Raw genomic sequence first — 57,037 nt, forward strand, 5'->3', positions numbered from 1 at the left:
GAGCGGTTTCGGCTCCCGTGTCGCTGCTGACCCGCGATCCCGTCGCCGTCGGGAACCTTCCCCCGTGGACCGGCCTTCTTTCCACGCTGGGCCTCTGCGCGTGGGCGGCTGCCGCAACCGTGGCGCTGTTCGCCGGTGCCTGGGTGCGGGAACGCGGCGGCGCCACGGCCGTTCCGGCGGGCTGGTTCTTCGGCGCGGGCGCGCTGTCGGTGGTGCTGCTGCTGGACGATGCGTTCCTGGCGCACGAAATCCTGCTCCCCGTCTTCGTGGGCATTCCCGAGAAGGCCGTCTACGCGATGTATGGCCTGGCCGCGCTGGCCTGGTTCGTGGGAGGGCTCCGCTTTCTGCGCGGCACGCCGTGGCTGCTGCTGGGAATCGCGGGGCTGGGGTTCGCGGCCTCGGTGGTGATCGACGTGGTGTCCGGCGACAACGACCCCGCGTTCACCGTGCTGCTGGAAGACGGGGCCAAGTGGATCGGCATCGCGGCGTGGGCTGCGTATCTCTCGGCGACGGCCTGGAGCGCCGTGGCCCCGGTGCCCACCGCGGCCTCGGGTGACCGCAGGGGCTAGTCCGGCGCGTCCACCTGCACCATGCGGCGTCGGAGCCTGGTCTCCGCGGGATCGTCAGCGCCGAAACGCCACCGATGTCTGCGTTGCCCCGGACCGGGGAACGTCGTAGACTGTGCCGCATCCGCCGTTTGTTTCCGCCCGATCGGCCTTCCCGCATGATCCGTTCGAAATCTCTCCTGGTGCACCCGGGCGGGCAGGACAACTTCGACGACGCGTTCGCCTTCATCCTCCTGCACCAGGTGGGGCACGCGGTCGTCGACGTACTGCAGCTGGATCTCGGCGTTTCGACGGAAGAGGCCGCCGACCAGTTCGTGGCCATGATCGCGGGAATGGCACCCGGCGAGCTCGATGGGCTGGTGAATGGCGTCGCGGCACTCCAGGACCTCGAATTCGACTGGGAAACCCCGGATACCGGGGCCACCACCATCGGCAGCGACCGGGGGGCGACGCTGACGTGTCTGCTCTACGGGGGCAACCCCGACGCCCACGCCAACCTCGTGGAACAGGGCGAGCTCACCGCGAGCCGCGCGACCAGTTGCGTCGGCGAGTTCGCGGACCTGCAGGCCCGGTGGACGGCCCTGCTGGAGAGCCATCTCAACCAGGGCTGATCCCCTCCGCCACCGCACTGCGGCGCAGAGCCCCGGCGCGGTCCTCCGCGCCGGGGCTCGCGTCGTCTCGATCCTTTGGGCCGGAATCGATCTACAAGATGGCGGATTCGGTCATCTTGCGCGAAGTGTGCACCCGGCCCTTTGTTGTACGCGCTCGCCGGCATTCGGCACCCCCCGCACGGCCCCTCGCCATGGACATCGAGCAGACCACGTGGACCGCGCCGGGCGGCTGGCAGCCCGCGGCCGGGCAGCCGCTGGGCGGCGCCGCCCAGCTGGTCCTGCTCTTCGGCTCGCGCGAGCTGCTGGACCAGGCGCAGTGCTGGAACGAGGCGCGCGGCCGCTACCCCGGCGCCCGCGTGGTGGGCTGCTCCACCGCGGGCGAGATCGCCGGCACGCGCGTGCTGGACGACTCGGTGGTGGCCACCGCCGTGGCGTTCGCCCACACGCAGGTGCGCGTGGGACGCGTGTCGCTGAGCGAGTTCGGGTGCAGCGAAGAGGCCGGCCGCGCGCTCGCCCGGTCGCTGGAGCCCGCGGGCCTGGTGCACGTGCTGGTGCTTTCCGACGGGCTGCACGTGAACGGCACCGAGCTGGTGAAGGGGCTGTCGGAGCAGCTTCCGCACGGCGTCGCGGCCACGGGCGGCCTGTCGGGCGACGGGTCGCGGTTCGAGCGGACGCTGGTGGGGGTGGACGGCGACGTGGCGGAGGGAATCGTCGTCGCCGTGGGGTTCTACGGCCCGCGGCTGCGCGTGGGATACGGCTCGCTGGGGGGATGGGACCCGTTCGGCCCCGAGCGCGTGATCACCCGCTCGCGGGGAAACGTGCTGTTCGAGATGGATGGACGCTCCGCGCTGCAGCTGTACAAGCGCTACCTGGGCGAGCACGCCGCCGAGCTCCCCGCCAGCGGGCTGCTCTTTCCCCTGAGCCTGCGCACCCCGGACGGCGAGGCGCCCGTGGTGCGCACCATCCTGGCCGTGGACGAGGCCGAGCAGAGCCTCACCTTTGCGGGCGACGTGCCCGAAGGCGCCATCGCCCGGCTGATGAAGGCCAACTTCGAGCGGCTGATCGACGGCGCCACCGGCGCGGCCCGCACCAGCGGCGACGGCATCCGGGGCGGGACCGCCCAGCTGGCGCTGCTCATCTCGTGCGTGGGCCGAAAGCTCATCCTCAAGCAGCGCACCGAGGAAGAGGTGGAAAGCGTGCGCGACGTGCTGGGCGGCGGCCCCGTGCTGGCCGGCTTCTACTCGTACGGCGAGATCTCGCCGTTTTCCGCCTCCACGCGCTGCGAATTGCACAACCAGACGATGACCGTCACCACCTTTTTTGAAGCGGAGTGATGCACAAGCTCCTGCTTCGCCAGCTGCGCCGCCACTTCGGCTCTCCCGACGTGCCCGCGGAGCTGCGCGGGTTCGTGGACGCGGTGAACCAGGCGTACGAGGAGGCCCAGGGCGACCGGGTGCTCCTGGAGCGCGCCATGGAGCTCACCTCGCAGGAAATGCTGGAGCGGTACCGCGACCTGCAGGCGCAGGTGGGCGAGCGCGAGCGCGTGGAGCAGGCGCTGCGGCACAGTGAAGAATACTTCCGGTCGCTCACCGAGAACGCTTCGGACGTGGTGAGCGTGCTGGAGGCTGACGGGACGGTGCGCTACCACAGCCCGGCCATCGAGCGCATCCTGGGCTACTCGCCGGAGCGGCTGGCGGGCACCCGCGCCTTCGCCGGCGCCCACCCGGACGACCGCGGGGCGGTGGAGGCGGCCTTCGGCGAGGTGCGGCGCACGCCGGGCGCGGTGCGGTCCGTCACCTACCGCAACCGCCACGCGAGCGCGGGGTGGCGCGTGCTGGAGTCCACCGCCACCAACCTGCTGCACGCCCCCGCGGTGGCGGGCATCGTGGTCAACTCGCGCGACGTCACCGAGCGCTCCGTGGCCGAGGTGGCGCTGCGCGAGTCGGAGATCCGCTTTCGCACCGTGGCCGAGTCGCTGGGCGAAGGGCTGCTGATCACCGACCTGGACGACGTCATCCAGTACGCCAACCCGCGGGTGGAAGAAATCTACGGCTGGCGCCCCGAGGAGCTGGTGGGCCGCAGGGGACTGGAGGTGCTGATCCCGCCGGAGGACCTGGAGCCGTTCCGGGAGCGGATGGCCCGCCGCGCCCGCGGCGTCGCCGAGCGGTACGAGATGCGCGCGCTGCGAAAGGACGGCACCACGGGGTGGGTGGAGGTGCACGGCACCCCCTTTCGCAACGCCGCGGGCGACATCGTGGGCACCCTGGGCGCCATCACCGACATCACCGAGCGCAAGCGCGTGCAGGAGCAGCTGGCCCACGGCGCCCTGCACGACGCGCTCACCGGGCTTCCCAACCGCGCGCTCTTTTTGAACCGGCTGGAGCACGCGCTGGAGCGCATCCGGCGGGGGCGGGGCATTCCCTTCGGCGTGCTGTTCCTGGACGTGGACCGCTTCAAGCTGGTCAACGACTCGCTGGGCCACGGCCCGGGCGACGAGCTGCTGCGGCAGATCGGGGCGCGGCTGGTGCAGGCGCTGCGGCCGGGCGACACGGTGTCGCGCTTTGGCGGCGACGAGTTCACCGTCATGCTGGAGCGCGTGGCGACGGCGGTGGACGCCACGCACGTAGCCGAGCGCCTGCTGGCCGCGCTGGCGGTGCCGTTCTCCATCGGCGGGCGCGAGGTGTACGCCTCGGCCAGCATCGGCATTGCGCTGTGCGACGGCGGCGACGCCCATCCCGAGGAGCTGCTGCGCAACGCCGACGCGGCGCTGGGGCGCGCCAAGGCGCACGGCAGGGGGCGCTGCGAAGTCTTCGACCGGCAGATGCACGCGGCCGCCATGCGCCGCCTGCAGATGGAGACGGACCTGCGCCGCGCCGTACCCAACGGCGAGCTGCGGCTGGTGTACCAGCCCGTGGTGTCGCTGGGGGCCGGCGGCATCGTGGGCTTCGAGGCGCTGGCCCGGTGGGAGCACCCGCGCCACGGCACCATCGAGCCCGCCGACTTCATTCCCGTCGCGGAGGAAACGGGGCTCATCGAGGGGATCGGCCGGTGGGTGCTGGACGAGGCGTGCCGGGTGCTGGCCGCGTGGCAGGCGGCGGTGCCGCGCGACCCGCCGCTCACCATGGCGGTGAACGTGTCGGCCCGGCAGTTCGTGCAGCCGGACCTGGTGCAGCAGGTGGAGTGCAGCATCCGCCGCCACGGCGTGCCGGCGGAGTCGGTGCGGCTGGAGATCACCGAAAGCGTGCTGATCGACAAGCCCGACGCCGCCGCCGAAACCCTGGTTGCGCTGCGCGGCCTGGGGCTGAAGCTGCACCTGGACGATTTCGGCACCGGCTACTCGTCGCTGGCCTTCCTGGAGCGCTTTCCCATCGACGCGGTGAAGATCGACCGCTCGTTCGTGCACGGCATGGAGTCCGAGCCGCGCCGCGCGCGCTTCGTGGCAGGGATCGCCGCGTTTGCGCGCAGCCTGGGCGTGGGCGTGGTGGCGGAGGGCGTGGACGCGCGCGCCCAGCCCGCCCTGCTGCGCGAGCGCGGCTGCCAACTGGCGCAGGGGTACCTCTTTTCCCGCCCGCTACCGCCGGACGAGGCGGAGCGGCTGCTGCTGGCCGAGCCTGGGTGGATCCTGGACTGACCGGCGGTACCGCTCACAGGTCGCGGTGCTCCCACGTACCGGGTTTCGCCAGCACGACGCTGGCGATCCAGGCCAGGGCCGCTAGCAGCACCAGGTCGCCGCCGAGCAGCGCGACCGGCAGGCCCACGGCGTGGCCAACGGGAAACAGCAGGGCTCCCAGGCATAGCAGCAGCGAGGCAGCCAGCGGCACCTGGCGCCCCAGCACCAGGGCCACGCCCAGGCTCAGCATCCCCAAGGGAAAGAGGAGGCCCGGCGCCACCGTGGTCAGGAAGAAAGACGGCACGCTCCACGCCTTCTCGGCGGCGGCAGCCACCGCCGGGGAGGTGCTCGCCTGCTCGAGCAGCAGGGCGGCGCGAAAGAACGCCTGCATGGAAGCCCCCGCCATTGCCCCCAGGAACGCGATGGAGCCCAGCACCAGGCCCGCGCGCGGCGCGCGGGCGCGAACCAGGTGGGCCAGTGCGAAGATGGCGGGTACGAAGGCGCAGAACGAGAGAAAGAGCAGGACGGTCCAAAGGATCGTTTCGCGCCGGGTGAGCACGCCTGCCAGGTCGCCGAGGGCAAGGAGGAGGGGCGCGGCCACCAGGCACAGGGCGGCGGGCCGGCGCAGGTCGGTGCGCGGGGACGTGGGCTGCATGGGACGCGGGGAGCGCAGGTAGTCGGGATGACCGGCCGCCGCACCCCGCATCGTCTCGTTTCAGCCTGGCTGAATCGGCGAGCGGGAGCAGCACCGGGGGTCCGCCAAGAGTAACCCCGCCGTTCGCACCCGGATTGAATCAATCGGACATTCGCATCAGGGAGCGAATATCTGGCCCGGAACGGGCCCCACGCGCTGGCGGTACTCACCCGGCGTCATCCCGGCGATGGTGCCGAAGTCGCGACAGAGATGGGCCTGGTCGGAGTAGCCGGCCGCGTGCGCCACCTGCGAGAGGGTGGTTCGCCGCGACGACATCAGCGCGAGTGCGCCCCGAAAGCGGGCGAGCTGGCGCCACTGGCTGGGCGTCACCCCCACGTGCTCCAGAAAGACGCGCCGCAGGTGGCGCTCCGAAAGCCCCAGCTCCTTTGCGACCCGGCCCACGTGCGGCTCTGCCGCGCGGGCAAGCGCTTCGGACGCCCGGTGCACCAGCGCGCCGTGCTCGGCGCGGCCCAGCCCACCGGCCAGCCACGCCAGCAGAGCCCGGCACTGCTCCTGGAAGCTCGCCGCATGGTATAGCTGCTCGCACAGCAGCCCCGTGCCCGGCAGCACCAGGTCGCCCTCCACGTTGCGGTTCGTGAGCTCGGTCAGCGGCCGATGGAAGACGGCGCTGCCGGCATGCGCCTTCAGCGTTATGCCCAGCACGTACACTTCGTCCACGGCGCGGATGGTGTACGCCGTGGTAGGAAGGCCCCCCATCACCGAACTGCCCGTCGCGATCGATTCACTGCCACCGCGCAGCGGCGACACGTCCAGCCGGCTCCCCAGGTTGAACAGGATGGCGGCCGAGCCGCCCGGCATGATGGTTTGCGCCGAGTACTCTCCGCGCGCCTGCACGAGAAAGATCGACTCCACGCACCCGGCGAGCGGGTGATCCGGGGGCGGAGCATGGATGTCGAGTTTCATCGGTTGCCGGATAGGTTGGAAAGGGCCGCGCACCATTCATCATGGCGGCGGCGGGTGGGGGGATGCAACGGCGCGGGTACCCGTCTAGGCGCCCCGGTTCGCGGCCGCTTGCCCGCACCGCTCGCCGCAGGCCCCACGCGCGCGATGGACTGCAGTCGCGAATGCACAAATTTCGGCTGCGGCAGGGGCGCCCCGAGGTTTCGTTCCCCGAAAAGCCCTGCCAGCTGGCGCAGGGCTACCTCTTTTCCCGCCCCCTGCCCCCGGAGCAAGCGGAGCGGCTGCTGCTGGATAAGCCTGGGTGGACTCTGGACTGACCCGAAGGGACCGGGGGCGGCTGATCCTCGCTCGCCCTGGCGTTCGTACGAAGCCCCGGCGCGATCTCCGCGCTGGGGCTTTCATCGTGTGGTCCAGCATGTAGGGGCCGAGCGATCCGCAAGGCGCACAAGGGGTCCGGCCGGGGTCGCCGATTGCCCTCCATCTCATTCACCCGTCGGCAGTTAGATGGCGATTCTGCTTGCGTAAACCGCCAGTCTCGGTTATCATATGTTTACGTTGAATCTCCGTTCTGCGGACGCTCCTCACACCCGTCGCACGGTCTCACCGCATCCGCTTCTCCGCAGGAAAATGAAGATTTTCAATGTTTGCATTACGGCCGCCGGCGCCGTATTCCTGGCCGCGTGCCAGGACATTGCCACGGACCCCGCTGAGCCCTCGCCGGGCGATGCGCGTGCGGCTTCCGTCGCCCCCGCCCCGGCCATTCGCGAGGAGGAAGCGGAGCTCCACCAACTGGCCGCCGAAGTTCCCGGGTTCGGTGGGTACTACTTCGACGAGAACGGCGAAACGGTGGCTTTCGTCACAGACTTGGCACGGGCCGACCAGGCGCGGGCGGCGGTCCAGGCGCTGCTGGCGGGCAACCCGGCCGCTCGCCGCGGCGGGCGTGTGCTCGTGCGGCAGGGCCGCTACACCTTTCCGGAGCTCGCCGCCTGGCGTGACCGCATTACCGGCCCGATCGTCGACATTGAGGGCGTCCAGTCCGTGGACGCCAACGAGGGCCGCAACCGCGTGGTGATCGGGGTTTCCAGCCCTGCCGCACGGCGCGGTGTGGAGCAGCTGCTCGCCGAGCACCGCGTCCCCCGCGAGGCGGTGGTGATCGAAGCGGAGGAGGAACTCTCTCTGCACATGGCTCCCGAGGAAGATCTGGCCGCCTCCTTCGGCGGGGAGTTCCTCTCCAGCGTGATCCGTCCATTGCACGGGGGAATCCAGATCGGCCGGTGGACCAATCGCTCGACGGGGAAATGGAGCAGGTGCACCCTCGGTGCAATCGTTCGGCGGAGCGGGTACAACCTGTTTCTCACCGCTTCCCACTGCAGTCAGAAGTCGTGGGAGGATGACGTGGGTGCCCACTACCAGCCGATGCCCGACATCTACGACTACGATCTGATCGGCAACGAGTACGACGACAAGCGGGGGAGCAGCTGCGGATTCATGTCCCCTAACGTCTGCCGCTACTCGGACGCCACGCTCATCCGCATCAATAGCAGCATTGGAGATGAGCTCGGGCGCATCGCGCGCACACGCTACTCCGCCTCCTCGGTGTACCCGGATACCATGGGATCTCTTGAGATCGACCCCGCGGCGCCCTACTTCCAGATCGTGGGGCGGGGCACGGTGTCGCAGGGGGCGCCGGTCCACAAGATGGGTGCGCGGACCGGCTGGACTCGGGGCGTCGTGACGAACACCTGCACCGACCAGCCCGCGGAGCGTTCATACAGCTGGCTGCGCTGCCAGGTAGCAACGAAGACCTGGGTGAGTCCGGGCGACAGTGGCGGGCCGGCCTTTACGCTCAACGCCGATGGCACCGTGTTGCTGCTCGGCATCTTCTGGGGACGGAAGACGAGCGGAGCGTACCACTACTACAGCCCGCTCAGCGGGATAGAGAGGGAGCTCGGCTCGCTCGTCATCAACTGAGCGGTACCGCAACGGCCGTAGTGCCTCCGTCCGGGGCACCAGTTCGTGGGCCCAGGCGTGCCCGGGCCCAGCAACATTCACATAGAACTACCATGCCAATGAACCGAATTCATCGTTTGGGAATGGTGGCCGCCCTGTACGTTCTCGCCTCGTGCGGCGATCCGGTGGGGAGCGGAGAGCCCGGCTGGCTGCGCGCGTCCCTCTCGGGCGCGGTCTCTGGAAGCTACCAGGGGACGGGCGACTTCCTGGACCAGGCGAACCGCGAAGTCGGGCCGCGCCGCATGTTCTCCGTGGTTTCGACAACGGCGGGCCCGAACCCGGAGAGCTTCAGCTTTTACCGGCAGAACGGAAATCGCCCCGCGGTCGGGACCTACCAGCTGGAGCTCGTCGACCAGAGCGACTTCAAGGCGGTGGGCTTTTTTGCATTCTACACCCGCGCGACGAGTGACCGGGTGGAAAGTTTCGTAGCCCAGTCCGGGGAGGTGGTGATCACCCGATCGACGTCGAACCGCGTCGAAGGGACGTTCCGGTTCGTGGGGTTCCGCTACTGCGCCATTCCGCGAACCGGAAACGGGCAGGAAGGCCCCTGCTCTCCGCCCGCCACGGCCCTCGTGGGCGCGCCCACGGTGGAGGTCAGCGGCTCCTTCTCCGTCGCTCCGGACGATGGCGACGATATGCTCCCGATGTGATTTGCCACGCGCGACGTAGCCTGACAGGTTCGCGATCGGAACCGCAGTCGCGGCCTGACGAAGACAGCAACTGAGTGAGAGCCCCGACGCGTCCTCCGCGCCGGGGCTCCCTCTGCTCAGGTGTTCAGCCGCCGCACCACCTCCTGCGCGCCCTTCTTGTAGAGCGTGATGCACACCAGGGCACCGTCAGGGGCAATCACCATCCAGTTGCGGTCCCGCTTCTTGATCACCCACACGCCGGGTGGAGGCGGCGGGGGAGGGAAGGGCGACTTCGGCTTGCGAGGCATGATCGGCTCCGTGTCTCTTGACCCTCGGGCCGCGGCAGGGCACCTTTGACGAGCGAGGCGGCCTTCGGGTCGGTTCGTGAACGAGGCTGGTCGAGCTTTCTTTGCGGGAGGATCGGCCAGCCTTGCTTTTTGCCCTGCTGTTAATAATACTACTACCTAAGCCGCTGAAAGTCAACCCCCTTACTACCCGGAGTGGAAATGGATTTCAAGACGGCGACCGACCGGCTGACCGATCGCATTACCGCTGATGATATTGCTGAGGCGTTCGGAGTTGCGCGAAACTCTATCGCCCGTGCTCGGTTGGAGCGGTCCAATCCAGGCTATCGACCGCCGCCGGAGAGCTGGCAACCGGTGCTGGCGCGTTTGGCGCGTGAGCGGAGCAAGCAGCTAAGCGAACTTGCAGCCGAGGTGGAGCGCAGTCATTCATGAGAGGGCGACGGGCATTGGCCTCTCGCCAGCGTCCATGCGAGGATAGTATGTTATGGAGACACGCGTGGGTCCTCTCTGCATCCGGGTGGACACTTCGGTGCCATGGATCGCGGCACAGCCACTGAACCTTTGATAATCCGTGCCTTTCGTTATCCAAGAGAACGAGATTGACGGTGAGCATCGCTGGGCGGTGGCTACATGCGGATGCGACCTCACCGACGACGGTGACGCGTTGCTCCAAGCTACTGTAACTCTTGTCCGGGAGGCATACGGCGAGAATGAACTACTCGCAGCCGCCGACCCGGATTTCCTTGCGAATGTGGACCCGTTGGTTGCGGGAACCTTCGACCTTGACGCAATCCGTTCCGGCTTTCGCTTAGGGTTGCCAGATCCCGAGAAGGAGAATTTGACTAAGAAGCAGCCGTGGCTCCGGAACTACCGCTCAGAAACCACTGAGATGGTGGCGCGTGGCGTTCTGAAAACGGCGCACCATGTCGATTTCCCTAGCCATCCTCAGCGTGGGAAGGCAAACGCGAACCAACCATTTCTCGGGTTCGATGGGTGGGGACTGCTGTCACTGGAAGGGACTGCTGCTAAGCTCGTTCTTGTTCAAGTTAAGGGTACCGATGACACGGCATGTCCCCCATCAGAGGCCAGAAAGCTGGCCCAAGAATGTAAAGACGTGCCCAGGGACCTCGGGAAGCTTGCGCGGGCCATCTCGGTGCTCGCCGTTAACCTAAAGGGAACGAAGGAAGGAGTAACTCTCCTTCAGATGCTGGAACAACTAGGGAAAGGCATACTGCCGCCGATGGCCGTCGCACCGGTGATTATACGGGGAATCACACCCGCGAACGGTGATGACCTCCAACCCATTCGACAGGTCGTGGGGGAGTTTCTCCCGGCATGCGCGCGCGGGGTCACCGTGTCCATCAATGTGGCGCTTACAGAATTTGGCGAGCGTGTGATGACACTGGCGAGGGCTGCGTGAGAGACGCACTAGCGGAACTGCACGACTCCGCGGCTGTCCACGCTCTTCTCCGGAGAGTGGACACCGCACGACTCGCAGACGAGTTGGGTGCCCGCGAATATGTCACGCCGGATCCTGATGCAACGTCGAGACTGAGGGTTGTGGCATCCTTGGCTTTTGCCGAACTCCTCGGAGAGGCGAGCGTAGATCAACTCCTTCGTACATTTGCCGCAGAGGCGAACGGGCCAGCAGCTTCTAAGGCGCAGATTGCCTCGTTCCGGAAATGGACGGGGTACATTAATGCACTGCTCGACGCCAAGATCCCGCCCAGCCTGGATGATCTGTTCATGTTCGCTGCTTCCGGCTTACTTGCTCGGCAGCCGACCGAGGTTCGCTCAATCCTTCGCCAGCCGCTGGTTCGGTCGTCGATTCGAAACCAAAGGGATAGGGCGTCCGAACTGCCTTGGAGCGAGCGAGTACGATTCAATGTCAGCTACTCGCTTTTGTTGTTGGTTCGTCAAGAAGGCCGCAGCGATCTGATTGCGTCTGGCGACGGGATCCGACGAGTAGCGGAGGATCAGCGAGCGTTTGAAAGTAGCTGGCTGCGGACGCAAACGAATGCAAGGCGGGATGCCACGACGCTGTTGGGGTATTACCATCTAGCACAAGCGTTGGAGCGCCTTTCTGAGTTCCTTCTAGTCGGTACTCTCCGGTCCGGAAATCAAGTGATCACGGACTTTGAGCCAGAACTCCGTCGTCTCTTAGTGCGAGCAGAGGAGTTCATCGGGTTTGGAGGCGACTCTGAAACCCAGATGTGGCTTTCATGTGTGTCAATCATACTGTGGCGATTGCGTGCAGACTCACTTTGGGTGACTGCGAGAGGCATCTCTGAGCGACTTGACCAACTTTTGGACGCGCTGACTTCAAGCGAGAGGGAGCGGCAAGTATTTAGTCTTTTGCCGTCCCAGCAAGAGGCATTACGGCAGAGCCTTTTGGATCCAAACCGGATCGCTGTGGTCCTGCAGATGCCTACCAGTGCTGGAAAGACCTTGTTGGCAGAGTTCTCTATCATTCAGACGATTGAGAACTACAAAGGTGAGACGCGAATCGTGTACGTTGTACCGACTCGAGCGCTTGCCACCCAAACGTACCGGACGCTTATTCAAGACTTGCGGCCGCTTGGCATAGATGTAGTTGCGGCGAGTAGCGCGTTTGAAGAGGATCCGTACGAGTTGAACCTGCTCGTCGAGTCGAAGGGTGTAGTTGTTGCTACTCCCGAGAAACTGGACCTCATGTTGCGCTCCCATCCAGAGTGGTTCGAGACACTTCGAATGGTGGTGGTTGATGAGGCGCACCTCCTTCAAGACAAGGAGCGTGGCGTCAGACTCGAACTTCTGCTTGCGAATATCCGCCGGGAGCGCCCGCAGGCAAAGCTACTTCTTCTCACGCCTTTCCTAGAGAACGCCCAGCAAGTTGCCACCTGGCTCGGCGGTGCCCGGGGCCTGCCTATAACAGTGCATTGGCGCCCATCGCGGCTATTGCTTGGTTTGTCGAGCATTGCAGGAGCGGGCCGCAATCGGGCACTCACTATCGAGTGGAGCGATCCATATAGTCGCGATCAGTCTCCTACTCCCATCCGCATCCCGGTGAGCATTCCGTCGCGCGATGTGCAAACTACTCGCAGTCGTTTGGTGTACTTAGCACACAAATTTCAGGACTTAGGTACCATCTTAGGTCTCTGCACCGGGTCGAGAATTGAAGCCGAGACTGCGGCGCTGGCGTTGGCAAGGACACGTGCGGTGATTCCAGAGACGTCCCGTACTTCTGGTCTGCGCGTCGCTATTGCACTTGCCGAAAGCGAGTACGGGTCCGACTCTAGCCTGAGTTTCTGTCTACAACGAGGTGTCGCATTCCACCACTCCGCGTTGTCGCCTATGCTGCGATATCTTGTTGAGGAAGAAGTACGTGCCGGCGTTGTGAAGATAATCATAGCGACAACCACATTGGCGCAGGGCATGAATTTCCCTGTCGCGGTGGTATTGGTGCATTCAGTGCACAAGCCGTACGGCGGGGGCAACCTCACACCTGCAGAATTCTGGAATATCGCCGGCCGTGCGGGGCGCGTGGGGCTCGTGGATCGTGGGCTGGTGATATTCACGGGCAAAGATCACCGGGAGCACTTTGATCGATACTCATCACTGCTGACGGACTCTGTTCGGTCGGCACTTTTGGCGGTCTTAGGCTCGCTGTCTCCGACTGTCGAGTTGAAACAGTTATATAGGCAACACGAAGAGTTGCGCCCATTCCTACAGTATCTCGCCCATGCTGCTGCTAGCCGCTCTCCTACGGAGGCACTTGCGAATTTGGAGGAGTTGCTCCAAGCAAGCCTCGCTAACGCGCAGGTAACTACGGAGGCGCAGTCTCGTGCTATGAGGTCCGTAGCACGACGCTATCTCGAGTCGATTCGAGCACAAAAGTCGGGATACTTGCGTACCTCGGACGCCACTGGGCTTGGTTCGTTTAGCTTCGACGAGTTGTTTGCTAAGATCGGCAATGACGCCATCCTTCGGGCTGGACCGGGTGAAGTGCTGTCACGGCGGGCTGAAGGGCTGAGCCATCTAGTTGACGCACTGAAGTGGCTGCCGGAACTTGACCTAGCAATAGGATTAGGGGAGGGGCCGATGAACTCAGACGCGGTTGCTCGGGTAATCCAAGGGTGGATCGACGGCAAAACTGCTCAAGACCTTTCCACGGAATTTCCCGGCCACGAAAGAGAGGATCGGGTCCGAAAAGCCGCTGCATACCTGTTTGGAAAGGTGTCTCAAACGATTTCTTGGGGCGCGCATGCATATGTGCGGGGTTGGTTCCTAAGGCAGCCGCAGAACACGCCGGATGCCCACCGCAGCAATGAGATGCTCCCTGCCTACATACAATTTGGGGTTCGAACTCCGGAAGCGGCGGTCGCATCCCTGCTAGGTGTTCCGAGGCAATTCGCCGAATCGTTCGGCGGCGTCTTCCGTGAGAAGCATGGATTGCTCGCTCCCGAAAGCGCGAAGATGTTTCAAGGCTTCGTTGAGACGGCGGATAGCGGAGTGTGGCGCGACGTTGTCTCGCGCTCAACCCTCAAGGATGCAGTAAGTGCCGATGACGTGCGCGGTGTTTGGCGCCGCATGCAGGGGCTTGATCCCGGATGAGGTCTCTAGCCTTCAGCAGAGTTTATTGCGATAGATAGAGCGGAAGCTTAGGCGGCATTGTGGTGCGAGGCTTTGGTCGGGTGATTGGCATAACGACGATCTGTCCTGCTGCTGGACTGAGGCACCGGGCACTTGGGTGGGACTACGGCCGAGAGGTCCGGCGCCTGCCGCCCCGGGCAGGAGAACTTGGACATTTTGCCCGCAGCGCGTGCGTCTACCGGGGCAGCACACCGTCGCGCGGACCATCCCCCTCATCCGCACAAGGTTCGGCCCTTGTGCTCCCGCCCGATGACGATTAGCCTTCACCCCATGAGCATCTGCGCGCGCACCTGGTACCGCGGCTACCGCTACTACGGGTTCCCCAACGGGAGTCCGGGGCCGGCCGCGCGCGTGTAGCATCCGCTCGCCACAGGCATCCGAAGGCTCCCGGAATCCCCGGGGGCCTTTTTGTTTGCTTGCATTTCCGCCACCGTGCGGCAGGAGAACGACCGATGATCATCGTCACGCGTCCGAGCGTCACCGACGCCGAGCTGGACATCATATCAACCGGGGCGAATTGCGACCGGAATGCGACAAGTTTCTGCACTTGTGCGCCCGCTCCGGCGTGGTTACCGTTGATCTCACGCGCATCTACCCGTGCATCTGCCGCCACCGCTGCCACTATTACGGGTTTGCCAACGGGAGTCCGGGGCCGGCCTCGCGCGTGTAGCATCCGCTCGCCACAGGGTCCCAAGGCTCCCGGAATCGCTGGGAGCCTTCTGCTTGCCCGCCCCCGCCACACACCGCAGGAGAACGACCGATGATCATCGTCACCCGTCCGAACGTCACCGACGCCGAGCTGGACAACATCCGGGAGCGCATCGAAACGCTCGGCATGCGCACGCACCTGTCGCGCGGCGAGCACCGCACCATCATCGGCTGCATCGGCGACGAGACGCTGCTTCACGAGGCCGCGCTGCTCAGCATCGCCGGCGTGGAATCGGTGCACCCCGTGCTCAAGCCGTACAAGCTGGCCTCGCACGAGTTCTCCAACGGGCCCTCCATCGTGCGCGTGGGCGATTCGGCCGAGGTGGGCGGGCGCGCGCTGGCCATCATCGCCGGGCCGTGCTCGGTGGAAGGGCGCGACATGCTGCGCGAGACGGCGCGATCCGTGGCGGCTTCGGGAGCGGGGATGCTGCGCGGAGGTGCCTTCAAGCCGCGCTCGTCGCCGTACGCCTTCCAGGGGCTGGGCGAGGCGGGCCTGAAGATGCTGGCCGAGGTGCGCGCCGAGACGGGGCTGCCCATCGTCACCGAGGTGATGGACACGCGGCAGGTGGAGATGGTGGCGGAATACGCGGACGTGCTGCAGATCGGCGCGCGCAACATGCAGAACTTCTCGCTGCTTTCCGAGGTGGGGCGGGTGCAGCGCCCGGTGCTGCTCAAGCGCGGGATGAGCGCCACCATCAAGGAGTTCCTGATGGCGGCCGAGTACGTGATGGCGCAGGGCAACCGCGACGTCATCCTGTGCGAGCGCGGCATCCGCACCTACGAGACGGCCACGCGCAACACGCTCGACATCGCGGCCATCCCCGTGCTCAAGGCCGAGACGCACCTGCCGGTGATGGTGGACCCCAGCCACGCCGGCGGCCGGGTGGACCTGGTGGCGCCGCTCTCCTTTGCCGCCATCGCCGCGGGGGCAGACGGACTGGTCGTGGAGGTGCACCCGACGCCCGAGACGGCCCTGTCCGACGGCGACCAGTCGCTGACGCTGCAGAACTTCGAGAAGCTGATGCGGCAGATCCGGCCCTTCGCCGAGGCCGCCGGACGCACCGTGGCCGGCCCGCGCACGGGCCTGCGCGTGGAGGCGGCATGAGCGCGTCCACGGAAGCCGACTGGTCTACCGAGGCCGAGCTGGAGCGCCTTCGCGACGAGATCGTGGAGGTGGACCGCGCCATCGTGGGGCTGATCGCGCAGCGGGTGGAGCTGGCGCGCCGGGTGGGCCCGCTGAAGCGCGCGCTGGGGATGCCCACGTTGGATCCGCCCCGCGAAGCCACCATCGTCCGCCGCGCGGGCGCCCTGGCGCGCGAGGCCGGCCTGGCGGAAGACGACGTGCGCTACATCTTCTGGCACCTGGTGGGCCTCAGCCGCCGCGTGCAGCTGGAGCAGGAATGATCGAGTCCGCCGCCGTCATCGGCCTGGGCCTGATCGGCGGCTCGCTGGCCCGCGACCTGGCGGCGAAGGGCGTCCACGTGTTCGCGGGGGACCGTGACGAGGCGGCGGTGCGGGCGGCGGCGGAGCAGGGGATTGCCCGGCCGCTGACGTGGAACGAGCCGGTGGACGTGGTCGTGCTCGCAGCTCCCGTCGTTGCCGCGCGCGAGCTGCCGGGGGAACTGGCGGGCAGGATGGAGGGCGTGCGGCTGATCACCGACGTGGGAAGCACCAAGCGGTCGATCGTGGACGCGGCCGAGCAGTTGGGGATCGGCGATCGTTTCGTGGGATCGCATCCCTTGGCCGGCGATCACCGAAGCGGATGGGATGCGTCTCGCACCGGCCTGTTCGTGGGCGCGCCCGTGTACCTGTCGCCCTGCCGATCCACCGATGCCGATGCCGTGGAACTCGCGCGGGAGCTGTGGACGATGGTCGGTGCGGTGCCGGAGGTGATGGACGCGGCCGAGCACGACCGGCGCCTCGCCTGGACGAGCCACCTCCCCCAGGCCGCCTCGACCGCGCTGTCACGCGCGCTGGCCGCTGCGGGCATCGCGCGATCCGACCTCGGACCCGGCGGCCGCGACGTCACGCGCCTGGCCGGCAGCTCGCCCGAGGTGTGGGCCGACATCCTGGCAGACAACGCCGACGAGGTTCTTCCCGCGCTCGACGCCCTCGAAGTGGAGATGCGCGGCCTCCGCCAGGCCGTCGCCAGTGGCGACCGCGACCGGCTGCGGCAGTTCTTGGCCAGCGGGCGGGAATGGCACGCGCAGCATCCGTGATGGCGCGCATCATGAAGTGGGGCGGCCGACGCGTTGCCGGCGAACATGATCGCACACGGGGGGACGATAGTGACTCGGGCACCATCTCGCATGCTCGCGCGGACCGGCCGGCTTATCGGCGCCGCCCTGCTCCTGGCGGTGGGGGCCTGCGGCGGAGACGTGGGCCTGGACGAGGAGGCGGAACTCGGCGCCGAGTACGCGGCCCAGGTCAAGGCCGAGGTGCCGCTGATCACCGATCCCGCGGCCGTCGCCACCCTCAACCGGATGGGCGACGAGCTCGTCGCGCGCGCCCACTCCACCGGGCGCGAGTACACCTTCTACCTGGTGGACTCGCCCGAGGTGAACGCCTTCGCCATTCCCGGCGGCCACATCTTCGTCAACCGCGGGCTGATCGAGACGGCCGACCAGCACTCCGAGTTCGCCGGCGTGCTCGGGCACGAGATCGCGCACGTGACGGAGCGGCACGGCATCGAGCAGATGAAGAAGCAGCGCGGCGCGGGCACGCTGGTGACGCTCGTCTACGTGCTGCTGGGGCGCGAGCCGGGGGTGGTGGAGCAGGTGGCCATTCAGGCGGGCGGCTCGGCGCTCTTTGCCAAGTACGGCCGCGAGGCGGAGCGCGAGGCCGACATGCGGGCGGTGCAGACCCTGCCCGCGGCGGGATACGATCCGGAAGGCGTGGCCACCTTCTTCGAGGACCTTCTCAAGCAGCAGGCGCGCGAGCCCGGTCTGCTCGACACCTGGTTCGCCAGCCACCCCACCAGCCAGGAGCGGGTGCAGAACGCTCGCACCATGATCCGCACGCTGAACGTGGACCGGCAGGGCCTCAAGGACGACACCCCCGAATACCAGGCCTTCCGCAAGCGCATCCTCCAGATGGGCACCCGCGCACGCCCCTGAACCCGGGGCTTACGCGAACGCCTTGGAAACGCGCGTTGTCATCCCGAAGAAGCGGCCACCCGGCACCCGCCCACGCGCCAAAGACGGCAGCGACTGAGGGATCCGCCACACACTGCGCGCATGGCCCCCACACCCGCGGAAGCAGCCTGGCCTTTCCCTTCCGGCGAAGGCGCCCAAAATCAAAGACCAGATCCGTGCAGCCGGAATCGCCGCGATGATCCCCGACTGTGTGGCGGATCCCTCAGTCGCTGCGATCCATGGTGTACGGGCAGGCTCACCGGCGCCGCTCCATCGGGATGACAGAGCACGCGCCGCACCTGCCGGAGCGCGATCGAATTCTCCCTTTCCCCTGCGAAGCGGGGGAGAGGGCCGTGGAGAGGGGGCTACCGAGGCGTGCACCGGCAGCCGGTCAAAGCGCACCCACGCCCAGAACCAAGGTGTGTCCGCGAGGACGAAGCGTCATCCGAGCTGTGTGGCGGATCCCTCAGTCGCTGCGGTCCGTCGTGTACGGGCAGGCTGGCCGGGGCCGCTCCATCGGGATGACATCCGGTCCGCCGAAGCGCGCAAGGTACTCCGACGCAACCTCAGACGAAGTTCTCCCCTCTCCGCACGCAGTTTGTGCGGGGAGGGGCTGGGGGTGGGGCCAACCCGGGCCGGGGGAGGGGGGTCTCCGTTGCCGCACCCGCCCCCGCGGATTACCTTATGCGGGTTTGTGACGAAAAGGAACAAGCGACCGAAATACAGGCGTTCCATCCATGCCGACGTACGAGTATCGCTGCCCCGAGTGCGGCAACGACTTCGAGAAGTTCCAGAAGATGTCCGACGAGCCCATCGCTGACTGCCCGGCGTGCGGCAAGCCGGCGCAGCGTCGCATTTCCGCGGGCGCGGGCCTCGTCTTCAAGGGGAGCGGCTTCTACATCACCGACTACCAGCGCGGCGAAGGCTACAAGAAGGCCGCCGAGAGCGACGGGGGCGCCAAGCCCGCCGAGAGCAAGCCGTCCACCGAGACCAAGGCAGCCGATACCGCGGCCGCGGCCCCCAAGGCCGAGCCCAAGCCGGCACCCAAGAGCGAGTAGATGCCGGTAGAAAAGCTGCAGCGGGAAATCGCCCGCGCCCTGGGCGAGATGGGCGTAAGCGAGCCGGGCGCCATCGTCCTGGAGCGCCCGCGCAACCCGGAGCACGGCGACTGGGCCACCAACGTCGCGCTCGCGCTCGCCAAGCCGCTGCGCAAGGCGCCGCGCCAGATCGCCGACGAGCTGGTGGGCCGCATCGACGCGTCCGCCGCGGGCATCCGCTCGGCCGAGGTGGCAGGGCCCGGGTTCATCAACTTCCGGCTTTCCAGCGACTACCTGCGCGACGGGCTGGTGCGCATCGTCAGCGAAGGCGACGCGTACGGCCGGTCGAACGCGGGGCAGGGGAAGCCGGTGAACGTGGAGTTCGTTTCCGCCAATCCCACCGGTCCGCTGCACATCGGCCACGGGCGCCAGGCGGCGATGGGCGACGCCGTCGCCGAGCTGCTGGCGTGGGACGGGTGGGCCGTCGAACGCGAGTACTACTACAACGACGCGGGCGAGCAGATCGCCCGGCTGGCCCGCAGCGTCTGGGCGCGCTACCAGCAGGCGGTCGGCAGCAACGTGGCGTTCCCCGAGGATGGCTACCACGGCGGATACGTCGGCGAGATTGCCCAGTCTCTCTCGGCCGAGCACGGCGACCGCTGGCGGGGCGACGAGTCCGCCGACGCGCTCGACGAGATGCGGCGGTACGCCGTAAAGGTGCTGCGCGAGGAGCAGAACCGCGACCTCGAGGGCTTCCGGGTGAAGTTCGACACCTTCTTCCTGGAGTCGTCGCTGTACGGCGGCGGAGCGGTGGAAGACACGATCCGGCGGCTGCGCGAGACGGGGCTGGTGTACGAAAAGGACGGCGCGCTCTGGCTGCGGACCACGGAGTACGGCGACGACAAGGACCGGGTGATGGTCAAGAGCACCGGCCATCCCACGTACTTCCTGCCGGACGTGGCCTACCACGTCAGCAAGTGGGAGCGCGGCTTCCAGCGCGCCATCAACGTGCAGGGCGCCGACCACCACGGGACGACGGCCCGCGTGCGCGCCGGATTGCAGGCGCTGGGGCTCCCGGCGGGCTATCCCGAGTACGTGCTTCACCAGATGGTGCTGGTGATGCGGGGCGGCCAGGAGGTGAAGTTCAGCAAGCGCGCGGGCGACTACGTGACCATGCGCGAGCTGTACGACGAGGTGGGCGTGGACGTGGCGCGCTATTTCTTTTTGATGCGCCGCGCCGAGGCCCAGCTGACCTTCGACCTGGACCTGGCGCTGGAGCAGTCCGACCGCAACCCGGTCTACAAGGTCCAGTACGCCCACGCGCGGATGTGGTCCATCTTCCGCCGCGCGGAAGTGGACCCGGCCACGCTGGATGCCACGTCGGCGGACCTGTCGCAGCTGTCCCACGAGTCCGAGGCGGAGCTGGCGAAGTTGCTGCTGCGCTTTCCGGAAGAGGTGCACCTTTCGGCCGAGGCGCACACGCCGCACGCGATCTGCGCGTACCTGGAAGAGGTGGCGGGCGCGGTGAACTCGTGGTACCACGCCGGCAACCGCGACGCCACGCTCCGCGTGATCGGCGCCGAGGTGACGCCCGAGCAGTCGCGCGCGCGGCTGGTGCTTGCGCGCGCGGTGCAGGTGGTGCTGCGCAACGGCCTGGCCCTGCTGGGCATCAGCGCGCCCGAGCGGATGGACCGCGCCGAACCGGCGGAGACGGCGGAAGCGGCGTAGCCGGCCGGAGCACCGCAGGGGGCCGACGCGGCGCAGCCGGTCGAGGCGACGCAGTCGGTCGAAGCACCGCAGCCTGTCATCCTGAGGCCCAGGCGAACGACACTGGCCCGTAGTACCAACGTCGCGGGCCGAAGGATCTAGCGGCGGACACGTACAAGCCAGGGCGCGGCAGCGGTCACGAAAGCCCGGGCCTCGGCTGCCGTGGGGCCCTCACCCGGCCGCGCTGACACGCGTGCCACCCTCTCCCACAAACAGCGTGGGAGAGGGGGTACACTTCGGGGTGGGGTGCGTCAGGGCCAGTTCGGTGCGCGGGCCGGTGCCCCCCATCCCCAACCCTTCCCCCGCAAACTGCGCGGGGGAAGGGAGCCAGTCGGGTGCGCGAAGCCAGCTGAAGCGCACTTCAGGTCTCCCCCTCCCCTGCGCAGCGGGGGACGGGGGCCGGGGGGAGGGGGCTCCCAAGGCATGCGCCGTATTCAGCCCCCACCGGCACGAAGTTCCCCCCTCTCCGCACGTAGTTTGTGCGGGGAGGGGCCGGGGGAGGGGCCCCCGCGCGGCATGCACCAAACCCAGCCTCACCCGGCACGAAGTTCCCCCCTCTCCCGCGCGGTTTGCGGGGGAGGGGCCGGGGGAGGGGGAACGACCGAAACCGCGGGCCCGCGAGGGCCCTTCACACATACGCACTCACCTCTACGCACCAGGACCATGTCCCTTCTCGTCGTCGGCAGCGTCGCGCTCGACACCGTCGAAACCCCCTTCGGCCGCGCCGAAGACGCCTTGGGCGGCTCGGCAACCTTCTTCTCGGCGGCCGCGTCGCTGCTGCACCCCGTGCAGCTGGTGGGCGTCATCGGGGACGACTACCCGGTAGACGCGCTCAACTTCCTGGCCGAGCGCAACGTGGACCTCGCCGGCCTGGAGCGCGCCAAGGGCGAAAGCTTCCGCTGGTCGGGCGTGTACAGCTACGACCTGAACTCGCGCGAAACGCTCGAGACGCGCCTGGGCGTGTTCGCCGACTTCACGCCCAAGATCCCCGATCAGTTCCGCGATGCCGAGTGGGTGTTCCTGGGCAACATCGACCCGGAGCTTCAGATCGGCGTGCTGGACCAGGTGCACAAGCCGCGGTTCGTGGCCTGCGACACCATGAACCTGTGGATCGAGATCAAGCGCCAGCGGCTGGTGGAGCTGCTGGGCCGCGTAGACCTGCTGATGGTGAACGACAGCGAGGCGCGCCAGCTTTCCGGCCAGCACAACCTGTCCAAGGCCGCCCGGTGGATCCTGGACCGCGGGCCGCGCTACCTGATCATCAAGAAGGGCGAGCACGGGGCCATCCTGTTCACCCCGCACAGCACCTTCTTCGCCCCCGGCTACCCGCTGGAAGACGTGTTCGACCCCACCGGCGCCGGCGACGCCTTCGCGGGCGGCTTCATGGCGCACCTGGCGCAGTCGGGCCGCCTGGAAGACGCCGACCTGCGCCGCGCCGTGGTCTACGGCTCGGTGCTGGGCTCGTACGCGGTGGAAAAGTTCTCGGTGGAGCGCTTCAAGGACCTCACCGCCGAAGAGATCGAGGAGCGGGTGAAGCACTTCCACGAGATGACCGTCTTCGAGCTGCCCGTGGGCGCCGGTGTCTGAGCAGCCCGGCCTGTCGTACGCGGCCGCGGGCGTCGACATCGACGCGGCCCACCAGGCCATGCAGGGCGTGGCGGCGCTGGTGCGGTCCACGGCCACGCCGGACACGCTGTCGGAGCTGGGCTCGTTCGGCGGGCTGTACCGCGTGCCCCGCGGCGCGCGCCAGCCCGTGCTCGTCGCCTCCACCGACGGCGTGGGCACCAAGCTGAAGGTGGCCTTTTCCACCGGCCGCCACGGCACCGTGGGCGAAGACCTGGTCAACCACTGCGTCAACGACATCCTGGTGCAGGGCGCCCGCCCGCTCTTCTTTCTGGACTACGTGGGCCTGGGGCGGCTGGAGCCTGGCGTGGTGGAGGAGTTGGTGTCGGGTGTGGCGCGCGGCTGCCGGAACAACGGATGCGCGCTGCTGGGCGGCGAAACGGCCGAGATGCCCGACATGTACCAGCCCGGCGAGTACGACCTGGCCGGCACCGTCGTGGGCATGGTCGAAGAAGACCGCGTGCTGGATGGGAAGGCGATCCGCGCGGGCGACGCCATCGTGGCGTTGGCCTCCACCGGGCTGCACACCAATGGCTACTCGCTGGCCCGACGCATCGTCTTCGACCGGCTGGGGCTCGGGGCCGATTCCCCCTTCCCCGGCGAGGACGCCAGCGTGGCCGACGTGCTGCTGCGTGTCCACAAGTCGTACCTCCACTCGTTGTATCCGCTGATCGAGGCGGGGCGGGTCCGCGGCCTGGCGCACATCACGGGCGGGGGGCTGGTGGACAACGTGCCCCGCATCTTGCCGGAGGGGCTGGACGCGCGGTTCGATGGCGCGTCGTGGCAGGTGCCCAACCTGTTCCGCGTGCTGCAGCGGGAGGGCGGGGTAGAGGAGATGGAGATGTACCGCGCCTTCAACATGGGCGTGGGGATGGTGGCCGTGGTGGCCGCGGACGAGGCGGATGCCGTCGTGCGCGACCTGTCCGCCGCGGGGGAGCAGGCATGGATCGCCGGGGAGATCGTCCCCGGCGCGGGCACGGTGGTCCTGAGCTGAGGAGGATGGGATGCGGGTGAACAACATGCGCGCCGCGATCGTCGCGGCGCTGGTGGTGAGCGCGGCCCCGCTGGCCGCGCAGAACGACGTCCATACGGTCTGCCACGAGTTTCCGAACAATGCCGAGGCGCGGGATCGCTGCGGGCTGGTGGCGCAGGCGCTGGATGCGGCGCAGCCGCAACTGGGCATCCTGATGGCGGGGGGCAACCCGACCCTGGGCACCGCGAGCACCGGCGGCGTCCGGCTGGGGCTGATCCCCCGGGTGAGTCTCACGGGGCGGATCAACGTGGTGGCCGCACGGCTGCCCGACATCCGCCAGGAGGCGGAGGACGAGGCCAAGCAGTTCAGCCTTCCCGCACCCGCGGTGGGTGCCAACCTGTCGATCGGACTTACGCAGGGGTTCAGCGTTGCACCGATGATCGGCGGGCTCGGCTCGATCGACCTGCTCGGCGGCGTGAGCGTGCTGCCGCTGGAGCTGGTGGGCGACGACTTCGGCGATAACGCCTTCTCCTGGGGCGCCGGGGCGCGCGTGGGCCTGTTGCGCGAGTCGTTCGTAACGCCGGGGGTGTCCGTCTCGGTGATGTACCGCAAGCTGGGGAACGTGAGCTTCGGCGACGTCTGTGAGGGTACGGAAACGCAGGACCCCACCAACCCGAACCGCCGGCTGTGCGACGGAGGGGTGGGCGAGGGCGACTTCGGCGAGATCTCGTTCGGGCTGAACAACTGGAGCACGCGGGCGGCCGTCAGCAAGCGGCTGCTGGGGCTGGGGCTCACGGCGGGCGTGGGCTACGACAAGTTCGACACCGACGCCGACTTTGCCGTCCGCGGCCCGGTGCTGGTCAACAACGCTCCCGTCGAGCGGGTCTACCGATTCGGGGACGTCGCCGTGGAAAACGATCGCTGGTCCGCGTTCCTCAACGGCTCGTTCACTGTGCTGGTGGCGTCCCTGGTCGGTGAGGTGGGGTGGATGCAGGGCACCGATCCTATCGAGGGCTTCCCGGACGAGAGCGACTTCGACGCCAAGGAAGGGACCTTCTTCGGCAGCCTGGGATTCCGGCTTTCCCTGTAGGGGGAAGTGCGTTAGTGCGTTAGTGCGTTAGTGCGTTAGTGCGAAAGTCGGACGCGCACCGTAGTCCAGCCGCACACCAGAGCGCTGTCATCCAGAGGCCCGAGCGCACCGCACTGGCACGCAGCACACGCGTCGCAGGGCCGTGGGATCTAGCCGAGGCCACGAACAAGCCCGGGGCGCGGCAGCGGCACGAAACCCCGAGCCGCGTCCCGGGCCGTCGCCCGAGACCGTGACGGGCGACTGAAGTCGCAGCAACGACCACACGAAGTCCACCTTCGTGGACTGGCTGATCATCGTGCCGGGGCGGGTGAAGAGCCCGCCCCGGCTTCGTTTTGGGGGCCGTGAGCGAAGTCAGCGAGCAGGATCGCGGGTGGATGCGGCGGGCCATCGCGCTCGCGGCCAACGGGTGGGGCAGGGTGGCCCCCAACCCGATGGTCGGCTGCGTGATCGTGCGCGACGGGAAGGTCGTCGGCGAGGGATGGCACACGGAGTACGGCCGCCCCCACGCCGAGCCCGAAGCCCTGCGCGCCGCAGGGGAGCAGGCGCGCGGCGCGACGGCGTACGTCTCGCTGGAGCCCTGCAGCCACTGGGGAAAGACACCGCCCTGCACCGACGCGCTGATCGCGGCCGGTGTGCGGCGCGTTGTTTTCGGCGGGTTCGATCCCAACCCCAAGGCCGCCGGCGGCGCCGACGTGCTCCGGGCCGCGGGGATCGAGGCGGTCGGGGGCGTGGAGGAGCAGGCGGTCCGCGACCAGAACGCCGTCTTCTTCCACGCCCACTCGCCGCTCGGCGCCGAGCGCCCATTCGTCGCGCTGAAGCTGGCGATGTCGCTCGACGCCCGCATCGCCGACCGCGACGGGCGCTCCGTATGGATCACCGGCGAAGAGTCGCGCGCCGAGGTCCACCGCCTCCGCGCGGGCTACGACGCGGTGGCGGTCGGCATCGGCACCGCGCTCGCGGACGATCCGCAACTGACGGTGCGTGGTCCAGTGACGCCGCGCATCCCGCCCGCGCGCGTCGTGTTCGACCGCACGTTGCGGCTGCCGCCGGACTCCACCCTCGTCCGCACCGCTGGCGAAGTCCCCACGTGCGTCGTCGCCGCGCCCGATGCCCCTGCCGACCGCCGCCGCGCGTTCGAGCAGGCGGGCGTAAAGATCGTCATCGGGCAGTCGCTTCCGGAGCAACTGCGCGCGCTCCGCGATGCCGGCGTGCGCTCGATGTTCGTGGAAGGCGGTTCCACCCTCGCGTCCGCGCTGCTGTCGGCGGACATCGTGGATCGCATGTACCTGTTCTACGCCCCCCTGCTGATCGGCCCGGAGGGGATGGCACCGTTCGGCGGGATCGCGAACCCGCCGCTCGGGGACGCGGTGCGCTGGCGCGCGATCGAGACGCAGGTGTTCGGCGCGGACACGATGGTCACACTGGCGCGGTAACTCGCCGTTGCGACGGCACGGCCGTGCGCCGAACGGAGAACTTCACGCCCGTTTCGGCGGGGTTCTGCGCATCCGCGGCCGCCCCCCATCCCCAACCCTTCCCCCGCAAACTGCGCGGGGGAAGGGAGCCAGCCGGGTGCTCGTGGCAAGCGGGACGCACGGGGCTGGCGGATGCAGTCCGCGAAGGCGGACTTCGGGCCGTCGTTGCCGCGGATTCATCCGCCCCAGCAGAGCCGAGGCCTCGGCAACGGTGACCGCTGCCGCGCCCCAGTATCAAGGCATCCTCGGGTAGATCCGACGGCGCGCGAATTCGGGGGTACGGGCCGGTTCGGTGCGCTCGCGCCTCTGGATGACAGACGGTTGCGTACCAATGATTTGGATGCGCATCATACAGGTGTGTACCCCCTCTCCCACGCTGTTTGTGGGAGAGGGTGGACGAGCATAGGCGAGGACGGGTGAGGGCCCCACGGCAGCCGAGGCCTCGGTAACGGTGACCGCTGCCGCGCCCCGGCATCAAAGCATCCTCGGCTAGATCCGACGGCGCGCGAAGTCGGGGGTACGGGTTGGTGCGGTGCGCTCGCGCCTCTGGATGACAGACCGGCGTGCGTATTCGATGGGTGCAGTTGAAGCCCCGAACGGGACGCGTCCGCGGTCCGTGTCGGGGCTTACCGCTTTTCGAGCGGCGGGTTCACCCGCTCACGAGGCACCGAAGCCCTCGCCAGCGCCGTGCTAAGAGCGTAAGTTTGCGCCCGCGCCGACGATGGCGCGGGCGTCGTCACATCCAGCGAGACCGGATCGCCTTGTTCACGGGCATCGTAGAAGAAGTCGGTACCATCGCCGCCGCAGAGCCCGAGGGCAACGGCGTGATCTTCACCGTGCACGCCCGCACCGTGCTGGACGGTATGGGCCTGGGCGACAGCGTCGCCATCGAGGGCGCCTGCCTGACGGTCACCTCGTTCAGCGATGACGGCTTTACCGTGCAGGCCATTGGCACCACGCTGGAGCGCACCACGTTCGGCGGCTTTCGGCCGGGGCGGCGCGTGAATCTGGAGCGTGCGCTGGCGTTCGGGGCGCGGCTGGGCGGGCACCTGGTCGCCGGGCACGTGGACGGCGTGGGCAGGGTGACGCGCATCGAGCCGCGCGAAGAGCTGGTGCTGATCGACTTCACACTCCCCGAGGAAGTGGTCGGCGTGACGGTGCTGCACGGGTCCATCACGCTCAATGGCATCAGCCTGACGGTGAACGACCTGCCGGAGCCCGGCGTCTGCCAGGTGTCCATCATCCCGTTCACAGGGGATCACACCTCCATCGGCGACTTGAAGGTCGGGGACGCGGTGAACGTGGAGGGCGACATGATCGGCAAGTTCGTCCGCAATCTCCTGGGCGCCCCCGTGCGCGGCGGCGAGCCCGGCGGCGCGGCGCGCGAGCACGTTCTGCGCGCGTGGGGGTACCAGTGAGCGCGCGGCTGCTCGCCTTCGTCCTCATGGCCGCGGCGTGCGACGCGCCCGCGCCCCGGGCGGACGCCCCGGCGACGGAGAGCACGCAGGCCGTGGCGGATACCGCGGTGCCGACATCGAGCGCGCCCGCCGCGGAGACCATCGACAGCCTGGCCGCGATCGTCGCATCGTCCGGCGGCAGCGTGGGAATCGTCGCGGTGCACGTGGAAACCGGGCGTCGTGTGGAGCACCTGCCGGCGGAAGCGTTCCCGATGGCGAGCACGTACAAGCTCCCCATCGTGCTCGCGGTGCTGGCCCAGGTGGACAGCGGCCGCATCTCGCTGGACGATTCGATCGACGTGATGCCATCCGACTTCCGGCTCGCCCCCAGCCAGATCGCCGATTCGGTCGGCGCGTCGGGCGGCAAGGCGACCGTGGGCGCGATGATCCGGTCGGTGATGATGTACAGCGACAACACCTCCGCTGACCGCCTGATGAAGCTGGCGGGCGGCCCGCAGGCGGTGACGGCGCACGTCCGGTCGCGCGGTATCGACGGCATGCGGATCGACCGCTACGAAGGCGAGGTTCACTGGCAGTACAACGGCGTGAACGACGTTCCTCCGCCAGCCGAGTGGACCCTGGCCGAGTTCAACCGCCGCATCGCGGCCGTTCCCGCGGCCGAGAAGGAAGCGGCGCGCGCACGGTTCTGGGACGATCCGCGCGACACGTCCACCCCCGCGGCGTTCGCGGCGCTGCTCGTGCAGGTGCATCGCCGCGAAGCACTTTCGGCCACCAGCCAGCGCGTTCTGCTGGACGCCATGGAGCGCTCGCCGACCGGGCGCGGCCGCATCCGCGCGCTGCTGCCGGCGGGGACCACGGTGGCCGACAAGACGGGCACCATCGGCCGCACGACCAACGACGTCGGCCTGATCACCCTGCCCGACGGGTCGCACGTAGCGCTGGCGGTCATGGTGAAGATGTCCACGCGCACCAACGCGGACGAGGAGCGCACCGTCGCCCGAGTGGCGCGGGCCGTGTATGCCCACTTCGCGCGAGAGCCGAAGTCCTGATTTTTGATCTTGCAGACGGCGAGGGAGAGATGCCGTTCGATACGATAGAAGCAGCGCTGCGCGACATCCGCGACGGCAAGATGGTGATCGTCGCCGACGACGAGGACCGCGAGAACGAGGGTGACCTCGTTTGCGCGGCCTCGGCCGTTACGCCCGAGATCATCAACTTCATGGCCACGCACGGCCGTGGGCTGATCTGCCTGGCGCTCACCGCCGAGCGCGCGGACGAGCTGGAGCTGAAGCCCATGAGCGAGCACAACACCGAGGCGCTGCAGACGGCGTTCACGGTGTCCATCGATGCCGCCCATCGTTTCGGCGTCACCACGGGCATCAGCGCCTGGGACCGCGCCAAGACCATCCAGGTGTGCCTGGACCCCGCGACCAAGCCGGGCGACCTGCGCCGCCCCGGCCACGTCTTTCCGCTGCGCGCCCGCGCCGGCGGCGTGCTGCGGCGTGTGGGGCAGACGGAAGCGTCGGTGGACCTGGCGCGCCTGGCCGGCCTGGAGCCCGCCGGGGTGATCTGCGAGATCCTGAACGAAGACGGCACCATGGCGCGCCGTCCGCAGCTGGAGGAGTTCGCCGCGCGGCACGGGCTGAAGTTCATCACCGTCGCGCAGATCGTGGCCTACCGGCTGAAGCGCGAGCGCCTGGTTCACCGCGAGGCCGAGGCGATGATCCCCACGCCCACCGGCGACTGGCGCATCATCGCCTACCGCAACGACGTCGACCAGCACGAGCACGTGGCCATGGTCAAGGGCGAAGTGCAGGGGCAGGACCGCGTGATGGTGCGCATGCACTCCGAGTGTCTGACGGGCGACGTCTTCCACTCCATGCGCTGCGACTGCGGCGAGCAGCTGGACGCGGCCATGCGGCAGATCGACGCCGAGGGGCGCGGGGTAATCGTGTACCTGCGGCAGGAGGGGCGCGGCATCGGGCTGGTGCACAAGCTTCGCGCCTACAACCTGCAGGACCAGGGGATGGACACGGTGGAAGCCAACGAGGCGCTGGGCTTCCGCGCGGACCTGCGCGACTACGGCATCGGCGCGCAGATCCTGCTGGACCTGGGGCTGCAGTGCGTGCGCATCCTGACGAACAACCCCAAGAAGATCGTGGGGCTGGACGGCTACGGCCTGTCCGTGTCGGAGCAGGTTCCGCTGTCGGTGGAGCCCAACCCGCACAACAGCGGCTACCTGCGCACCAAGCGCGAGCGGATGGGGCACGTGTTCTCGCTCGAAGGCGAGGATGCGGCGTAGAACGGCAGTGCGTGAGTGCGTGAGTGCGTGAGTGCGTGAGTGCGTGAGTAGGCGCGCCGCGGTCGCCGGCGCACTGTGTCATCCAGAGGCGCAAGCGCACGGCGCCAGCACCTGCTCTCGAGTTGGCGCGCCGAAGGATCTAGCCCTGAACCGCATCTCGACCAGGGCGCGGCAGCGGCACGGAACTCCGGTCCGCCGGGGCATGAGCGTGAACGAAACGAAGGATCGAGCATCGCAGCCGGCCACACGGACCGGCACAGGCACGAGGACCCTTGGCACCATGATCCCAGGGCACTGACTTGATCGAACATCACGGGCAGATCCGCGGCGAAGGCAAGCGCTTCGGCATCGTCATCAGCCGCTTCAACGACCTGATCACCCGCCAGCTGCTGGCCGGCGCGCGCGACTGCCTGCGCCAGCACGGCGTGGCCGACGACGCAATCGAGGTCGTCTGGGTCCCGGGCGCCTGGGAGATCCCCGGGCCCTGCCGCATGCTGGCGGAAACGGGCAGCTACGACGCGGTGATCGCGCTCGGATGCGTGATCCGCGGGTCCACGCCGCACTTCGACTACGTCGCGGGGACGGCGGCCAACGGGCTGGCGGCCATCGGCGTGAACTCGCGCGTCCCCATCGTCTTCGGCGTGCTGACGACCGACACCATCGAGCAGGCCATCGAGCGGGCGGGCACCAAGGCCGGCAACAAGGGGTGGGACGCCGCGATGGTGGCCATGGAGATGAGCGACCTGTACGCCCGCCTGGGCGACGGGTCCATCGGCGGCAAGGAGGCCCGGTGAACAACCGGAGCCGTGCCCGCGGCTGGGCGCTGCAGGCGCTGTACGCCTGGGAGCAGCGCGGCGGCGACGTGTCCCAGGCGATTCCCGTGCTCCACGGCCTGTTCGAAAACCTCCGCGTGTCGCCCGCCAACCGGCCGTATTCCGAGGTCCTCGTGCGCCTGGTGGCGACGAACCTGCCGCGGATCGACCGCGCCATCGTGGAGTCGCTCACCAACTGGCGGATGGAGCGCCTGTCGGTGATCGACCGCGCCATCCTGCGGCTGGGGACGGCGGAGATGATGTTCGTGGACGACGTCCCCGCACGGATCGTGATCCGCGAGGCCATGCAGCTCGCGGAAAAGTACGGCACCCACGAGAGCGCGCGGTTCGTCAACGGCGTGCTGGACGCGGTGATGCGGCGGGTCGCGCCCGGGGAGTCTGCCCCGGCGTGAAGATCCTGGTCCTGAACTGGCAGGACCTCGCCAACCCGCAGTCCGGCGGGGCAGAGATTCACCTGCACGAGATCTTCGGGCGGCTGGCGCGGCGCGGGCATACGGTGCACGCGCTGGTCAGCGGCTGGCCGGGCGCCCCCGCCCGCGCCCAGGCGGACGGAATGGAGATCCACCGCACCGGCGGCCGCAACACCTTTTCCCTCGCCGCCCCCGCGTACTACCGCAAGCACCTGGCGTCCGAGCCGTGGGACGTGGTGGTCGAGGACCTGAACAAGGTCCCGCTCTTCACCCCGTTCTGGGTGCGCCGCCCGCTCGTCCTGCTCGTTCACCACCTGTTCGGCGCGACGGCCTTTCGCGAGGCCTCTGTGCCCTTCGCGGCGGCCACCTGGCTGCTGGAGCGTCCCATCCCGCGCGTCTACCACGGGCTTCCTACGCAGGCCGTTTCTGAGAGCACCGCCGACGACCTCGCTTCGCGCGGCCTGCGGCGGAGCGACATCACGGTCATCCACAACGGCGTGGACCTCGCCTTCTTCTCCCCCGATTCCTCGCTCACCCGTCCGCCGGAGCCGACGTTCCTGTACGTGGGACGGCTGAAGAAGTACAAGCGCATCGACCTCGCCATCGAGGCCGTGCACCTGCTGAAGGAGCGCGGCCACCCGGCGCGCCTGCGCATCGCCGGCCGCGGCGACGACGAGCCGAACGTGCGCGCGCTGGTGGACCGCTTGGGCGTGGACGACCGGGTGAGCTTCGAGGGATTCGTGAGCGAGGAGCGCAAGCGAGAGCTGCTGCGCACCAGCTGGGCGAACGTTTTGCCATCGCCCAAGGAGGGGTGGGGGATCACCAACGTGGAAGCCGGCGCCTGCGGCACGCCCGCCGTCGCGGCGGACTCGCCCGGGCTGCGCGAATCGGTGGTCCACGGCGAGACGGGCCTGCTGGTTCCCTACGGCGACGCGCCCGCCCTGGCCGACGCGCTGGCCTCGCTGACGGCGGAGCGCGTCGCACTTCTCGGCACCGCCGCCCGCCGCTTCGCCGAGGGCCTGTCCTGGGACCGCGCGGCGGATCGCACGGAAGCGCACCTGGCGGCGGTCGCCCCCCAGCCACGCTGACACCTGCGAGCCCTGTCATCCTGAGGCCAAGCCACGCCACACTCCCCCGCAAACCCTTACCTGGCGGGCCGAAGGATCTAGCCGCGGACGGGTAACAACCTTGGGCGCGGCAGCGGTCACCGTATCCGAGGCCTCGGCTGCCGTGGGGCCCTCACCCCGCCGCGCTGACACGCGTGCGACCCTCTCCCACAAACAGCGTGGGCGAGGGGGTACACCCCAGTCGATAGCACGACTCCAGCCGAAGCGCGATCGAATTCTCCCTTTCCCCCGCTTGCGGGGGAGAGGGCCGGGGAGAGAGGGCGGCCAGGGGCATGCGCCGGGCTCCCCGAAGCGCACCGTTCCTCGCCGACATCCCCGTCGGACGCACAGGCCCAGCCGAAGCGCGGTTCAGGTCTCCCCCTCCCCTGCGCAGCGGGGGACGGGGGCCGGGGAGAGGGGGCTCCCGCGGCATGCGTGGCACCGTGTCGAACCCCGATCGAAGTTCTCCCCTCTCCGCACAGCAGTACCGTGCGGGGAGGGGCCGGGGGAGGGGCCGGTTTGCGGGGGAGGGGGAACCCGTCGCACCAATGTTGCGTGCGCATCCACCCCCGAACCGTTATTCTACCGGGCCGGCCCGGAGCCACCCAACCAGAAGGCGCGAATTGACGGTTGACGACCTGCTGCGCTCCAAGCGCGAATCGCTGGCGCTGGAGCTCCTGACCGACGAACGCGGGCTGTCGCGCACCATCCACACCCCCGACATCAGCTCGCCGGGACTGGTGCTCACCGGCTACACCGAGCGCTTTCCCGCCGAGCGCATGCAGGTGCTGGGCGAAACCGAGGTCGCCTTCCTGGAGTCGCTCGACGAGGACCGCCGTCGCGCCGCGCTCGAGGTGTTCCTGGCGTTCGACATCCCGGTCGTCTTCGTCACCAAGGGGCAGACCCCGCCGCCGCCGCTGCTGGAGCTGGCCAACCACACCGGCACCCCCGTCATCCGCTCGGCGCTCAAGACCGCCGAATTCTACACCCGCATCAAGCCCTTCCTGGAAGAGCGGTTCGCGCCGCGGACCACCCTCCATGGATCATTGGCCGACGTGTACGGGGTAGGACTGCTGTTCGTGGGCAAGAGCGGCATCGGCAAGAGCGAGACGGTGCTCGACCTGGTGGAGCGCGGGCACCGGCTGGTGGCCGACGACCTGGTGATGATCACCCGCCGCGGCCACGAGGTGCTGATCGGCAAGGGGCACGACCTGCAGCGGCACCACATGGAAATCCGCGGCGTGGGGATCATCGACATCCGCACCATGTTCGGCGTGCGCGCCATCCGCCAGCAGAAGCGCATCGAGGTGGTGGTGCAGCTGGAGATCTGGGACGAGAACGCGGTGTACGACCGCACGGGGCTGGATACCAGGACCATGGACATCCTGGGCATCCCCGTGCCGATGGTGACGGTGCCGCTGGTGCCGGGAAAGAACATCACCGTGGTGTGCGAGGTGGTGGCCATGAACCACCTGCTGAAATACTCGGGCGTCGACACCGCCCGCCTGTTCAACCAGCGGCTGCAGGCCCGCATGGCGGGGGTGTCGGACTACCTGGAGGAAGATTATGAATGAGCCGGTGCGGGGGCTGGTGGTGAGCCACGCGTCGCTGGCCGAGGGGCTGGTGCAGTCCGTGCGGCAGATCGCCGGGGCCGACGCCGGTGCCCTGGTGGCCGTGAGCAACGAGGGGTGCGGGCCCGAGGCCCTGCAGCGCAACGTGCTGCAGGCGCTGGGCGATGGGCCGGGGATCGTCTTCACCGACCTGCCCAGCGGCTCGTGCGCCTTCGCCGCGCGCAAGCTGTCGCTGGAGCGCGAGGACACGGCGGTGGTGTGCGGGGTGAACCTGCCCATGCTCCTGGATTTCGTCTTTCACCGCGAGCTGCCCCTCCCCGAGCTGGTGGACCGGCTGGTGAGCAAGGGCAAGTCGTCGATCACCGGCCAGTGCCGGGAAGGGGCGCATGCCGATCGTGCTGTTTCGGGTTGACGAGCGCCTGATCCACGGGCAGGTGGTGGTGGGATGGGGCGGGCCCCTTCACGCCGACCGCATCGTGGTGGCCGACGACGAGATCGCCGCCAGCCCGTGGGAACAGGAGCTGTACTGCCTGGGCGTGCCGCCCGAGATCGACGCCGTGTTCGTCACGGTCGACGAGGCCCGGCGCCGCATCTCCGAGTGGAAGGGCGGGCGCCGCGTGATCGTCCTGGTGCGCGACGTGGCCACGGCGCGCCGCGTGGCCGAGGGCGGCGCGCTGGCGGGCGAGGAGGTGAACCTGGGCGGCATCCACCACGCCGAGGGGCGCACCCGCGTGCTGCCCTACCTGCACCTGGGACCCGGCGACGGGGATGCATTGCGCGAGATCGCCGCGTCCGGGGCCGAGGTGTCGGCGCGCGACCTTCCGGCCACGCGAAAGGTGATGCTCGACGAGCTGCTGGCGGGAGGCTGACCGGCCCATGGTCCCCGACGTTCCCATCCTGCTGCTGCTGGGGCTGCTGGGCGGCGTGCTGGCGCTGGACGGAACCTCGTTCGGCCAGTTCATGCTGTCGCGCCCGCTGATCGCGGCGGGGCTGGCGGGGATCGTCACGGGGAGCCCGCACGCGGGGATCGTCATCGGCGTGCTGCTGGAGGCGCTGCAGCTGGCGGTCCTTCCCGTCGGTGCCGCGCGCTACCCCGAGGCCGCCCCGGCGGCCGTGGCCGCGGCGGGGGCGTACGCGGGGGCGGCGGTGGACGTGCCGGTGGCGCTGATGGCGGCCGTCGTCTTTTCCATGGCCTGGGGGCGCGTGGGCGGGACGACGGTGGAGTGGCTGCGGCGCACGAACGTGGGCATCGCCGTGCCGGGCGACGGGCAGCGGGTCTCGCCCGGGGACTTGGAGCGCATGCACCTCAAGGCGCTGGGGCTGGACTTCGTCCGGGGCGCGGTGGTGACCATTACGGGGCTGCTGGTGCTGGGGACGCTGCTCGAGACGCTGGGGTGGATCCCCTTCCAGGAGCACTGGACGCGGCCGGCGCTGGCGCTTTCCGCCGCGGGGGCGCTGGCGTCGTCGCTGCGGCTGTTCGGCCGGCGCCGGCTGCCGCTGTTCTTCGCGGGCGCCGCGGCCGGGCTGGCGGTGCTGTGGCTGAAGTGAGCCCGCTTCCGCGCGGCGTACGCCGGGCGATGCTGCTGCGCAGCTTCGCGGTGCAGGGGTCATGGAACTATCGCACGCTGATCGGCACGGGGATGGCGTTCGTGCTGGCGCCCGCGCTGCGGCACGTGCACGCGGGCGACGCCGAGCGGCTGCGGGCCGCCGTGGCGCGGCACGCCGAACTGTTCAACGCGCACCCGTACCTGGCCACCGTCGCGGCCGGCGCCATCGCGCGGCTGGAGGCCGAGGGCGCCCCCCCGGAGCTGGTGGGGCGCTTCAAGAACGCGCTGCGCGGCTCGCTGGGCTCCATGGGCGACCGCCTGGTGTGGCTGACCTGGCGCCCCGCCTGCGCCCTGCTGATGGTGGCGCTGCTGCTGGGCGGCGCGCCCTGGGGGGTGGCGGTGGCGGCCTTCCTGGTCTCGTACAACGCGCTTCACCTGTGGATGCGCGTATGGGGGCTGAACGCGGGGCTGCGCGACGGGCTGCAGGTGGCCCGGGCGCTGCGCGAGGCGCCATTCGAGCGGCTGGGGGACTGGGCGGGGTCGGCGGGGGCCTTCCTCGCGGGATTGGCCGCGGTGCTGGCCGTGGGATGGGGAGAAACGCCGGGCCTTCCGTACACCGCGCTGGGCGCCGCGGCGCTGGCGGCGGGGGTGCTGCTGGGCCCGCGCGTGCGGATCGTGGCGGGGATCGGGCTGGCGGCGCTGCTGATCGCCGGCGTGGTGCTGGCGAGCAACTCATGACCTGACAGGGGATGGAACACCAGACCGAAGTCACCATCGTCAACAAGTACGGCTTGCACGCGCGGCCGGCGGCGGAATTCGTGAAGCTGGCCAACCGCTACCGCTCCGACGTGTGGATCGGCAAGGACGACGTGGAGGTGAGCGGCAAGAGCATCATGGGGGTGATGATGCTGGCCGCCGAGTGCGGATCGTCCGTGCGCATCCGCGCGGCCGGCGACGACGCGCGCGAGGCGGTGGACGCCCTGGCCGCGCTGGTCAACGGCCGCTTTGGCGAGGAGTGACGGCGTGAGCGTCGTCCGCGACGGCATCCCGGCCTCGCCGGGCATCGTCATCGCCCCCGTACGGGTGCTGCGGTGGGAGGTGCCGCGCGTGCCCCATGGCGCCGTGATCTCCGAAGACCGGGTGGAGTACGAGATCCAGCGCTTCCGCGACGCGTGCGACTACGCCCGCGAGCGCATCCGCGTGCTGCAGGAGCGCACGGCGCGCACGGTGGGCGAGGTGGAGGCGCGCATCTTCGAGCCGCAGGTGCTGATGCTCGAGGACGCCGACCTGATCGACGGCACCATCGGCACCATCCGCGAAAACCACCTGACGGCCGAGCGCGCCTTCGAGTGGCGGGTGCTGGAGTGGGAGTCGGCGCTGTCGCACAGCTCGCATCCCATGGTGCTGGACCGCCTGGCCGACCTGGCCGACGTGCAGACCCGGGTGCTGCGCCGGCTGATGAACATGCCCGACCCGGACCTGGCCGCCCGCGTGGACGACGGCGAAAAGTACATCCTGGTCGCCCGCGAGCTCACGCCCTCCGTCACCGTGCAGCTCGACCCGAAGACGGTCGTGGGCATCGCCACCGACCTGGGAACGCGCACCTCGCACAGCGCCATCCTGGCCCGCTCGCTGGAAATCCCCTGCGTCGTCTCCGTCGGCAACCTGTCGGACACGGTGCACGACGGCGACGAGATGATCCTGGACGGGCGCACCGGCCGCGTCGTCCTGGCGCCCACGGAGGAGGACCGCGAGGCCTATCGCCAGCGCGACTACCTGATCCGCGAGTGGGAACAGGAGCTGGTGCTGCTGGCGCACCTTCCCGCGGTGACGCGGGACGGCAGCCGGCTGGTGCTGCGCGCCAACATCGACCTCCCCGGCGAGTCGGACCACGCCCGCGACCACGGCGCCGAGGGGGTGGGGCTGTACCGCACCGAGTTCCTGGTCGTGGGCCGCGGCACCGCGCCGGGCGAAGAGGAGCAGTACCGCGCCTACCGCCGCGTCGCCGAGTCGTTCCCGGGGCAGCCGGTGATCATCCGCACCTTCGACCTGGGCGGCGACAAGTTCCCGGCGTTCCTGCACATGGGGCGCGAGGAGAACCCGTTCCTGGGGTGGCGGGCCATCCGCGTGTGCCTGGACGAGCCCGAGGTGTTCCGCACCCAGCTGCGGGCGCTGGTGCGGGCCATGGCGCACGGGGAGATTCGCGTGATGCTGCCGCTGGTCAACGAGATCAGCGAGGTGACGCGCACCCGCGTGCTCATCGACCAGTGCATCGGGGAGCTGCGCGCCGAGGGGCACCCGGTACCCGCCGTCTACACGCTGGGCGCCATGGTCGAGACGCCCGCCGCGGCGCTGATCGCGCCCGAGCTGGCGAAGCACGTGGACTTCTTTTCCATCGGCACCAACGACCTGGTGCAGTACACGCTGGCGGTGGACCGGGGCAACTCGCGCATCGCCAGCCGCTACAACCCCTTCCACCCCGCGGTGGTGCGGCTGCTGGACTTCATCTGCCGCTCGGGACGGGACGCGGGGATCGAGGTGGGCGTCTGCGGCGAGGTGGCGGCCATGCCGCTGGGCGCCTTCCTGCTGATCGGCATGGGGGCCTCGTCGCTCTCCGTGGGCCCGCCGGCGCTGGCGGAGATCAAGAAGGTGATCCGCTCGGTGACGTACGAGGACGCCGCCGCCGGTGTGGCCGAGGCACTCAAGGCGTCGTCGCCGGAGGAGGTGCTGCAGGTGCTGACGGCGCGGCTGGGCCGCGTGCTGGACCTCAACAAGTTCTCGGCGTCGCTGGGGTTGTCGCGTCCGGAATGACGCACTAGGTTGGCCGGCGTTCCCGTGGTACCCTTGGCGACATCATGATCAAAGTCCGCGTGCAGAGCCTGGGGCTCGACCAGAGCACCCAGTCGCCGGTGGTGATCCTGCAGGAGGAGGGGGGCGAGCGCGTCCTTCCCATCTGGATCGGCCCGGCGGAGGCCAGCGCCATCGCCATGGAGCTGGCGGGGATGAAGTTTCCCCGCCCGCTCACGCACGACCTGTTTCCGCTGGTCATCCGCGGGCTGGGCGGCACGCTCACCCGCGTATTGATCACCAGGGTGCACGACAACACCTACTTCGCCGAGCTGGTGATCACCCGCGGCGACGAGGTGTTCACGGTGGATGCACGGCCGTCGGACTCCATCGCCATCGCGCTCCGCACGCAGGCGCAGCTGTTCACCACCGACGACCTGCTGACGGCCACCACCATCTCCATGGCGCCGGAAAGCGACGCGGGGACGGTGGACCTGAGCGGCGAGCCCGGCTCCGCCGGCGAAGGGCCGCAGCCGGGGCTGAACCCCGAGCAGCTGAAAGAGTACCTGCGCAACCTCGATCCCGAAGACCTGGGCCGGTTCAACCCGTGATCTCCTTTTTCTTTCCAGAGCGGGCGGCGCGCCGGGTGGCACGCCGCCCGTTGCCGCACCTGCTGGCCGCGCTTCTGCTGGCGATCTTCGCCGTTCCCGCCCTCGCGCAGGACGTGGTTTCCGGACGCGTGGTCAAGGGCGGCCAGGGCGTCGCCGGGGCCACGGTGGAACTCCACCGCGTCTCGTCGGACACCTCGGGGATGGTCGGCCGCGCGATGTCGGGCCCCGGCGGGGCGTTCCAGTTCACCCTGCCCGCGCGCGCCGACACGGCCACGTTCACCGTCTTCTTCGCCGCGGCCATGGTGGACGGCGTGCGCTACCTGGGCCCGGCGCTCCATCCCAACCAGCCGGGCGCGGGATACCTGGTGCAGGTGTACGACACCACCTCCGCCCAGGGCGCCGTGGACTCGCTGCGCGTCACCCGGCGCGACGTGATCGCCGTCGTGGGGGTGAAGGGCGGATGGGAGATCGCCGAGGCGGTGCGGGTGGAGAACCCCGGCACGCGCACCGTCGTGGGCCGGGGCGGCACGCCGGTGTTCGGCGTTTCCATCCCACCCGGCGCCAGCGAGTTCCAGACGGAGCAGCCGCTGGCCGGCGCCTCCGCCTCCACCGGGGGCGACGTGATGCTGGTGGGCGACCGCGTGGTGGCCGCGGTGCCGCTGGTGCCGGGCTCGCGCGACTTCCTCTTCCGCTACCGGGTGCTGGGGAGCCGCAAGCCCCTGGCGCTCCCCATCTCGCAGGCCACGGACACGCTGGCGCTCTACCTGCGCCAGCCCGCGCCGAACGTCACCGTCGAGGGGCTGAACGACGGCACTCCGTTCGAGGCCGAGGGCGACAGGTACCTGCGCTTCACCGGCGTGCGGCTGCGTCCCGGCGCGCGGGTGGCGCTCCGTGCCAGCCGCCCGGCGGGCGGGGTGGATCCCCGCCTGGTGGCGGGTGCCGCGACCCTGCTGGTGCTGGGCGTGGGGGCGTTCTTCGCCCTGCGGCGGCGCCCCGCGGCGCAGGGCTGACGGGGGCGGGAGGGGGACGTGGCGCTCACCACCACGCGGGCGCTGGTCCTCCAGTCGTTTCCGTACAGTGAAACAAGCAAGGTGCTCCGGCTGTACACGTGGGACCACGGCGTGCGCTCGGTGATGGCCAAGGGCGCGCTGCGCCCCCGCAGCCGCTACGGCGGGGTGCTGGAGCCGTTCACCGAGGGGCACGCCACCTTCTACCTGAGGGAGGGGCGCGACCTGCACACCCTCAGCGGCTTCGACCTGGTGCGGAGCCGTCAGGCGCTGGGCCGCTCGCTGGTGGGCTTTTCCGGCGCCTCGCTGCTGGCGGAGCTGGTGATGCGCGTGGGGACGGAGGACCCACACCCCGGGCTGTACCAGGCGGTCGCGAACGCCTGGGACGCCATCGCCGACGCGCCCACCCCCGCCGAGGCCTTGGGCGCCTCGCTGACGGGCGCCTGGTCGCTGGTGTCGCTCTTCGGCTTCGAGCCGCAGGTGGACGCGTGCGTGCTCTGCGGGGGCGACGTGGCCCCGGACGAGCCGGTGCGGTTCGACGCGGTGGCGGGCGGCGCGGCCTGCACGCGCTGCCGGCAGGCGGGGCGGGTGCTGGAGGCGGAGAGCCGGGCGGAGCTGCGGGGGATGATCCGCGGCCACGTCCCGCCGGGCGGGGTGGGGCGGCCGGGAACGCACCGGGCGCTGCTGCGCGCGTTCCTGGAGGCGCAGCTGGCGCACGACAGGCCGTTCCGCTCGCTGGAGCTGTTCCTGGAGAGCGCGGGCGACGCGCGGGCCGGGCAGGGCGGGGACGAGGGGCCGGCCGTCGCTTGACCCCGCTGGCGCGCACCGGGTAAGTTGGATGCGGAGCCCTTTTCCCCTTGGCAGGACCGCGAATCGGAGGAGCCGACACGCAACAACCTGGTGAACAGTGAGGTGCTGATGCTGCGTGCACCACCTGTTCTGCTCCTCCTGCTCGTGTGTTTCGCTTGGCTCTTTCCCCCCGATGCGCGGGCGCAGGGCGGCACCACCGCGCAGGCCGCGCAATCCAAGGGATTTCGCCTGGAGCAGAACTACCCCAGCCCCGCGAATCCCGACACGTACATCCCGTTCATCCTGGAGGGAGACCTTTTCACCGATGGAGCCCCGCGTGTGGTCTCCATGCGGGTGGTGAACATGCTGGGCCAGATCGTCGCCGTGCCCCGGGCCGTGGGGCACCCCCGGGGGGCCAACGTCCCGGTGCTGAACCTGCGCTATACCGAGCCGGGGCGTAAGGTGGCGTACTGGGACGGGCGAGACCTGAACGGCAGCCGTGTGGCGACGGGCGTGTACTTCTGCATGCTGCAGGTGGGCGACCGCACGGAGTACCTGAAGGTGATCGTCACCGCGCCTCCACGGCGCAGGTCCCGGTTCTGGCCGTTCGGCCGCCGAGGCGACTAGAGCCGGTCTGACCACGAGGTCGGGCCGGCTCTTTCGTTGCGGTTCCCCCTCCCCCGGCCCCTCCCCCGCAAACGGCGCGGGAGAGGGGTGAACTTCGGGCGGGGTTCGATCGGGTTCGGCGCATGCCGCTGCTGGCCCCTGCCCCAGCCCCTCCCCCGGCAAACTGCGCCGGGAGAGGGGGGAACTCCGATCGGGGTTCGACTGGCTGCCTCGCATGCCGAGAGAGCCCCCTCCCCCCGGCCCCCGTCCCCCGCTGCGCAGGGGAGGGGGAGACCTGAACTGCACTTCGGCTGGCCACGCGCACTCGACTGGCTCCCTTCCCCCGCGCAGTTTGCGGGGGAAGGGTTGGGGATGGGGGGCGCCGGCCCGCGCACCCCACTCCGAAGAGCCCCATCCTGGCCCCCGTGCGGGGGTGGCCTCGCGAGCCTGCGCGCCGGAACCTACATTCGAACGCACAGCATCACCCATCGCCCCAGCCGCCGATCGCGCCCATGCCGATCCCCGTCCGCCTTGCCGCCGCGCCCGCGCTGGCGCTGCTCGCCGCCTCCGCCGTGCAGGCGCAGGACCTTCGCGTTCCCGACCGCAACGCGCGCGTGCGGCAGGCGCTGGAGTTCGCGCGGCAGGACGAGCCGCGCACCATCGAAGACCAGATCGCCATCTGCCAGATCGAGGCGCCGCCGTTCAAGGAGGCCCGCCGCGCCGAAGACCTGCGCGCCCGGTTCGCCGCCATGGGGCTGCGGAACGTCCGCATCGACTCAGTCGGCAACGTGATCGCGGAGCGCCCCGGCGCACCCGGAGAGCCCGTCGTCGTCATCTCCGGGCACCTGGACACCGTGTTCCCCGAGGGCACGGACGTCACCGTCCGGCGCGAGGGCACCATCCTGCGCGCCCCCGGCATCGGCGACGACTGCCGCGGGCTCGCTATCCTGCTGGGGATCGCCCGGGCGATGGACCAGGCGCAGCTGCGGACGCGCGGCACCATCATCTTCGTCGGCACCGTGGGCGAGGAGGGGGCGGGCAACCTGCGCGGCGTGCGGCACCTGTTCAGCCACGAGCTGAAGGACCGGGTGGACTACTTCATCTCCGTCGACGGCACCGGGCTGGGGCTGACCAAGGACGCGGTCGGCAGCCACCGCTACACGGTCACCTTCCGCGGCCCCGGCGGCCACAGCTACGGCGACTTCGGCGTGCCGAACCCCGTCCACGCGCTGGGCCGGGCCATCGCCAAGGTGTCGGAGTTCCAGGTGCCCGCCGATCCGCGGGTGACGTTCAGCGTGGGGGTGATCCAGGGCGGCACGTCGGTGAACTCCATCGCCATGAGCGCCGGAATGCAGGTGGACATGCGCTCGGTGGATGCGGGGGCGCTGCAGGCCCTGGACGACCGTTTCCAGGCCGCCATCCGCGAGGCGCTGGCCGAGGAGAACGCCCGCTGGCAGTCCGGCGAGCGGCTGACGGTGTCGGTCGACACGATCGGCATCCGCCCCGCCGGGTCTCAGCCGGCCGACGCGGCCATCGTGCGCGCGGCCAACGCGGCGGGGCGGTCGCTGGGCTTCGACGTGCCGGCAGTCGCCAGCAGCACCGACGCCAACATCCCCATCAGCCTGGGCATTCCCGCGGTGACCATCGACGGCGGGGGCAAGGGCGGGGGCGCGCACTCGCTGGGCGAGTGGTTCGACACGGCGGACAGCTACCTCGGTACGCAATGGGCGCTGCTCTTCGTCCTCACGCTCACGGGTGTGCGATGAACATCGTGCGACTCGCGATGCTGGCGGTGGTCGCCGCGCTGGCGTTCATTTCCCTGCGCAACCGGTACGACCTGACGACCAGCATCATCATCGTCGCCGCGGCGGGGCTGCTCGTCGCCCGGCTGCTGGCCCGCTTCGCCGCCCGGCGGCGGCGCGCCGGCGGACCCTGATCGGCGCATCCCAACGACCTGTCGGGATGGAAGCCTCGCGTCGAGCGGGGCTTTCGCCGTTCAGCGGGGCGGAGATGCGCCTCCGCGGGGACGGAACTTGGCTTGACCGGCCTTGTAGACTCAGGTAGAATCCGCGTTCTGCCCCGTGCCTGGTATGGAGACGAGAAAGCGAATGGCCGAGCCGCTGCCGCCGCAGTACAACCCGCAGGAAAACGAGGACGCCCTCTACCGCTGGTGGGAGGAGCAGGGATTCTTTCGTGCCGACGCGGCGTCGGAGCGCGAGCCGTACGTCATCGTCATCCCCCCGCCCAACGTTACGGCCATGCTGCACATGGGGCACGGCCTGAACAACACCATCCAGGACGTCCTCATTCGCTGGCGGCGCATGCAGGGCCGCGAAGCGCTCTGGCTGCCCGGGACGGACCACGCGGGCATCGCCACGCAGAACGTGGTCGAGCGCCTGGTGGCCAAGGAGGGCAAGACCCGGTACGACCTGGGCCGCGAAGCGTTCGTGGGCCGCGTCTGGGAGTTCGTCCACGAGACGGGCGGCGTCATCCTTCAGCAGCTGCGGGCCATCGGCGCTTCGGCCGACTGGACGCGCACGCGCTTTACGCTGGACGAAAGCCTGTCGCGCGCCGTGCGTGAGGTGTTCGTGACCCTGTACGAGAAGGGGCGCGTCTACCGCGGGCACCGCATCATCAACTGGTGCCCGCGCTGCCTGACCGCGCTCAGCGACGAAGAGGCCGAGCCGGCGGAAACGCAGGGCAAGCTCTGGCACCTGCGCTATCCGCTGGCGGAGGGGGCGGAGATCCCCGGCCTGCCGCGCCTGCCGGACGGCCGCCAGTACATGACCATCGCCACCACCCGGCCCGAGACCATGCTGGGCGACACCGGCGTCGCGGTGCATCCCGGCGACGAGCGCTACGCGGCGCTGGTGGGGCGCGAGCTGGATCTGCCGCTCACGGGGCGCCGCATCCCCGTCGTCGCCGACGAGTACGTGGACCCCGAGTTCGGCTCGGGCGCGGTGAAGCTCACGCCGGCGCACGATCCCAACGACTTCGAGGTGGCGCAGCGCACCGGCGTGGCCACGCTGAACGTGATGACGCCCGAAGCAGCCATCAACGGCGAGGCGCCCGAGCCCTTCCGCGGGATGGATCGCTTCGAGGCGCGGCGGGCCGTGGTGACCTCGTTCGAGGAGCTGGGGCTGCTGGAGAAGGTGGAGGAGCACACCCACGCGGTACCCCATTGCTACCGCTGCGACACCGTGGTGGAGCCGCGCCTTTCCGAGCAGTGGTTCGTCAGCATGAAGCCGCTGGCGGAGCCGGCGCTGCAGGCGTGGCGTGACGGCCAGGTGCGCTTCCATCCCGAGCGCTTCGGGCGCACCTACGAGCACTGGCTGGAGAACATCCGCGACTGGTGCATCAGCCGCCAGCTGTGGTGGGGCCACCGCATTCCCGTCTGGTACTGCGGCGACTGCGGCGAGACGATCGTGGCGCGCGAGGATCCCACGTCTTGTACGAAGTGTGGCGGCTCGGCACTGGAGCAGGACCCGGACGTGCTCGACACCTGGTTCAGTTCGTGGCTGTGGCCGTTCAGCACCATGGGATGGCCGGAAGACACGGCCGACATGCGGAAGTTCTATCCCAACAGCACGCTGGTGTCGGGGCACGACATCCTGTTCTTCTGGATTTCGCGCATGATCATGGCGGGGCTGGAGTTCCGCGGCGAGGTGCCGTTCCGCGACGTGTACCTGACGGGAATGGTGCGCGACCACCTGGGACGGAAGATGTCGAAGTCGCTGGGCAACGGCATCGACCCGCTGGTGGTCAAGCAGCGCTTCGGCGCCGACGCGCTGCGCTACACCGTCGTCAGCGGCTCCGGGGCGGGAACGGACCAGCTGCTGAACTACGAGAACCTGGACGAGACGTTCGGCCCCGGGCGCAACTTCGCCAACAAGCTGTGGAACGCCGGCCGGTTCGCCCTGATGAACCTGGGCGACGATCCCCGCGTGCCGCTGGACGAGGTGTCCGCCGACCTGGAGCCGATGGACCGGTGGATCCTGTCGCGGCTCTCCAAGTCCGTGCGCGAGGTCACCGATTCGCTGGAGCGCTTCCGCCTGCAGGACGCGGCCACGCGCGGCTACGAGTTCTTCTGGGGCGAGCTGGCCGACTGGTACCTGGAACTGGTGAAGCCCCGCCTGCGCGGCGACATGGGCGACGCCAGCCGCCGTGCGGCGCAGGCCACGCTCGCCCAGGCGCTGGACGGGGCGCTGCGCATCCTTCACCCGGTGATGCCGTTCATCACCGAGGTCGTCTGGCAGAAGCTCCCCAAGGCAGAGGGCGAGGCCCCCGCGCTGATCGTGGCGCCGTGGCCGCAGCCGCGCCCGGAGTGGGAAGACGCGGCCGCCGAGCGGGCTATCGAAGAGCTGCAGGCGGTGATCGGCGCCGTGCGCACCATCCGCGGGGAATACGGCATTCAGCCGGCCGCCCGCGTGCCGCTGCGCATCCCCGGCGCGTCCGACGAAGTGAAGGCCGTCCTGGATGCCAGCCGGCGCGCGCTCCGCGACATGTGCCGCGTGGACGAGGTGGAGTTCGCGGGGGCGGATGGCGAGGTGGGCGCCAGCGCGGTGCTGCGCTCGGGGACGGAGCTGTTCATTCCCCTGGCCGGCGTCATCGACCTGGACAAGGAGCGCGCGCGGCTGCGGGACGAGATCCAGCGGCTGGACGGGCACATCGCGGGGACGGAAAAGAAACTCTCCAACGAGTCGTTCGTCGCGCGCGCGCCGGAGAACGTTGTGCAGTACGAGCGCGACAAGCTGGCGTCGTTCGGCGACCAGCGCGGCAAGCTGGCGGAAAAGCTCCAGGCGCTGGAAGGCGCGGCGTGATGCGGCTTGCACGCGCCGCCGTCCTCCTCGGTCTCGCCGCGTGCGCCAACGTGCAGGCGCCGCCTGGCGGGCCCGAGGACAAGCAGGCGCCGCAGCTGCTGGCCACCCGTCCGGACACCATGGCCAGCCTGCAGGGGTGGACGGGCCCGGTGGTGTTCGTGTTCGACGAGGAGCTGGCGGAGGCGGGCGTGGAGGACGCCGTGTCGCTGAGCCCCGTCCGCGGCCGCGTTGCGGTGGAAAAGGAGGGCGACCAGATCGTGATCCGCCCGCGTACGGGCTGGGAGCGGGGGCAGATCTACCAGGCCGAGGTGGCGGCGGGGATCAAGGACCGCTTCGGCAACGCGCGCACGGAGCCGATCCGGCTGGTGTTCAGCACTGGACCAGCGATCCCGGACACCCGCGCGTCCGGGGCGGTCGTCGAGCGGATCACCGGCAACCCCGGGCAGCAGACGCGGGTGGACGCGGTGCGCCTTCGCGACTCGCTGACGTACACCACGCGCACGGACAGCGCGGGCCGCTTCGAGTTCCGGCAGGTTCCCGAGGGCGAGTACCGGGTGATCGCGTACCGCGACGCCAACCGGAACGGCCGGCCAGACCCGTTCGAGGCGCGCGACACGGCGCGGCTGACCTTCGCCCCGGGCCAGGCGCCCACCGCGAGCCTGGCGACGCTGCTTCCCGACACCACGCCCCCCGTCGTGCGCTCCGCGACGCTGACGGAGGGGTGGGTGGAGGTGCGCACGGACGACTACCTAGACCCCGAGCAGCCGCTCTCGGCCGCGCAGGTAGCCGTGGTGGGCCCGGACAGCGTGGCCGTCGCCATCGCCGAGGTGCGCGTGGGCGCGCCGCCCGCAGCGCGCGACACGGCCGAGGTGGACAGCGCGGCTCCCGCGGCGCAGCCGGGCCCGGAGCGCCAGCCCCCGCGCGCGGACAGCGCCGCCGCCGAGCCGCGCGGTCCGCTTCCCGCGCAGGCGCTTTTCGTGCGGCCCGCGTCGCCCCTGCGGCCGGACACCGTCTACATCGTGCGGGTGACCGCGGTGCGCAACATCAACGGGCTGGTGGGCAGCGGCCAAGCACGGCTGCGCACGCGGGAAGCGGCTCCGGCTCCGGCTCCGGCGCCCCGAGTGGAGGCGGACTCCCCGGCGACGGGGAGTGCCACACCCGCGCCGCCGGGCACCGTGCGGCCCGCGCCGGCCGACCCCGCGCCGGCCCCGGGACGCCCGCGCGCCTCGCTTCCCGCGCGCGGCGCCCTGGTGCCGGCGCGGGAATGAACCTGAATCGCGAACATCCTCCGTTCACCGGATAATCGGAACCGACCATGTCCGAAAACTCGCCGCTCGCCGGTCTGCTGGCGGGGAAGAAGGGCCTCATCGTGGGTGTGGCCAACCAGAACTCCATCGCGTGGGCCTGCGCGCAGGCGCTGCACGGCGCGGGGATGGAACTGGCCTTCACCTACCAGGGCGAGCTGATGCGCGACCGCGTGATGAAGACGGTGTCGTCGCTGGGTGACGTGCCCGTGTTCGACCTGGACGCGCGCAGCGACGAGCAGATCGACGCGCTCGTGGCCGCGCTGCGCGAGCGCTGGGGGAGCCTGGACTTCCTGCTGCACTCCATCGCCTACGCCCCCAAGGCCGCGATGGCCAACGCGTTCATCGAAACACAGCGGGAGGATTTTTCCGCCGCGCACGAGATCAGCGCCTACTCCCTCGTCGCCCTGTCGCGCGCCTTTGCGCCGATGATGCCCGAGGGCGGCAGCATCGTCACCATGACCTACTACGGCTCGCAGAAGGCGGTGCCCGGCTACAACGTGATGGGTGTCGCCAAGGCGGCGCTGGAGGCCAGCGTCCGGTACCTGGCGGTGGACCTGGGCGCGCGCGGAATTCGCATCAATGCCGTGTCCGCCGGGGCCATCAACACGCTGGCGGCGCGCGGCGTGGCCCACTTCCGCGACCTGCTGCGGATCACCGGCGAGCGCGCCCCCCTGAAGCGCGCGGTGGAGCCCAGCGAAGTCGGCAACGCCACGCTGTTCCTGGCGTCGGAGCTGGCCGGCGGCATCACGGGCGAGGTGATGTACGTGGACGCGGGCTTCAACATCACGGCGGGGTGAGCGCCTGAGGATTGATTCTCGGCGCCGTCCGCATATACTTCAGTAGTTGAACAACGGCGCCGCGGCCCGGAACCTGCTGGTTTCAGGAGCGTACAAGTCGTTACGAGAGCGGGGGTTGGCGAACCCGCGACCAACCTTGTGATGCGGGGTTGCAGCAATGCAGACGAGCGAGATCAGCACCGAAGCTCCGGCCACTCCGGTTCTTCTTACGGCCACGGCGGCCACCGAGGTGCGCCGGTACATCGAGGAGCAGGGCGCGGCCGAGACGGCGGGGCTGCGCGTGGGCGTGCTGCCCGGCGGCTGCTCGGGCTTTCAGTACGGCCTGAACATCGAGGACGAGGCCGGCGAAGACGACATGATCCTGGAGTCGCAGGGCATCCGCCTGTTCGTGGATCCCTTCAGCCTGCAGTACCTGCAGGGCACCGAGATCGACTACGTGTCGACCTTCCAGGGCAGCGGCTTCACGTTCAACAACCCGAACGCGGCTGGCGGCTGCGGCTGCGGGAGCTCGTTCACGGTGTGAACGGCAGTGGAGTGCGTGAGTGCGGAAGTACGCACGACGCAGGGAGGCCCGCGGAGCGATCCGCGGGCCTTCTTTCTTTTTACCGCACTACCGCACTCACGCACTGACGCACTTCCCGCCCCCCCCTCTTGCATTCTCGTAACGAGTATGACATATTCCTATCGTTCTCAACACGAGAACGCTTAGACGACGCCTGCCGCCGAGGTGAGCCTTGATCCAGATCGCCGACGTCCTTTCCACGCCGCTCGAGTACGCCCGCCTTTCCCGCGAAGAGCTGGCGGAGCGCATCCGCCGCCGCACGCAGGAGCTGAACGCGGTGATCCTGGGGCACAACTACCAGCGCGTGGAAATCCAGGAGGTCAGCGACTACCTCGGCGACTCGCTGGGACTGTCGCAGGAGGCCGCCAGCACCGACGCGGACGTGATCGTGTTCTGCGGCGTGCACTTCATGGCCGAGACGGCCAAGATCCTGTCGCCGGACAAGACGGTGCTGATGCCCGACCTGCGGGCCGGCTGCCCCATGGCCGACTTCGTCACGGGCGACGCGCTGCGCAGGCTCAAGGCACGCTTTCCCGGCGCGGTGGTGGTGGCGTACGTCAACTCCACCGCCGAGGTGAAGGCCGAATCCGACATCTGCTGCACGTCGGCCAACGCGGTGCAGGTGGTGAACACCATCCCGGCGGACCGGACCATTCTCTTCGTCCCCGACCGCAACCTGGCGCGCTACGCGGCGGAAAAGAGCGGCCGCCCGTACGTCATCGCCGGGCGTGAGGAGGGGGATGTGAAGCCGGGGAGCATCGTGGCGTGGGACGGCTACTGCTACGTGCACGACGACCTGGTGATGGACGAGCTGGCTGCGGCCAAGAAGAAGCACCCCCGCGCGCTGGTCGTCATCCATCCCGAGTCGCGCGCCGAGCTGCTGGCCCAGGCCGACGTGGTGGCGTCCACGGCGAGGATGGTGGACATCGCCGAGCAGAATGACGAGGTGATCTTCGGCACGGAGCGCGGCATCGTCGACCGGCTGAAGGCGCGCTTCCCGGAGAAGACGCTGGTGCCCCTATCCGGAGCCGCTATCTGCGGCAACATGAAGGTGAACACGCTGGCCAAGCTGGCGTGGTGCCTGGACCACCAGCAGCACGAGTTGGTGCTGGACGAGGACGTCCGCACGCGCGCGGAGCTTTCCCTGCGCCGCATGCTGAACCTGAACGACGGCTGGGCCGCTCCCACGGCCGAGGAAATGGCCCTGGAAGAAGCCGGCCTGCGCAAGACGGGCTGCGGCTGCGCCTGATCGCACCTGTCGGTCGAAGAAACGAGCGGCGGCATCCAAGGGTGCCGCCGCTCCTCTTTTCGCCTGCTCCATCATCTGTCATCCAGAGGTCCAAGCGCACCGTACCCGCCCGCAAACCGTCCATTGCGGGCCGAAGGATCCAGCCTGCGACACTTCGATGCTTGGGCGCGGCAGCGAACACCAATACCCGCCAGCCCGAGTCCTTCCCCGCGCCCCGAACGACTTTCGAGCATCCTGAATCGCGCGAACTCTCTGGCGGCCAATAAGATGCCCGTCGTGGTGCGCTTGGTGGCGGATCGTGTTGGATTGACAGGACTTATGCTCGTCCGTACCGTTCGCATCGTTGCGCAGCACATGTTCACCTTGGGCGGACGGGCACGACGGATGATTCCCCGGCTGGAATTGAGGAGGCTGGCCTTTGCGAGGCTGAAGGATGCGCGCGCCCTTTACGCGGCCGGCCGCTACGACGCGGCGCTGTACCTGTGCGGCTACGCGGTGGAACTCGCCCTCAAGGCGCGCATCTGCCGCACGTTGCGGTGGGATGGCTATCCCGAGTCGCGCACGGAGTTCGCGAACTTCGGGAGCTTCAAGATCCATGATCTGCAAGTACTCCTCGAACTGAGCGGGATCGAGCAGCCGATCCGCGCGGGCCACGGCGCTCACTGGGGAGTGGTCGCGAAGTGGCATCCAGCCCTCCGCTACGCGCAGGTAGGAACGGTTGGTCAAATCGAAGCCAAGCGTCTGATTACCTCTGCTCGCCACCTGGTGAGGGTTCTATGAGCGATCTTGTCGAGAAGCTGCGTCCCGTGGAGCGCGATCTTGCTCGCGACTTCGGAGATTTCGCGTTGCTCGCGCTTTTCGCTCCGGAAGAGAATTCCTACGAGAGATGGGATCTCGTGCTCGCGGCACCCCGGCTGCACCACACGTACGAACGCGCTCAACTGCAGCGGATCATCGACGTGATGCGTCAGCACCTGACGCTCAAGGACTATATCCGCGTGTGCCGCTTCATCCTCCTGCCGATGACGAGCCCGGAGGTGATGGAGATTACGCGGCGGTACCCAACCGAGGGCCGGGTCATCGAGATCTTCAGTCGTGAGATGTTTAGCCGTTTCATGCGGGAAGGCTACATCATGACCTCGCGGTCAGTGCTGGCTTGCGCGGCCGACGCTCCATCGCAGGGCTCCACTGAATGCACTGGACCCGCTACGATCGTGCGAAAGCCGCGGGTCACGCGCCAAGTGGCGGAACTGCCCCGCACGTAGGGGCTCCGGCGCGTGGGTTGCAACGGCACTCGCACTCCGTTACTTCTACAGCCATCTCTGCGTCCTCACTCGTCTCGCCCCACGCCCGCGCCCATGCCTGCAGCCTGCATCGAGCGACTCCCCGGCCGGAGCCGTCCCGCTGCGTGGCCGCGGTACGGGCGGGGCTCATGACCCGTCCGCTGCGCCTGCTGACGGTGGGGCACTCGTACGTCGTCGGCACCAACCGGCGGCTGGCGCACGCAATGGCACGGGCCGGGGCGGGGGAGTGGGAGGTGACCGTCGCAGCCCCGGAAGCATTCCCGGGCGACCTCGGTCCCATCACGCTGGAGCCGTTCCCGGGCGAGCTGCCGCGGTTGGTGCCCGTGCCCGTCCACGGCGCGCGCCGCATCCACACCATGCGATACGGGCGGCGCTTTCGCGGCCTCCTACGCGAGGGGTGGGACGTGGTGCACTGCTGGGAGGAGCCGTTCGTTCTCGCCGGCGCGCAGGTGGCCGCGTGGACGCCGCGGGAGGCGCGTCTGGTGTACGCCACATTCCAGAACCTGCCGAAGCGCTATCCGCCCCCGTTCGCCTGGGCCGAGCGGTACGCGCTTCGCCGCGCGGCGGGGTGGGTGGCGTTCGGCGAAACCGTCCACGACGCCCTGCGCGTCCGCCGCGGGTACGACCATCTCCCGGTGGCGGTAATCTCGCCCGGGGTCGACACGGAGCTGTTTCGTCCCGACACCGAAGCGGCCGCGCGCGTCCGCCATTCGTTGGGATGGCGGGACGATGGCCCGCCGGTGATCGGCTTTCTCGGCCGCTTCGTCGCGGAGAAGGGGCTACGCACGCTCATGGCGGCGCTGGACGCGGTGCGGGAGCCGTGGCGCGCGTTGATCGTCGGCGGCGGGGAGATGGAGGGCGAGCTGCGGGCGTGGGCGGCGGGGCGGGGCAACGCGGTACGGATCGTCACGGGCGTGCCGCACCGCGAAGTGCCATCGTATCTCAACGCGATCGACGTGCTGTGCGCGCCCAGCCAGACGACCCCGCGTTGGAAGGAGCAGCTCGGGCGGATGCTGATCGAGGCCATGGCGTGCGGTGTGGCGGTGATTGGCAGCGACAGCGGCGAGATCCCGCACGTCGTTGGCGATTCCGGGATGATCGTCCCCGAGGCGGAGGAAGCGGCCTGGGCCCGCGCGATCGACCGCCTGCTGGCGGATTCCGAGCATCGCCGCGCGCTTGCGGAGGCCGGTCTTCGCCGCGTCGGCGCGCATTTCGCGCTCCCGGTGGTCGCCCGCGGCCACCTGGACTTCTTCCGGTCGCTCCTGTGACGGCGGGCGTGTCCAGGTTCTTACCGGTCACTGTCATGTGCCGCCACGTGCCAGATCGATGCTGAGGGGGATCGCCACGTCCGGGCGCGCGCTGCTGAACCGCGCGGGCATCGACCTGGTTCGCCATCGCCCGGTCCCGCCGCACCTTTCGCGCAGGGCCCACCTGCTGTCGCGCTTCGGCGTGACGGTGGTTCTCGACGTGGGGGCCAACGCCGGGCAGTACGCCCGTGAGCTGCGGGGCATCGGGTATCGCCGCCGCATCGTGTCGTTCGAGCCGCTGTCGTCCGCGTATGCCGCACTGAGCTCGCTGGCTGTAGCGGACCCCGCGTGGCAGACGGTGAACCTGGCGCTGGGCTCCGCTCCGGGCGAAGCCGTGCTGAACGTGGCGGGAAATTCCTGGAGCAGCTCCCTGCGTCCCATGCTGGACGCGCATCTCTCCGCCGCGCCGGAATCGGAATACGTGGGATCGGAAACGGTCACCGTCGAGCGGCTGGACGCCGTGTTCGACCGGTACGTCCAGCCGGGAGACCGTGTCTGGCTGAAGATCGACACGCAGGGCCACGAGGCCGACGTGCTGGATGGCGCCGGCGGGGTTCTCGACCGCGTCGACACCATCCAGCTGGAGATGTCGACGGTGGGGATGTACGAGGGCGAGCTCCCGTTCGTCGAGATGTACCGGCGGCTGGAATCGCTGGGCTACGCGTGCGTGCACCTGGAGCCGGCGCTGGTGGATCCGCACGACGAGCGCCTGCTGCAGCTGGACGGCTACTTTCACCGGGTGGCGCCCGCGGCCGGAGGCGCGCCGCGGTGAACGGCGACAACGCGGAGCTGATCGCATCGGGCGAGTACGCGCGGAAGCAGCTTTCCGGGGGCGCGGGGCTCATCGGGTGGAGCCACGAGCGGCGGTTCCGGACGGCGCGGCGGATGGTGCAGCCGTACGCCGGGGCGCAGCTGCTGGACTACGGCTGCGGCGACGGGACCTTCCTGGCGATGGTGCACGACCTGTTTCCCGACGCGGTGGGTGCGGAGATCGACCAGGCGCTCGTGGACGGCGCGCGCGAGCGCTTCCGCGCGCTGGCGGGGCTGGCGTTCGTCCACGCGGGAGACGAGCTGGATGCCCTCCCGGCGGCCGGGTTCGGCGTGCTCACCTGCATGGAAGTGCTGGAGCACTGCACGTCCGACACGGTGGAGCGGGTGCTGGGGCAGCTGAAGCGGCTCGCGTCGCCCGGCGCGGCGGTGATCATCAGCGTGCCGGTGGAAACGGGGCCGGCGCTGCTGGTGAAGCAGGCGGCGCGCGCGGCCGCGGGGCTGCGCGGCATCAGCGGCTACCAGGAACGCGAGCGGTACGCGCCCGGCGAGCTGGTCCGCATGATCGCCGGCGCGGCGGTGGATCGCCCCGTGTACGAAACGCGCTTCGCCGATGGCACCCCCAACCGCTACCACGGGCACAAGGGCTTCAACTGGCGCGCGCTCGCGGCCCGCATCGGGCGGGATTTCCGCATCGAGCGGACGCGGTTCTCGCCCGTTCCCGCGCTGGGCCCGCTGCTGAACTCCCAGGCCTGGCTCCTGTGCCGCCCCAGGTGAGCGCCCGCGTCGGAATCGTCTACGACTACGCCGCCGAGAACTGGCCCAGCATGGACCTGGTCGGCGACCTGCTGATGGATGGGCTGCGCCGGCATGCGCCGCGGTTCGCGCCGGAGCGCATCCAGCCACGCATGCCGCGCCTCCTTGGAGGATGGGCGGGGGGCGCGGGGTACAACGCCGACCGCCTGATCGGGCGGCACGTGGCCTACCCGCGGTGGTTGCGCCGGCATGGCGGGGGGAGGGACCTGTATCACGTGGTGGACCACAGCTACGCCCAGCTCGTCCGCGCGCTCCCGGCCAGGCGCACCATCGTCACCTGCCACGACCTGGATGCCTTTCGCTCGCTCCTGCAGCCGGAACGCGACCCGCGGCCGCTGTGGTTCCGGGCGATGATGAAGCGCGTCCTCGGCGGCCTTCAGCGCGCGGCGCACGTGGTCTGCGACAGCGAGGCGGTTCGCGCGGAACTGCTGGAGCACGGCGTCGTACCGGCGGACCGCGTGTCGACCGTGCCGCTGGCCGCACACCCCGACTTCCGCGCCGATCCCGATCCCACGGCGGATGCGCACGTGGCGACGCTGCTCGGCCCGGCGCCGCCGGACGCAGTCGATCTCCTCCACGTCGGAAGCACCGCTCCACGGAAGCGCATCGGCCTGCTGCTGCGCGCCGCAGCCCCGATGCTCGCGGCGAACCCCCGTGCTCGTCTGATCCGCGTCGGCGGACCGCTGGAGCCGGTACATCGCCAGTTGGCGGAGGAGCTGGGGATCGCCGGGCGGATCGTGGAGGTGCCGTGGGTGCCCCGCCCGCTACTCGCTGCGCTCTACCGCCGCGCCGCGCTGGTGGTGAGCACGTCGGAGCGCGAGGGATTCGGGCTGCCGCTGGTGGAGGCGATGGCCTGCGGCGCTCCCGTGCTCGCCAGCGCCCTGCCCGTGTATCGCGAGGTCGGCGGCGGAGCCGCGCGGTACGTGGACGGAGACGATCCGGCCACCTGGTCCGCCGCGCTGTCGGGAACGCTGGCGAGCCTGGCGGACGCGGGAGAGCGGAGCGCCGCCACGGCCGCGTCGCTGGACCGGGCGCGGCGGTACGGGCTGGACCGCTTCGCCGCGGGGATCGCCGCCGTGTACGACCGCGTGCTGGCGGAGGCGGCGTGAGCGCGCGCCTGAAGGTGGTGCACGTCGGCAAGTTCTATCCGCCCTACCCCGGCGGAATGGAAAGCCACCTCGCCACCCTGTGCGGCGAGCTGGTGGACGACGTGGACCTGCGGGTGATCGTCGCACACGACGGGCGCGAGACGGTCTCGGAGACGGTGGACGGCGTTCCCGTGCTGCGGATCGGCACGGCGGCGTGGATCTCGTCGGCGACGGTGAATCCCGGGATGGCCGCCGCCATCCGCGGGTCCGGGGCCGACGTGGTGCACCTGCATCATCCCAACCCCACGGGCGTGCTTTCGTACCTGGCCAGCGGCAGCCGCGCGCCCCTGGTCGTCACCTACCACAGCGACATCGTCCGCCAGCGCGTGCTGCGGACGCTCTTCTGGCCCGTGCAGCACCGTTTTTTGCGCCGCGCGCACGCCATCATCGCCAGCTCGCCCGACTACGCGGCCAGCTCGCCCGTGCTGCGGCGCCACGCGGACCGCGTGCGGGTGATCCCCTTCGGCATCCGCCCGGACGACGCGGGCACGCCCGACCCCGCCACCGTCGCCATGCTCCGGGAACGATATGGCGCAAGGGTGGTGCTGGCGGTGGGTAGGCTGGTTTACTACAAGGGTTTCGACTACCTTGTCAGGGCGATGGACAGCGTCGACGGGCACCTGGTGATCGTCGGCGACGGGCCCATGCACCGCGAGCTGGAGCGGCTGGCGGCCGAGCAGGGCATCGCCGGCCGCGTGACGCTGGCGGGGCGCGTCGACAGCGTGGCGTCGCACTACGCCGCCGCCGACGTGTTCGCCCTTCCCGCCACGGCGCGGAGCGAGGCGTTCGGCCTGGTGCAGCTGGAGGCGATGGCCGCCGGGCTGCCGGTGGTCAACACGCAAATCCCCAGCGGCGTGCCCTTCGTGTCGCGCGACGGCCAGACGGGGCTCACCGTTCCGCCCCGCGACCCCGCCGCGCTGGCCGCCGCCCTCACCCGCCTGCTGGACGACGTCGGCCTGCGCACGCGCCTGGGCCGGGCGGCGCGCGAGCGGGTGAGCACGGAGTTCAGCGCGGAGCGCATGGCCCGCGACACGCTGGCCCTGTACCACGAAGCCGCGGGCCGTCCCATGCCCGCCATCCCCACGTCCAGGCCCGAATGACCTCCAGCGAAGCCGCCCCGCCGCCGTCCCTGCCCGAACTCGAGGCCTCGTCCGACTTCTGGCGCGGGCGGCGCGTCCTGGTCACCGGCGGATCGGGGTTCCTGGGCTCGCACGTGGTCGAGCGCCTGCGCGCCTGCGGGGCCGAGCCCTTCGTTCCCCGGCGCGCGCAGTTCGACCTGACGCGCCAGGCCGACGTGGAGCGGGTGTACGAGGCCGCCCGTCCGCAGCTCGTCATGCACCTGGCCGCCGAGGTGGGCGGCATCGGCGCCAACCGCGCCGCGCCGGGGCGCTTCTTCTACGCCAACGCCATGATGGGCGTGGCCATGATCGAGCAGGCGCGCGTGGCCGGGGTCGAGAAGTTCGTGCAGATCGGCACCGTCTGCGCGTACCCCAGGATCACCCCGGTTCCCTTCCGCGAAGAAGACCTCTGGGCGGGGTACCCGGAAGAAACCAACGCGCCCTACGGCATCGCCAAGAAGGCGCTGCTGGTGCAGCTGGCGGCGTACCGCGAGCAGTACGGGCTGAACGGCATCTACCTGCTGCCCACCAACCTGTACGGCCCGCGCGACAACTTCGACCCGGCCACCTCGCACGTGATCCCCGCGCTCATCCGCCGCATGGCCGAGGCCCGGCGGGATGGGGCCGGGGAGCTTCCCGTGTGGGGCACGGGCGAGGCGTCGCGCGAGTTCCTGTACGTGGACGACGCCGCGCGCGCCATCCTGCTGGCGGCGGAGCACTACGACGGGGTGGAACCCGTCAACGTCGGAATTGGTAATGAGATACGCATCCGCGAGCTGGCCGGGCTGATCGCCGGCCTGGTGGGCTTCGAGGGGCGCCTGGCCTTCGACCCCACGCAGCCCGACGGGCAGCCCCGGCGCTCCCTGGACACCAGCCGGGCCCTGCGCCTGTTCGGCTTCCGCGCGCGCGTCCCCATGCACGAGGGGCTGCGCCGCACCGTAGAGTGGTACCTGAGCCAGGGTTCCGCGTAACTCCCCTTCAGCCGGTCTCCCGTGCCTGAATTCCAAGGCAACCGCCTTCTGCCCGAACCCGTGCCCTCCGCGCAGCCCTCGCCGGTGCTGCGCGGCGTCCC

At 69.6% G+C, this 57,037-nt stretch carries 56 protein-coding genes (2 of these 56 cut by a window edge); 53 read left to right on the top strand and 3 right to left on the bottom strand.

All coding sequences use genetic code 11. From position 1 onward, the window contains the following. The 4 genes from VGB24_RS05615 to VGB24_RS05630 all read left to right on the top strand — a co-directional run. On the top strand, positions 1-569 hold the 3' portion of the coding sequence (locus VGB24_RS05615) for a hypothetical protein (RefSeq protein WP_331071982.1). The gene continues 163 nt to the left of window position 1, outside the view; only the last 569 of its 732 coding nucleotides appear in the window; its start codon lies off the left edge, out of view; the stop codon is at positions 567-569. Positions 570-724: 155 nt separating this feature from the next. Then, positions 725-1,177, top strand: a complete 453-nt coding sequence (locus VGB24_RS05620) for a DUF4344 domain-containing metallopeptidase (RefSeq protein ID WP_331071983.1) — start codon at positions 725-727, stop codon at positions 1,175-1,177. A 191-nt stretch (positions 1,178-1,368) separates the two neighbouring features. Further along, the gene (locus tag VGB24_RS05625; protein ID WP_331071984.1) at positions 1,369-2,511 is read left to right on the top strand and encodes an FIST signal transduction protein; all 1,143 of its coding nucleotides are present in this window, start codon (positions 1,369-1,371) and stop codon (positions 2,509-2,511) included. Next, the gene (locus tag VGB24_RS05630; RefSeq protein WP_331071985.1) at positions 2,511-4,808 is read left to right on the top strand and encodes a putative bifunctional diguanylate cyclase/phosphodiesterase; all 2,298 of its coding nucleotides are present in this window, start codon (positions 2,511-2,513) and stop codon (positions 4,806-4,808) included. The genes VGB24_RS05625 and VGB24_RS05630 overlap by 1 nt, the downstream gene beginning before the upstream one ends. Positions 4,809-4,821: 13 nt before the next feature. Here the strand turns inward: VGB24_RS05630 and VGB24_RS05635 are convergent, their stop codons facing one another. Both VGB24_RS05635 and VGB24_RS05640 read right to left on the bottom strand, forming a co-directional pair. Then, on the bottom strand, positions 4,822-5,442 hold the full coding sequence (locus VGB24_RS05635) for a hypothetical protein (RefSeq protein WP_331071986.1): 621 nt from the start codon (positions 5,440-5,442) through the stop codon (positions 4,822-4,824). A 156-nt stretch (positions 5,443-5,598) separates the two neighbouring features. Then, the gene (locus VGB24_RS05640) at positions 5,599-6,405 is read right to left on the bottom strand and encodes a helix-turn-helix transcriptional regulator (protein ID WP_331071987.1); all 807 of its coding nucleotides are present in this window, start codon (positions 6,403-6,405) and stop codon (positions 5,599-5,601) included. 161 nt (positions 6,406-6,566) lie between these two features. Between VGB24_RS05640 and VGB24_RS05645 the strand changes: the two genes are divergently transcribed. The 3 genes from VGB24_RS05645 (at position 6,567) to VGB24_RS05655 (ending at position 9,062) form a co-directional block, all read left to right on the top strand. Further along, positions 6,567-6,719: a hypothetical protein gene (locus tag VGB24_RS05645; protein WP_331071988.1), complete on the top strand. Its 153-nt coding sequence runs from the start codon at positions 6,567-6,569 to the stop codon at positions 6,717-6,719. 310 nt (positions 6,720-7,029) lie between these two features. After that, on the top strand, positions 7,030-8,373 hold the full coding sequence (locus tag VGB24_RS05650; protein ID WP_331071989.1) for a hypothetical protein: 1,344 nt from the start codon (positions 7,030-7,032) through the stop codon (positions 8,371-8,373). A 98-nt stretch (positions 8,374-8,471) separates the two neighbouring features. Next, on the top strand, positions 8,472-9,062 hold the full coding sequence (locus VGB24_RS05655; RefSeq protein WP_331071990.1) for a hypothetical protein: 591 nt from the start codon (positions 8,472-8,474) through the stop codon (positions 9,060-9,062). 116 nt (positions 9,063-9,178) lie between these two features. Here the strand turns inward: VGB24_RS05655 and VGB24_RS05660 are convergent, their stop codons facing one another. Beyond that, positions 9,179-9,349: a hypothetical protein gene (locus VGB24_RS05660; RefSeq protein WP_331071991.1), complete on the bottom strand. Its 171-nt coding sequence runs from the start codon at positions 9,347-9,349 to the stop codon at positions 9,179-9,181. Positions 9,350-9,547: 198 nt separating this feature from the next. On the opposite strand from VGB24_RS05660, the gene VGB24_RS05665 reads away from it, so the two are divergent. From VGB24_RS05665 to VGB24_RS05890, 46 genes are all read left to right on the top strand, one after another. After that, positions 9,548-9,778: a hypothetical protein gene (locus VGB24_RS05665; RefSeq protein ID WP_331071992.1), complete on the top strand. Its 231-nt coding sequence runs from the start codon at positions 9,548-9,550 to the stop codon at positions 9,776-9,778. Between the two features lie 139 nt (positions 9,779-9,917). Beyond that, complete coding sequence (locus tag VGB24_RS05670) at positions 9,918-10,766, top strand: hypothetical protein (protein ID WP_331071993.1); 849 nt, start codon at positions 9,918-9,920, stop codon at positions 10,764-10,766. 83 nt (positions 10,767-10,849) lie between these two features. Beyond that, positions 10,850-13,939 carry a DEAD/DEAH box helicase gene (locus VGB24_RS05675; protein WP_331071994.1) on the top strand — a complete coding sequence of 1,030 codons (3,090 nt, stop codon included), beginning with the start codon at positions 10,850-10,852 and terminating at the stop codon, positions 13,937-13,939. A gap of 799 nt (positions 13,940-14,738) precedes the next feature. After that, positions 14,739-15,791 carry a 3-deoxy-7-phosphoheptulonate synthase gene (gene aroF, locus VGB24_RS05680; protein WP_331071995.1) on the top strand — a complete coding sequence of 351 codons (1,053 nt, stop codon included), beginning with the start codon at positions 14,739-14,741 and terminating at the stop codon, positions 15,789-15,791. Then, positions 15,788-16,090 (top strand): chorismate mutase, encoded by a 303-nt coding sequence (locus tag VGB24_RS05685; RefSeq protein ID WP_331071996.1) that lies wholly within the window; start codon positions 15,788-15,790, stop codon positions 16,088-16,090. Before aroF ends, VGB24_RS05685 begins: the two co-directional genes overlap by 4 nt. Further along, complete coding sequence (locus VGB24_RS05690) at positions 16,087-16,905, top strand: prephenate dehydrogenase (protein WP_331071997.1); 819 nt, start codon at positions 16,087-16,089, stop codon at positions 16,903-16,905. The genes VGB24_RS05685 and VGB24_RS05690 overlap by 4 nt, the downstream gene beginning before the upstream one ends. Positions 16,906-16,995: 90 nt before the next feature. Beyond that, complete coding sequence (locus VGB24_RS05695; protein WP_331071998.1) at positions 16,996-17,802, top strand: M48 family metallopeptidase; 807 nt, start codon at positions 16,996-16,998, stop codon at positions 17,800-17,802. 755 nt (positions 17,803-18,557) lie between these two features. Further along, positions 18,558-18,878, top strand: a complete 321-nt coding sequence (locus VGB24_RS05700) for an FmdB family zinc ribbon protein (RefSeq protein ID WP_331071999.1) — start codon at positions 18,558-18,560, stop codon at positions 18,876-18,878. Continuing rightward, positions 18,879-20,585, top strand: coding sequence for an arginine--tRNA ligase (gene argS / locus VGB24_RS05705; RefSeq protein WP_331072000.1), 1,707 nt, complete (start codon positions 18,879-18,881; stop codon positions 20,583-20,585). Positions 20,586-21,287: 702 nt separating this feature from the next. Beyond that, the gene (locus VGB24_RS05710) at positions 21,288-22,211 is read left to right on the top strand and encodes a PfkB family carbohydrate kinase (RefSeq protein WP_331072001.1); all 924 of its coding nucleotides are present in this window, start codon (positions 21,288-21,290) and stop codon (positions 22,209-22,211) included. Then, positions 22,204-23,241 carry a phosphoribosylformylglycinamidine cyclo-ligase gene (purM, locus tag VGB24_RS05715; RefSeq protein WP_331072002.1) on the top strand — a complete coding sequence of 346 codons (1,038 nt, stop codon included), beginning with the start codon at positions 22,204-22,206 and terminating at the stop codon, positions 23,239-23,241. Before VGB24_RS05710 ends, purM begins: the two co-directional genes overlap by 8 nt. A gap of 10 nt (positions 23,242-23,251) precedes the next feature. Next, a complete protein-coding gene (locus tag VGB24_RS05720) occupies positions 23,252-24,310 on the top strand; it encodes a hypothetical protein (RefSeq protein WP_331072003.1) in 1,059 nt (352 codons plus the stop codon). Between the two features lie 341 nt (positions 24,311-24,651). Then, positions 24,652-25,743: a bifunctional diaminohydroxyphosphoribosylaminopyrimidine deaminase/5-amino-6-(5-phosphoribosylamino)uracil reductase RibD gene (gene ribD, locus VGB24_RS05725; RefSeq protein WP_331072004.1), complete on the top strand. Its 1,092-nt coding sequence runs from the start codon at positions 24,652-24,654 to the stop codon at positions 25,741-25,743. Between the two features lie 800 nt (positions 25,744-26,543). Then, a complete protein-coding gene (locus VGB24_RS05730; protein ID WP_331072005.1) occupies positions 26,544-27,200 on the top strand; it encodes a riboflavin synthase in 657 nt (218 codons plus the stop codon). Beyond that, the gene (gene bla / locus VGB24_RS05735; RefSeq protein WP_331072006.1) at positions 27,197-28,249 is read left to right on the top strand and encodes a class A beta-lactamase; all 1,053 of its coding nucleotides are present in this window, start codon (positions 27,197-27,199) and stop codon (positions 28,247-28,249) included. The genes VGB24_RS05730 and bla overlap by 4 nt, the downstream gene beginning before the upstream one ends. Before the next feature lie 29 nt (positions 28,250-28,278). Then, positions 28,279-29,502, top strand: coding sequence for a bifunctional 3,4-dihydroxy-2-butanone-4-phosphate synthase/GTP cyclohydrolase II (locus VGB24_RS05740; protein WP_331072007.1), 1,224 nt, complete (start codon positions 28,279-28,281; stop codon positions 29,500-29,502). A gap of 299 nt (positions 29,503-29,801) precedes the next feature. Continuing rightward, a complete protein-coding gene (gene ribE, locus VGB24_RS05745) occupies positions 29,802-30,296 on the top strand; it encodes a 6,7-dimethyl-8-ribityllumazine synthase (protein ID WP_331072008.1) in 495 nt (164 codons plus the stop codon). After that, positions 30,293-30,727: a transcription antitermination factor NusB gene (gene nusB, locus VGB24_RS05750; protein WP_331072009.1), complete on the top strand. Its 435-nt coding sequence runs from the start codon at positions 30,293-30,295 to the stop codon at positions 30,725-30,727. Before ribE ends, nusB begins: the two co-directional genes overlap by 4 nt. Further along, complete coding sequence (locus VGB24_RS05755; RefSeq protein WP_331072010.1) at positions 30,724-31,833, top strand: glycosyltransferase family 4 protein; 1,110 nt, start codon at positions 30,724-30,726, stop codon at positions 31,831-31,833. Before nusB ends, VGB24_RS05755 begins: the two co-directional genes overlap by 4 nt. A 641-nt stretch (positions 31,834-32,474) precedes the next feature. After that, positions 32,475-33,425 (top strand): HPr(Ser) kinase/phosphatase, encoded by a 951-nt coding sequence (gene hprK / locus VGB24_RS05760; RefSeq protein ID WP_331072011.1) that lies wholly within the window; start codon positions 32,475-32,477, stop codon positions 33,423-33,425. Then, on the top strand, positions 33,418-33,834 hold the full coding sequence (locus tag VGB24_RS05765) for a hypothetical protein (RefSeq protein ID WP_331072012.1): 417 nt from the start codon (positions 33,418-33,420) through the stop codon (positions 33,832-33,834). Before hprK ends, VGB24_RS05765 begins: the two co-directional genes overlap by 8 nt. After that, the gene (locus VGB24_RS05770; RefSeq protein WP_331072013.1) at positions 33,809-34,291 is read left to right on the top strand and encodes a PTS sugar transporter subunit IIB; all 483 of its coding nucleotides are present in this window, start codon (positions 33,809-33,811) and stop codon (positions 34,289-34,291) included. The genes VGB24_RS05765 and VGB24_RS05770 overlap by 26 nt, the downstream gene beginning before the upstream one ends. A 7-nt stretch (positions 34,292-34,298) precedes the next feature. Then, a complete protein-coding gene (locus VGB24_RS05775) occupies positions 34,299-34,970 on the top strand; it encodes a PTS sugar transporter subunit IIC (protein ID WP_331072014.1) in 672 nt (223 codons plus the stop codon). After that, positions 34,967-35,707, top strand: a complete 741-nt coding sequence (locus VGB24_RS05780; protein WP_331072015.1) for a PTS system mannose/fructose/sorbose family transporter subunit IID — start codon at positions 34,967-34,969, stop codon at positions 35,705-35,707. The genes VGB24_RS05775 and VGB24_RS05780 overlap by 4 nt, the downstream gene beginning before the upstream one ends. An 11-nt stretch (positions 35,708-35,718) precedes the next feature. After that, positions 35,719-35,988, top strand: coding sequence for an HPr family phosphocarrier protein (locus tag VGB24_RS05785; RefSeq protein WP_331072016.1), 270 nt, complete (start codon positions 35,719-35,721; stop codon positions 35,986-35,988). Between the two features lie 4 nt (positions 35,989-35,992). Next, positions 35,993-37,780, top strand: a complete 1,788-nt coding sequence (gene ptsP, locus VGB24_RS05790) for a phosphoenolpyruvate--protein phosphotransferase (protein WP_331072017.1) — start codon at positions 35,993-35,995, stop codon at positions 37,778-37,780. A 44-nt stretch (positions 37,781-37,824) separates the two neighbouring features. Further along, positions 37,825-38,367, top strand: coding sequence for a bifunctional nuclease family protein (locus tag VGB24_RS05795; RefSeq protein ID WP_331072018.1), 543 nt, complete (start codon positions 37,825-37,827; stop codon positions 38,365-38,367). Then, on the top strand, positions 38,364-39,377 hold the full coding sequence (locus VGB24_RS05800) for a hypothetical protein (protein ID WP_331072019.1): 1,014 nt from the start codon (positions 38,364-38,366) through the stop codon (positions 39,375-39,377). The genes VGB24_RS05795 and VGB24_RS05800 overlap by 4 nt, the downstream gene beginning before the upstream one ends. Positions 39,378-39,395: 18 nt before the next feature. Continuing rightward, complete coding sequence (gene recO / locus VGB24_RS05805; protein ID WP_331072020.1) at positions 39,396-40,184, top strand: DNA repair protein RecO; 789 nt, start codon at positions 39,396-39,398, stop codon at positions 40,182-40,184. Positions 40,185-40,274: 90 nt separating this feature from the next. Continuing rightward, a complete protein-coding gene (locus tag VGB24_RS05810) occupies positions 40,275-40,790 on the top strand; it encodes a hypothetical protein (protein WP_331072021.1) in 516 nt (171 codons plus the stop codon). A gap of 491 nt (positions 40,791-41,281) precedes the next feature. Next, positions 41,282-42,535: a M20/M25/M40 family metallo-hydrolase gene (locus VGB24_RS05815; RefSeq protein WP_331072022.1), complete on the top strand. Its 1,254-nt coding sequence runs from the start codon at positions 41,282-41,284 to the stop codon at positions 42,533-42,535. Beyond that, positions 42,532-42,705, top strand: a complete 174-nt coding sequence (locus tag VGB24_RS05820) for a hypothetical protein (RefSeq protein ID WP_331072023.1) — start codon at positions 42,532-42,534, stop codon at positions 42,703-42,705. Before VGB24_RS05815 ends, VGB24_RS05820 begins: the two co-directional genes overlap by 4 nt. A gap of 172 nt (positions 42,706-42,877) precedes the next feature. Next, positions 42,878-45,589: a valine--tRNA ligase gene (locus tag VGB24_RS05825; RefSeq protein WP_331072024.1), complete on the top strand. Its 2,712-nt coding sequence runs from the start codon at positions 42,878-42,880 to the stop codon at positions 45,587-45,589. Then, a complete protein-coding gene (locus VGB24_RS05830) occupies positions 45,589-46,857 on the top strand; it encodes an Ig-like domain-containing protein (protein WP_331072025.1) in 1,269 nt (422 codons plus the stop codon). Before VGB24_RS05825 ends, VGB24_RS05830 begins: the two co-directional genes overlap by 1 nt. Before the next feature lie 47 nt (positions 46,858-46,904). Next, a complete protein-coding gene (locus tag VGB24_RS05835) occupies positions 46,905-47,693 on the top strand; it encodes an enoyl-ACP reductase (protein ID WP_331025407.1) in 789 nt (262 codons plus the stop codon). A gap of 157 nt (positions 47,694-47,850) precedes the next feature. Next, entirely contained in the window at positions 47,851-48,216 is a 366-nt protein-coding gene (erpA, locus tag VGB24_RS05840; RefSeq protein WP_331072026.1) for an iron-sulfur cluster insertion protein ErpA, read from the top strand. Between the two features lie 211 nt (positions 48,217-48,427). Further along, the gene (gene nadA, locus VGB24_RS05845; protein WP_331072027.1) at positions 48,428-49,504 is read left to right on the top strand and encodes a quinolinate synthase NadA; all 1,077 of its coding nucleotides are present in this window, start codon (positions 48,428-48,430) and stop codon (positions 49,502-49,504) included. 267 nt (positions 49,505-49,771) lie between these two features. Continuing rightward, a complete protein-coding gene (locus VGB24_RS05850; RefSeq protein WP_331072028.1) occupies positions 49,772-50,284 on the top strand; it encodes a HEPN domain-containing protein in 513 nt (170 codons plus the stop codon). After that, positions 50,281-50,769: a hypothetical protein gene (locus tag VGB24_RS05855; protein WP_331072029.1), complete on the top strand. Its 489-nt coding sequence runs from the start codon at positions 50,281-50,283 to the stop codon at positions 50,767-50,769. Before VGB24_RS05850 ends, VGB24_RS05855 begins: the two co-directional genes overlap by 4 nt. Positions 50,770-50,936: 167 nt before the next feature. Further along, positions 50,937-52,076, top strand: a complete 1,140-nt coding sequence (locus VGB24_RS05860; RefSeq protein ID WP_331072030.1) for a glycosyltransferase — start codon at positions 50,937-50,939, stop codon at positions 52,074-52,076. 58 nt (positions 52,077-52,134) lie between these two features. Then, a complete protein-coding gene (locus VGB24_RS05865) occupies positions 52,135-52,887 on the top strand; it encodes an FkbM family methyltransferase (RefSeq protein WP_331072031.1) in 753 nt (250 codons plus the stop codon). Beyond that, on the top strand, positions 52,884-53,660 hold the full coding sequence (locus VGB24_RS05870) for a class I SAM-dependent methyltransferase (protein WP_331072032.1): 777 nt from the start codon (positions 52,884-52,886) through the stop codon (positions 53,658-53,660). Before VGB24_RS05865 ends, VGB24_RS05870 begins: the two co-directional genes overlap by 4 nt. After that, positions 53,657-54,808, top strand: coding sequence for a glycosyltransferase family 1 protein (locus VGB24_RS05875; protein ID WP_331072033.1), 1,152 nt, complete (start codon positions 53,657-53,659; stop codon positions 54,806-54,808). Before VGB24_RS05870 ends, VGB24_RS05875 begins: the two co-directional genes overlap by 4 nt. Continuing rightward, on the top strand, positions 54,805-55,947 hold the full coding sequence (locus VGB24_RS05880; RefSeq protein WP_331072034.1) for a glycosyltransferase: 1,143 nt from the start codon (positions 54,805-54,807) through the stop codon (positions 55,945-55,947). Before VGB24_RS05875 ends, VGB24_RS05880 begins: the two co-directional genes overlap by 4 nt. Then, positions 55,944-56,936, top strand: a complete 993-nt coding sequence (locus VGB24_RS05885; RefSeq protein WP_331072035.1) for a GDP-L-fucose synthase — start codon at positions 55,944-55,946, stop codon at positions 56,934-56,936. Before VGB24_RS05880 ends, VGB24_RS05885 begins: the two co-directional genes overlap by 4 nt. A 21-nt stretch (positions 56,937-56,957) precedes the next feature. Continuing rightward, on the top strand, positions 56,958-57,037 hold the beginning of the coding sequence (locus VGB24_RS05890) for a polysaccharide biosynthesis tyrosine autokinase (protein WP_331072036.1). The gene runs 2,365 nt beyond the window's last position; 80 of the gene's 2,445 nt are visible here — the first part of the coding sequence; the start codon lies at positions 56,958-56,960; its stop codon lies off the right edge, out of view.

The sequence above is a fragment of the Longimicrobium sp. genome, assembly GCF_036399935.1.
In the GTDB taxonomy this organism is placed as follows: domain Bacteria; phylum Gemmatimonadota; class Gemmatimonadetes; order Longimicrobiales; family Longimicrobiaceae; genus Longimicrobium.

Bases quoted from the DNA above. Each gene is read 5' to 3' on its own strand.
- VGB24_RS05660 (WP_331071991.1), bottom strand. From the start codon at position 9,349: ATGCCTCGCAAGCCGAAGTCGCCCTTCCCTCCCCCGCCGCCTCCACCC.
- VGB24_RS05665 (WP_331071992.1), top strand. From the start codon at position 9,548: ATGGATTTCAAGACGGCGACCGACCGGCTGACCGATCGCATTACCGCT.
- VGB24_RS05860 (WP_331072030.1), top strand. From the start codon at position 50,937: ATGACCCGTCCGCTGCGCCTGCTGACGGTGGGGCACTCGTACGTCGTC.
- VGB24_RS05765 (WP_331072012.1), top strand. From the start codon at position 33,418: ATGAATGAGCCGGTGCGGGGGCTGGTGGTGAGCCACGCGTCGCTGGCC.
- VGB24_RS05640 (WP_331071987.1), bottom strand. From the start codon at position 6,405: ATGAAACTCGACATCCATGCTCCGCCCCCGGATCACCCGCTCGCCGGG.
- VGB24_RS05620 (WP_331071983.1), top strand. From the start codon at position 725: ATGATCCGTTCGAAATCTCTCCTGGTGCACCCGGGCGGGCAGGACAAC.
- argS (WP_331072000.1), top strand. From the start codon at position 18,879: ATGCCGGTAGAAAAGCTGCAGCGGGAAATCGCCCGCGCCCTGGGCGAG.
- VGB24_RS05695 (WP_331071998.1), top strand. From the start codon at position 16,996: ATGCTCGCGCGGACCGGCCGGCTTATCGGCGCCGCCCTGCTCCTGGCG.
- VGB24_RS05865 (WP_331072031.1), top strand. From the start codon at position 52,135: ATGCTGAGGGGGATCGCCACGTCCGGGCGCGCGCTGCTGAACCGCGCG.
- VGB24_RS05795 (WP_331072018.1), top strand. From the start codon at position 37,825: ATGATCAAAGTCCGCGTGCAGAGCCTGGGGCTCGACCAGAGCACCCAG.
- VGB24_RS05770 (WP_331072013.1), top strand. From the start codon at position 33,809: ATGCCGATCGTGCTGTTTCGGGTTGACGAGCGCCTGATCCACGGGCAG.
- VGB24_RS05710 (WP_331072001.1), top strand. From the start codon at position 21,288: ATGTCCCTTCTCGTCGTCGGCAGCGTCGCGCTCGACACCGTCGAAACC.
- VGB24_RS05825 (WP_331072024.1), top strand. From the start codon at position 42,878: ATGGCCGAGCCGCTGCCGCCGCAGTACAACCCGCAGGAAAACGAGGAC.
- VGB24_RS05855 (WP_331072029.1), top strand. From the start codon at position 50,281: ATGAGCGATCTTGTCGAGAAGCTGCGTCCCGTGGAGCGCGATCTTGCT.
- VGB24_RS05645 (WP_331071988.1), top strand. From the start codon at position 6,567: ATGCACAAATTTCGGCTGCGGCAGGGGCGCCCCGAGGTTTCGTTCCCC.
- VGB24_RS05625 (WP_331071984.1), top strand. From the start codon at position 1,369: ATGGACATCGAGCAGACCACGTGGACCGCGCCGGGCGGCTGGCAGCCC.
- VGB24_RS05835 (WP_331025407.1), top strand. From the start codon at position 46,905: ATGTCCGAAAACTCGCCGCTCGCCGGTCTGCTGGCGGGGAAGAAGGGC.
- VGB24_RS05635 (WP_331071986.1), bottom strand. From the start codon at position 5,442: ATGCAGCCCACGTCCCCGCGCACCGACCTGCGCCGGCCCGCCGCCCTG.
- VGB24_RS05655 (WP_331071990.1), top strand. From the start codon at position 8,472: ATGAACCGAATTCATCGTTTGGGAATGGTGGCCGCCCTGTACGTTCTC.
- aroF (WP_331071995.1), top strand. From the start codon at position 14,739: ATGATCATCGTCACCCGTCCGAACGTCACCGACGCCGAGCTGGACAAC.
- VGB24_RS05700 (WP_331071999.1), top strand. From the start codon at position 18,558: ATGCCGACGTACGAGTATCGCTGCCCCGAGTGCGGCAACGACTTCGAG.
- VGB24_RS05650 (WP_331071989.1), top strand. From the start codon at position 7,030: ATGAAGATTTTCAATGTTTGCATTACGGCCGCCGGCGCCGTATTCCTG.
- VGB24_RS05815 (WP_331072022.1), top strand. From the start codon at position 41,282: ATGCCGATCCCCGTCCGCCTTGCCGCCGCGCCCGCGCTGGCGCTGCTC.
- VGB24_RS05690 (WP_331071997.1), top strand. From the start codon at position 16,087: ATGATCGAGTCCGCCGCCGTCATCGGCCTGGGCCTGATCGGCGGCTCG.
- VGB24_RS05720 (WP_331072003.1), top strand. From the start codon at position 23,252: ATGCGGGTGAACAACATGCGCGCCGCGATCGTCGCGGCGCTGGTGGTG.
- erpA (WP_331072026.1), top strand. From the start codon at position 47,851: ATGCAGACGAGCGAGATCAGCACCGAAGCTCCGGCCACTCCGGTTCTT.
- VGB24_RS05785 (WP_331072016.1), top strand. From the start codon at position 35,719: ATGGAACACCAGACCGAAGTCACCATCGTCAACAAGTACGGCTTGCAC.
- VGB24_RS05740 (WP_331072007.1), top strand. From the start codon at position 28,279: ATGCCGTTCGATACGATAGAAGCAGCGCTGCGCGACATCCGCGACGGC.
- VGB24_RS05630 (WP_331071985.1), top strand. From the start codon at position 2,511: ATGCACAAGCTCCTGCTTCGCCAGCTGCGCCGCCACTTCGGCTCTCCC.
- VGB24_RS05850 (WP_331072028.1), top strand. From the start codon at position 49,772: ATGCCCGTCGTGGTGCGCTTGGTGGCGGATCGTGTTGGATTGACAGGA.
- VGB24_RS05820 (WP_331072023.1), top strand. From the start codon at position 42,532: ATGAACATCGTGCGACTCGCGATGCTGGCGGTGGTCGCCGCGCTGGCG.
- VGB24_RS05685 (WP_331071996.1), top strand. From the start codon at position 15,788: ATGAGCGCGTCCACGGAAGCCGACTGGTCTACCGAGGCCGAGCTGGAG.
- VGB24_RS05830 (WP_331072025.1), top strand. From the start codon at position 45,589: ATGCGGCTTGCACGCGCCGCCGTCCTCCTCGGTCTCGCCGCGTGCGCC.
- VGB24_RS05885 (WP_331072035.1), top strand. From the start codon at position 55,944: ATGACCTCCAGCGAAGCCGCCCCGCCGCCGTCCCTGCCCGAACTCGAG.
- VGB24_RS05775 (WP_331072014.1), top strand. From the start codon at position 34,299: ATGGTCCCCGACGTTCCCATCCTGCTGCTGCTGGGGCTGCTGGGCGGC.